This window comes from Sagittula sp. SSi028 (assembly GCF_048553715.1).
Taxonomy (GTDB): domain Bacteria; phylum Pseudomonadota; class Alphaproteobacteria; order Rhodobacterales; family Rhodobacteraceae; genus Sagittula.
Genome location: NZ_JBLZNC010000003.1, coordinates 391953 through 449623, shown reverse-complemented (window position 1 = coordinate 449623; position 57671 = coordinate 391953). Strand labels below are relative to the sequence as shown.

Below are 57671 nucleotides of genomic sequence, written 5' to 3'. Positions count from 1 at the left end.
ACGCCCCTGCGGCGTGATGCGGACCGCCCCGACTGGATCCGCAGGGATGCCTCGGACGGGCAAGTCGCCTCGGCCGCGGCCACCGCGCGTGAAACGCTGTATGTGAACAGTCCTTCGGCGGGGGCATTGAACCTGCGCAGCGGGCCGGGCACGGATTACGCGGTGATGGCGCAGCTCGATCACGGGGCCGAGGTTGCCATTCTGGGCGGCGGTGCCCCTTGGCGGCGCGTGCGCAGCACGGATGGACAGGTCGGCTATGTCTATGACAGCTACCTCAGCGCCGACGCCCCCGCGCTGTCACCGCCCGCGGCCCCGGATGCGATCGCGCAGGATCGGCTTTGGGTGGATGCGCCGCGCTACGGGGCGCTGAACCTGCGGGCCGGTCCGGGAACGCAATACGCGATCCGTGAAACCATGCCGCAGGGCAGCCGGGTCGATGTCATTGGCACCGCGCAAGGTGACTGGCTGCAATTGCGCAGCGCCAATGGGCAAACCGGCTACGCCCATCGCGACTACCTGTCCGCAGATCGGCCCGCGCAACGCAGTATTGCCCGCTCCGACCGTGTCGACACCCGCGAACGCAATGTGATCCGTGTCACCCCCGACGAATTGCCCCGCCTGCTTGCGGTCTGCGCCTTCTCCGGGGAAAGCTTCGAGCGCTGCGTGGCGCGCCAAAAGCGGCGCTGATCCCGTCAGGAATGTTCCTCTTCGGCGGTCGCCGCCAAGGCCCGGTTGTAGGCCTTGAGCGCGTCCACATGGAACAGCGCCCCTTGCAGCACCGGCTGGGGGCCATCCATGGTCACCACCGGCAAAAACGGCTTTGTCGAACTGTCCAGCAGCGGCAAAGCGGTCTTCAGCGTTGCGTCGGCCTGCACGTAAAGCCCCTGCTCGATCATTTCCAGACACAGGACCTCGTCGGCGGCGCGCGGATCATTGGGCGCGCGCATCACGCCTTTGACGCGGAACATGCCCAACAGATAGGCCTGCGGACCAGCCGCCAAAGCCACCTTGCGACGCTGCAATTGTGTCAGGAAAAACGACCGATCCACGACGCGGCTGGCCAAAGCCGTGGACATGGACACCGACACCATCACCGCCAGTCCGGTCTGCCAGTCCCCTGTCAGCTCGAACACAATCAACGTTGTGGAAATCGGTGCACCAAGCACCGCTGCCGCCACCGCCCCCATCCCTGCCAGCGCGTATAGCGTAAAGGCCGAGGACGCATCCGGCACGAGACCCGTCGCGATATGACCAAAGGCCAGCCCCGTCAGCGCGCCCACCATCAGCGAGGGCGAGAAAATACCGCCCCCCATGCGCCCCGCCATCGTGATTGACACCGCCAGCACCTTGACGATGGCAAAAATCAACGCCTCGCGCAGCAACAGCTCGCCGGACAGGGCGCGGCTGGTGGTCTCGTAGCCGACGCCGATGATATGCGGAAAGGAGATCGCAATCGCCCCTAACAGCACCCCTGCCACCGCAGGGCGAAGCCATCGCGGCAGGTTCAGGCGGCGCTGCACCTCTGTCTCGACATCATCTGCGAAAAAGATCGACCGCATCATGATCACAGAGACCACGCCACAAATCAGCCCAAGCAGGAAAAACGCCGGCAATTCGAGATAGAATTCCACCGTGGTGGTTCCGGGCAGTACAAACTCGGTCACATCGCCATAAACCAGCCGGTTGATCACCGTACCTGCGGCGCTGGCCACCACAATCGGGGCAAAGGCATGCAGGGCGAAGTGGCGCAGCACCACCTCCAGCGCGAACAGCGCCCCCGCGATCGGCGCATTAAACGAGGCAGAGACCGCCGCCGCGACCGCACAGCCCAGCAGATCGCGCCCTGTAATGCCGTCCACCTTCAGCTTGTTCGCCATCCAGGTCGAGGCCAACGCCGCCATATGCACCACCGGCCCCTCGCGGCCTGTGCTGCCGCCGGTGGACAGGGTGATCCACGAACACAAAACGCTCGCCACCCCCGCCCGGCGTTCGACACGACCGTCATTAAGCGCGGCCCCCTGAATGACATCGGCGACGGAGCGCACGCGCCCGTCCGGCGTGTATTTCTGTAAAATCAGCCCCACGGCTATACCGCCGCAGACGGGGATCAACAGCACCATCAGCCAGTGCAATTCCCCCGCCCAGCTTGCGAGCATGTTAACATCTTCCGTGCCATATAAAGCGGCCTGCAGTGCCTCAACCGCGAAACGGAAGGCAATCGCACCCAGTCCCGCCACCACACCAAGGGCCAAAGCGATGAACCAAAAGCTCACCTGCCCCGGGCCGTTATGGCGCACAATGTCCCAGCCGCGGTCCATATCGCCGCAAACGGTTTCCCAATGTTGCCGGAACACGGCTCTCACGTGGCTTCCTCCGATGCCATGGCTTTCACCTAAGAAAACCCTTGGCTAAGGTGACTTGATCGAAACGCGGAGACTTCAGATGCCCCTCGCCCAGGCGCTCGACGACTTGCAGACATTCCTAGGCGAACGGTTCAGCCGCTCCAAGCCCGATCTGGATGCACATGCACATTCCGAAAGCTATTATGCCCCTGCGCCACCGGATGGTGTCGCTTTTCCCATCAGCACCGAAGAGGTGTCGCAGATTATGAAGATCTGCGCCGCCCACCGTGTGCCGGTCACGGGCTGGGGGGCGGGCACATCGCTGGAGGCGCAGGCGCAACCCATTTGCGGTGGCGTCGTGGTCGATTTCACCCGCATGAACCGCGTGCTCGACATTCGCGGCGATGATATGGACGTCACCGTGCAACCCGGCGTCACGCGAGAGGCGTTGAACACCGAATTGCGGGCGACGGGGCTGTTCTTTCCTGTCGATCCCGGCGCGAATGCCAGCATCGGCGGCATGGCGATGACCCGCGCCTCCGGGACGACAACCGTGCGCTACGGCACCATGCGCGACAACGTTCTGGGGTTCGAGGCGGTTTTGGCCGACGGGCAGGTGATCCGCACCGGCACCCGCGCCAGAAAATCCTCTGCCGGATATGATCTGACGGCGCTTCTGGTCGGGTCCGAGGGCACATTGGCATTGGTCACCGAGATCACTCTTCGACTGCATCCCATCCCTGAAAGCATCTCTGCCGGAATCTGTGCCTTCGATGACATCGGCTCGGCCACGGCCGCGGTGATGGAGACGATCCAGATGGGGCTGCCCATGGCGCGAATCGAATTTGTCTGTGCCGACAGCGCCCGCGCGTTCAACGCCTACGCGGGGACGGACATGCCGGAAACGCCACATCTTTTGGTTGAATTCCATGGCTCGCCCTCTGGCACGGCCGAGGTGGCACAACAGTTCGCAGAGATCGTGGCCGACCATGGGTCTACAGGGTTTGAATGGTCCAGTCACACCGAAGAGCGCAACGCCCTATGGGCCATTCGGCACAATGCGTTTTATGCCATTCTCGCGCTGAAACCCAAAGCCCGCGCCGTGGTGACAGATATTTGCGTGCCCATCAGCCAACTGGCCCGCGCGGTCGAGGAAACCCGTCAAGACATCCACGCCTCGGGGCTGATGGGGCCAATCGTCGGACACGTCGGGGACGGCAATTTTCACGCAGCCCTGCTGATCGATCCCGATGACGCCGCGCAGTTGGCCACAGCCAAAGCACTGTCAGCCGCCATGGCCGAGCGCGCCTTGCGGTTGGGGGGGACTTGCACCGGTGAACATGGTGTGGGGCTGGGCAAAAAGGCATTCATGCCCGCAGAACACGGGGGCGCTTGGGCGGTTATGGGACAGGTGAAAAAGGCGCTCGATCCACATAATCTGTTAAACCCGGGAAAGCTGGTGTCAGATGACACCTATTAGCCGCATAGGACGATAAGGCGCGCAGCAGCCAGCGCGGCACGGCTGTGAAAGGTGGATTGGCTGGGCCTAACGGTCCCCATAGCACAGCGCATGACCCAATCGCCCAGCAACAGCTCCACCCAAAGCTCCGCTGCACCGCGTGGGGCTGCCCGTATGTGCCCTGCGGCCGCCATCCCCTCGAAGAACAGTTGGATATGTGGGTGTATCGCTGCGCGCCGCCTGTCCTCCAGCAAAGCGCCAAGGCGGTTTGACGCATCGGCAGCCGCCGCCCGGTGCAGCGCGATGCTGCGCGGGTTCAGGGCAACTGCTAACAGCCGCTCCCCAACTTCGATCAAGGCTGTGTCATTGCGCGTCTCTGGCAAGTCTGACAGCTTTGCCGAGCACTGGCTACAATGGCGCGCAACCAGCATCGCAAACAGGCCCGTCTTGTCACCATACCAGCGATAAAGCGTCTCATTGGATGACTTCGCCCGACGTGCCACCGCAAGCATCGTCACGCCGGAAAACCCTTTCTCCGCCAGCAGATCAAAGGCCGCCTTGGCGATAACGTCTTCCTTGGCGGTTCTGTCCTTTGGCGCCATGTCAAACCCTTGCGATGTGGTTAAAGCACCCCAAGCGTACAGCCCATTACGCTTACAAATCTTTAATGGCTCAGCCGTCCAGCAAAGCGCGCGCAGCGGCGCGGGCGGCTTCCGTGACCGTATCGCCGGATAGCATCCGCGCCAGTTCGGTTTCACGCTCATCCGCGCCCAAAGGAACCACTTCGGACAGCGTCATGCCATCTTCGACCCGTTTGGCCACCCGCCAGTGATGCGCGCCCAAGGCGGCAACCTGCGGCGAATGCGTCACCACCAGAACCTGCCCCGTATCGGCCAAGGCCTTAAGCCGCCGACCAACCGCATCTGCGGTGGCCCCGCCGACCCCCCTGTCGATCTCATCAAAGATCATCGTGACGCCCTGCCCCGCCTGCACATGCAAAGCGACCTTCAACGCCAAGAGAAAGCGGGACAATTCGCCGCCCGAGGCGATCTTGTTCAAGGCACCGGCGGGCGCTCCGGGGTTTGTGGCAACACGGAAGGTCACGTTATCACGCCCCTCCGGCCCATCCGGCGCGATGGACACGTCGGTTTCAAACACGGCGCGCCCCATCTTCAGGGGTTCAAGCTCTGCAGCCACCGCCGCGTCCAGCCGTTCAGCCGCATCCTTGCGTAGGGCTGTCAGCGCGTCCGCCTCAACCGTATAGGCGGTTACGGCATCCGCGAGCGCCTGCTCCAACCCGCCAATCTGCGCCTCGCCGGCGTCCAGTGCGGCCAGACGCGCGCCCAGATCTGCGGCCAATCCGGCCAATTCGTCCGGCATCACCTGATGCTTGCGCGCCAATCCCCGTAGGGCAAACAGACGCTCTTCGGTCTCTTCCAGCTCGGACGGATTGAAATCCAGCGCATCAAGGCAATCGGCCACGCCGCGCGCGGCTTCATCCAGTTCCGCCATCGACCGCACCAGTGCCTCGATCGGAGCATCCAGACGCCCCTCGGCCTTGTCAGATGCCCCTTCCAGCCAGCGCAACGCACCGGACATCGCGCCCTCGGCCCCTTCATACCCCAAGGCGGCAGATGCCTGTGCGATATCGGCGCGGATCTTTTCAGCGGCCTGCATGCTGCGCCGCTTGGCATCCAGCGCGGCCTCCTCCCCCTCTTCAGGGGCCAAAGCGTCCAGTTCCGCAACCGCGTGGCGCAGGAATTCCTCTTCGGCGCGAACCTTCTCCAAGGCCTCGCGTGCAGCATCCAAGGTTTTGCTCGCCTGCCCAACAGCGCGCCAGCGATCCCGAACCCGCGCCAAAACCGGCGCAGCGACCGCGTAGTCATCCAGAATCGCACGGTGCCCTTTGGGGTCCAACAGCCCCTTGTCATCATGCTGGCCATGCAGTTCCACCAGCGTCTCGGACAAGCGGCGCAAAACCTCGCCCGACACACGGCGGTCGTTGACCCAACCGGTCTTGCGCCCGTCGGCTGTGTTGACCCGACGCAGGATCAGCTCTCCGTCATCGGGCAGTCCGGCATCGCGCATAACGGCCCAAGCGGCGTGATCTGCGGGTAGATCGAAAACAGCGACAACCTCGCCCTGCTCCGCGCCCGCGCGCACCAATTCCGCGCGCCCGCGCCAGCCCAGAACAAAACCCAGAGAATCCAGCAAAATGGATTTCCCTGCGCCGGTTTCACCCGTCAGCACATTCAGACCCGGCCGGAAATCCAATTCCAGCCGGTCGATGATCAACATGTCCCGAATTTCTAAAGCGCGCAGCATAGGTTTGCCTTTGGCACTGGAGAAGCCGTTAAAAGACCCGCGTTCAGAGCCATTCGCCTTTCAACATCTGGCGATATACAGCGCCAAGCCAATTGCCCTCGAACACTTTCGGCTCCAACCCCTGTTTGGTCAAAAGCGCGTAGCTGTCCTCATACCAGTCTGTCGACTGGTAGTTGTAGCCAAGTACCGCGCCAGCGGTTTGAGCCTCTTCCACCAGCCCCAGCGACAGATAGCTTTCGACCAAGCGGTGCAGGGCCTCGGGCGTATGCGTGGTGGTCTGGAAATCCTCAACCACCACACGGAAGCGCGAGATGGCCGCGCCGAAATGATCCCGCTTCAGGTAATAGCGGCCAATTTCCATTTCCTTGCCCGCAAGGTGATCAAAGGCGAGATCGAATTTCAACACGGAAGACCGCGCATATTCGCTGTCCGGATAGCGTTCGATCACAGCGCGTAATGCCTGCAACGCCTGAAAGGTCAGACCCTGATCCCGTCCGACCAATTCGATCTGGTCGTAATAGGACAATGCCAGCAGATACTGGGCGTAGGCGGCATCATCATCGGCAGGATAAAAGTCGATAAACCGCTGCGCAGAGGCGCGCGCGTTCTCGTAATCCTTATCCTTGTGGAAGGCATAGGCCTGCATAATCAGCGCCCGTTTCGCCCATTCCGAATACGGATACAGACGTTCGATTTCGCCGAAATAGAATGCACCGTCCTCATAATCCTTGCGCGACATCTCATATTCGCCGCGTTCAAAGATCTGCTGCGCCGTGTAGGTTTCCAAGGGCGCGCCATCCGGCCCCACTTCGCGGCGCTGCAATTCGTCACAACCGCTCAACAGCAGTGTCGCGATGCCCATCCCGAAGGCCACAGCCCGCGTTTTGCCACCAGTCATTACCACCACCGTCCTTTTGTTCTTCCACGGCCCCACGCTATTCGCGCAGGACGGCCTGCTTTGGATCGGGTCTAGCATAGAAAATCCGAAGGCAAAACGCCCGATTAACCTATCGCCACCACCGCTTTTGCAAGAAGCTGCTTACGTCAGGATGCGGGTCCTGCGCCAGTCAAAACGCCGAGAGCCGTCAGGCAACGGCGGGGATTTCATCCCGCACAACGCCCGCCCCCGGCAAACGCGCTGACGTGGCACGATCACAGGTCACCAAACGCCATGCGCCGGGACGTGCAAACAATGCACGCAGCAACATGTTCGTCATCGCGTGACCGGCCTTGTGCCCTTCGTACAGGCCCAAGATTGGCGCACCCGCCAGCGCCAGATCACCAAGCGCATCGAGCATCTTGTGGCGCACAGCCTCATCCGCGTGGCGCAGACCCGAGGGGCTCAGAACCTTGTCGCCATCGACGACAACCGCGTTATCCAATGTGCCGCCAAGCGCCTTGCCCGCGGCCCGCATGGCGTCCACATCACTGGCGCGGCAAAAGGTCCGGCTGTCGGAGAGCTCGCGCACAAATGTTCCGTTAGCGAGGTTGAGACGCTTTGACTGGCGACCGATGGCCGCATCGGCAAACTCGATCTCGAAAGCCATCTCGAACCCTTGGTCCCCGGCAGAAGGCGACAGACGCGCCCAGCCCGACGGTGTTTCGACCTCGACGGTTTCAAGGATCTCGACCGCACGAACGCGCGACGACTGGCTGCGCAGTCCGACACCAAGGATTCCACGAACGAAAGGCACGGCAGATCCATCGAGGATCGGAACCTCGGGGCCATCGATATCGATGCGCGCGTTGTGAACGCCGCAGCCGGCGAGTGCCGCCATGATATGTTCGATGGTGGACACCGCCACACCGGCACCGTTCACGATCTGCGTGCACAGCGGGGAGATTTCGACCAGATCCCAGCGCGCTGCGATCTTAGCATCCCCGTCCACCACATCGGTTCGGTGAAACCAGATCCCATGGTTTGCGGGTGCGGGATGAACAGTCATCCGCACCGCTGCGCCGGAATGCAGGCCTACGCCGTCAAAGGTGATGCTGGAACAAAGGGTCGCTTGCACGAGATAGTCCTGTCATATGCCCCTCCCCCAACGGACGGGGGCGGCTTTGACATTGAAATAGAGGATGGAAGGCTCCGGTCTCAAATCAAAGATTGTAACCGTCTGAAACACTGCAAGCGCAGCATAGGCGTGCGCCCGCCACATGACCCACCTACTTCGGAAAATCTTTTATATACAACAGCTTACAAAACCGAAGCGGGTGTGAAAAACGCACCTCCGCTCACCGAGTGAAACGTTTTATCACGCAAATTGTCACAGAAAGCGCCGAAGATGTCAGTGCGAACGCCGTTGTGCGGCGTCGGGTTTGGGCGGGTTTAGGGTATTTTGCGGCGCATCACGCCGCACACGGGGACGATTGGGAACGAAAAACGCCCCCTGCAGAACAGGAGGCGTTTCCACCAAGTGTCTCGGGTATCTGAGGCGTGGTTTTAGTTTGCCTGACGACGCAGGAAGGCCGGGATTTCGATCCGGTCATCTTCGGGCTCTGCCTCGGGCGCCGGAGCCGGCGCAGGGCGCTGTCCTTGCACCGGAGGCTGGCGGCGCGGCTGCTGTGCCGGTTGAGCCTGCTGCTCACCCCCGCCCTGCCCGGTCATGCGACCGATCAGCGAGTTCACGGAGAAGCGCGGCTTTTCCTCGCCCTGATGCGCGGCGGCATCTGCTGCGGCACCGGGGGCCTGACCGTGGGTGTCACGGGTCCGTGCGGCGGCGGCCTTCATGCGGTCCATCGCGGCGGGCGTTGCCTCACCCGGTGTGGGCTTGCGCGGCGCCACGAAGTCGTTCGGATCGGCTTCGATGCTGTCAGCCTGCGGACGGAAGTCCGAAACCTGCGGCTGATAGGCCGGCGGGGGCAGACCGTCGTCATCCATTGCGACGGGTGCAGGGGTCTGCGCCTCGTCCTCAAAGATGTCTTCCATCTGGTCCTCGGCTGCGGCGCGCTCTGCGTCGAGTTCACCAAACAGCGGCTCCTGAACAGGCTGCGACGGCGCTTGCTGTGCCACAACCGGCGCGGCAGCGGCTGCTGCGGCAGGCGCCTGTTCGGCAACCTGCGCGGGCTGGCGCAGCGGCTGCGACAGCGAGCGGCGCGGCACAGGTGTGTCCGCGATGTTGTCCGCTGTGGCGTCGATGCCCGTTGCGACAACCGACACACGCATGGTACCGCCAAGGCTTTCGTCCATGGTCGAGCCGACGATGATGTTGGCGTCCTGGTCGACCTCTTCGCGAATGCGGTTGGCCGCTTCGTCCAGTTCGAAAAGGGTCAGATCGCCACCACCGGTGATGTTGATCAGGACACCCTTCGCGCCTTTCAGGCTGATTTCGTCCAGCAGCGGGTTCGCGATGGCCTTCTCGGCGGCTTGGATGGCGCGATCTTCGCCCTCTGCCTCGCCGGTGCCCATCATGGCCTTGCCCATCTCGTCCATCACCGCACGCACGTCAGCAAAGTCGAGGTTGATAAGACCCGGGCGAACCATCAGGTCCGTCACACCTTTGACACCCTGATACAGAACGTCATCCGCGAGCGAGAACGCCTCGGTGAAGGTGGTTTTTTCGTTGGCCAACCGGAACAGGTTCTGGTTGGGAATGATGATCAGCGTGTCGACCATCTTTTGCAGCGTCTCGACGCCTTCCTCTGCCTGACGCATCCGCTTGGCGCCTTCGAACTGGAAAGGTTTCGTGACAACACCGACGGTTAGAACGCCAAGTTCACGTGCCGCCTGAGCAATGATCGGCGCGGCTCCGGTGCCGGTGCCGCCGCCCATACCGGCGGTGATAAAGCACATATGCGCGCCCGCCAGATGGTCTACGATGGTTTCGATGCTTTCTTCGGCCGCCGCTGCGCCGACGGTCGCACGCGCACCCGCGCCCAGACCTTCGGTCACTTTCACACCCAGTTGGATGCGGCTTTGCGATCTGCTCTGCTGGAGGGCCTGAGCATCGGTATTGGCAACCACGAAGTCCACGCCTTCGAGCTGCTTTTCAATCATGTTGTTGACGGCATTGCCGCCTGCCCCGCCCACGCCAAAGACCGTGATGCGCGGCTTCAATTCTTCCTGTCCGGGCATGGAAAGGTTCAGTGCCATGGTTTGTCCGCCTGTGTTCTTATCGACTTGGTTTTCTCACCGATCCAGGCACGTATCCTGCCTGTTAATAGGGAGTTTACCGGCTATAGCCTCTGCCGTCACGCAAAAATCGGGGTTAATCCACCAAATATGGCAGAAAAAAGGCCGATTGCCGCGAGTTTTTGCCGGTTTGGCAAGATGCTGTAGATTGAATCAACCAAGATACAAGCAACAGAACAAATCCCGCAAACACGCGCGGGATCTTCAAAGATGCTTTCGAGGGTGCCTGCCCGGCCCCGCGCGACGGTTATCCCGCCGTTATCCACAGAACAACTAACAGCCCTGCCGCGCCGCGTCACCCCATATTATGTGGTCACAGCAAGAAAGCGCCATATGCAATGGCGCTTTCATTTAATCTTACCAATTGTCGCGGAACCATTGCACCGCGCGTTTCAGCGACCGCGCCGGATAGCGGTCCACCGGGATTTCAAAGTCCCACCATTCGTCTTGCGGATGGGCTGCAAACAAGGACAGGCCCACCACACCGGCAAAGCCCGGCCCCGTGGCCGCCTGCGGCAAGCCGTGCACCCGCAACGGCCGCCCAAGCCGGACCTGCTGGCCGAGGATCTTCGACGCCAGCCCGTCCAGCCCCGGGATCTGCGATGCCCCGCCGGTCAGCACGATCTGCTGCGACGGCAAGTGGTCAAAGCCCGCCGCGTCCAGACGTGCGCGCACCTCTTCGAGGATCTCTTCGACGCGCGGGCGCATGATGCCGATCAGTTCAGTGCGCGACACGGTGCGCCGGTCATGCTCCCAGTCGCCGGTCTCGCCACCGCATTCGATCAACTCGCGGTCATCCATGCCTGTGGCCTGAACACCGCCGTAGAATGTCTTGATCCGTTCCGCCGTCGCCATGGGCACCTGCAGCCCCATGGAGATGTCCGAGGTGACGTGATCGCCGCCCATCCGAACGCTGTCGGCATAGATCATGTGCTTTTTAATAAAGATCGAGATGCTGGTGGACCCGCCCCCCATATCGATGCAGGCCGCGCCGAGTTCCTGTTCGTCCTCGACCAAAGCCGCGATCCCCGACACATAGGCCGAGGACGCCAGACCGGCGAGTTCCAGATCACAGCGTTTGACGCAATGGGCCAGATTTGCCACCGCCTGCGCCTGCACGGTCAGCATGTGCATATCACAGGACAGCTCGGTTCCGATCTGGCCGCGCGGGTCAATCAGGCCAGAGCGATGATCCAGCGCGAAATTCACTGGCTGCGCGTGCAGCACCTCGCGGTCGTGACCGAAATCGGGTGCATCACAGGCGGACAGCACGCGCGCTACGTCCTGCTCGTCCACGGTGACACCCATCACATCCACCTGCCCCGCCAACCCGTAGCTGCGCGGATCCGCGCCAGAGAAAGCAGCGATCACATGGTCGACACGGATACCTGCCATCTTTTGCGCAGCTTGCACGGCGGTGCGAATGGCGCGCTCCGTCTCACCCATCGCGCTGATCTCGCCAAAGCGCACCCCGCGCGAGCGTGTCGTGGCCGCGCCGATCACGCGAAAGCCGCTTTGCCCTGCCAGCGATCCAATGCCGTCGTCGCGAGCGTCCGTCCCGTCGAACCGCAGAACAAGACAGGCGATTTTGGATGTGCCAACATCCAGAATGGCCACCACGCCCCGCTGCATCGCCGCGCGCCGCATGTTCCGCATGGCGCGCTGGGATTCATAAAGCTCGATCATTGCCGTTGCCCCATTCCGTTCAATTGCCTGTCCCCAGGCCTGCCTCGATCAACTTGATCCGCCACATCTGTTGTGTGGCTTGTTCACTCATCCGGATCACCGGCCGCCGTGGCAGCCGCAAATCCACCGCCAACAGGTCGCGCGCCAGCAGGTCAACCTGCGGCGCCATCGCCATGGCGATCACACGTTCCAGCGCCTGAACAGCACCTTTCTCCGGCAACATGATGCGCTGGTCGCGGTCCAGAACCACGTCCCAACGCCGCGCGCCAATCCGTTCAAATCCACGCAGCCGTGTTTTGATGGGGTCAGAGACCTCCCACAACTGCAACGCCTCGTCGACCGCATCCTCGGCCGCCTCGCCCGCGATGATCGGCAGGTCGGGGCGATCGCCACGCGCAGCGATCGGGCCAACCCGCATGCCGCTGTCATCCAGTTGCAACAGCCCGTCCGGACCGCGCCACAAGATCGCGGGGTCGCGTTCGTCCACGTCCACCTGCAAAACCCCGCCTTGGCGAATACGCAGCTCGACGTTGCGCACAGGGCTGAGCGCCGCGACCTTGGCCTGCATCACGCCAAGATCCAGATCAAAGGAGCTGATCGGAAAGGTTACGGGAATTTCCGCACGGATCGCCTCGGCCACGGGCGCGCTTGCGCCATCGATGGCCATGACTTTGACCTGAAATTCGGGTCGGTTCTGCACGGCGGACCGCACATCGGTCACCATCAGGTTGAACGCCTCACGGTTCGCCTCGACCGCGAACCATCCGCTGACCCCGCCGAAGACCAGCGCAGCAGGCAAAACCACCCGCAGGCTGAAGCGAAACAGCGGCGTCAGCATCAGGCGTTCGATGCGGTATTTCAGACGGCTGGCCGTCGGGTCCAGCCGCGCCATGCCAAGATCCGGCGCCTCGGGGCGCGGCGGCTCTGGTGCGACTTCGATGTCCTGAGGATGGCGCATTATCTGTCGCATGAGGCATCCTCGACCATCCAGGCGCAGAATTGGCCAAAGCTCATGTCATGCAACGCCGCATGTTCCGGCGACAGAGAGGTGGGCGTCATACCGGGCTGGGTGTTGGTTTCCAAAAGGATCAGACCGTCGAGCCCCTTTGCATCATCCCAGCGGAAATCGGTCCGGCTGACACCGCGACAGCCAAGGGCGCGATGCGCGCGCAGCGCATAGGCCATGCAGGCGTCCGTGATCTGCGCAGGCGTATCCGCCGGACAGATGTGACGCGACCCACCGGCAGTGTATTTCGCATCGTAATCATACCATCCGTCGGTGATAACCTCGGTCACGCCCAAGGCGCGATCTCCCATCACCGTGCAGGTCAGTTCACGTCCGGGAATAAAGGCCTCGACCATAACCGTCTCAGGCATGTCATCGGACAGCTGCGGCGGCGTATTGGCGGCCTCGTTCACAAGATAAACCCCGACCGAGGATCCCTCGTTATAGGGCTTGACCACATAGGGCGGCGTCATCAGGTGGGCGGCCACGACCTCGGCCTTGGAGGCAAGAAAACTGTCCGCAACAGGCAGCCCTGCCGCGCGATAGGTCTCTTTTGTCTTTTCTTTGTCGATGGCAAGCGAGGATGCCAGCACGCCGGAGTGCGTATAAGGCAAGCGCAGCCATTCCAGCATGCCTTGGATGCAGCCGTCTTCCCCCCAACGGCCATGCAGGGCGTTGAACACGACGTCGGGTTTGGCCTCAGCCAGTCGCTGTGCCACGTCCGGGCCAGCGTCCACTTCGATCACTTCAAAACCTTCGCCCCTCAAGGCAGCAGCACATTCCCGACCGGAAACCAGCGAAACCTCGCGCTCTGCCGAGGGTCCGCCCATCAGTACCACCACCTTCGGGAGTGCCCTGCTCGACATCCCAAACCGCCTTCTTGTCGGGGGTTCGCCCCCTTGTCATGATCCGACCTGCCTGTGGTCGTTGGCCCCGTCCTGATTTTTCCGGATCAAAGGGCCGATGTTGTCGGCGGCAGCAAATCACCGCCACGCCGATAGGTAACAGTTTAGCCGCAATCGGGCGGCTTGGAAAACCCTTTTTCGTTAAGACGCTGAGTCCAAATCGCAAATACCTTGCATGATGGGCGCTTTATCATGCGCAAACGGCGCTTTAAGCGCCGCCGCACCGCCCGGATATTAAGGTTCGCCTACGCGAATAACCTCCCAAACCAGTTCCAGACCGGAGGTTTCGCGCACTTTTTCGCGCACTTCTTCGCCCAACCCCTCAAGGTCGGCGGCCGTAGCGCCGCCGGTGTTGACCAAAAAGTTGGAATGCATCTGGGACATCTGCGCCCCCCCGCGCGCAGCCCCGCGCATGCCCGCGTCATCAATCACTTTCCAAGCCTTCAGATCATGGGTGTCATCCGCCTGACCCGTCGAGGAATAGCCCGCCGGATTGCGGAAGGTACTGCCCGCTGTGCGATCCTTGACAGGCTGAGTCGCGTCACGCTTGGCAAGCTGCTCCTCCATGCGCGCGGCTAGAACCTCCGGATCACCCAAGGGCGCCTCGAACACCGCCTCGACCAAAACGGCACCCTCGGGAAGCACGCTGGATCGGTAGCCGAACTGCAATTCATCGCGCGTCAGACGCATCACGGTGCCGTCGCGCGTGATTGCGGTCGCCTCGATCAGGACGTCAGCCACATAGGACCCGTAGCATCCCGCATTCATGCGCACGGCCCCGCCGATACTTCCCGGAATCGTGCGCAAAAACCCCAGATCGACGCCCGCTTCTGCGGCTTTCCGCGCGACATGGGAATCCAATGCCGCGGCTCCGGCGATCACCCGGTTGCCGTCGACCTCGATCCCGTTGAACCCCCGGCCTAGGCGGATCACCACTGCGCGCAGGCCACCGTCGCGAACAATCAGGTTTGACCCCACACCCATGGGAAACACAGGCACGGTTTCCGGCAGATCACGCATGAACTGCGCCAGATCTTCGCGGTCGGCGGGCATGAAAAACCAATCCGCCGGCCCGCCCACGCGCAGCCATGTCAGATCATCCAGCCGCTTTTGCGGCGTCAGGCGCCCGCGAACCTCGGGCATATGTTCGGGTAACTGTGTCATGGGCCTGTGCTACTCTGACCACGCGCGGCGCGCAACACTTTGACCACGCGGGGCCGTGCCGCGCAGCAAAGGGTATTGATCAGACATCTGCGGCCTTAGCCGCGCTCCGGCTTGGCGATCAGATGTTTCACCCAGCGGGCGAGATAAATCACCGGCCAGCGCAAAAGGCTCATCCCCGCGACCAGAACCAAAAGCCCCACCCAAGGGCCATTTTCAAAGGTTACAAAGCCCACCAAGGGGATGCCCAGTGCAATCAGCACGTAGGCACGAAACCAGTGATTGTCGTTCGAGGGGATCATTGCCGCCAAATTGGCCAGCACCGCCCACGCGCACGCAAGTGTCAAAGAGAGCGTCATGGCTCACCTCCATTTGCCCCCGCAGGCGCCATCAGGATGCCCCAAACCTTGAGCCCGGACAAGAAAAAAGGGGCGGTCCCCCGCCCCTTTTCCAGACATTCCAATATGAAACCGCTCAGCCGCCCAAGCGCGCTGGCAGCCCATTGGCCCAGGCCGAGATCGTACCCGCACCCAGACAAACCACCATATCGCCCGGCTGCGCCTGTTCGCGCACCAGCCGTTCGAGATCGTCCTCGTCACGGATGGCACGGGCATGACGGTGGCCGTGGCGCACCAGACCGGCCACCAGATCATCACGCGACGCGCCTTCAATCGGGGTCTCGCCTGCAGCGAAGACCTCGGCGATGGCGACCACATCCGCATCGTTGAAACACGTGCAGAATTCCTCGAAATGATGGGACAGGCGCGAATAGCGGTGCGGCTGGTGCACGGCGATCACGCGGCCCTCGGTCGCCTGACGCGCGGCTTTGAGCACGGCATTGATTTCCACCGGGTGGTGGCCGTAGTCGTCGATGATCGTGACACCGTTGACCTCGCCCACCTTGGTAAAGCGGCGGTTCACACCGCCAAAGGCCGCGAGCGCCTCGCGGATTTCCTCGCCCGTCATGCCCAGATGGCGCGCGATTGCGATGGCGGACAAAGCATTGGACACATTGTGGTCACCCGGCATCGGCAGGGTCATGCCCTCGATCTTTTCGCCGGTGACCTGAAACAGCACGTCGAAATGCGCAACGCCCGCCTTGTAGGTCAAGTTGACTGCGCGCACGTCCGCCTGGGCGTTAAATCCGTAGGTTGTCACACGGCGGTCCGTCACACGCCCGACGAGCGCCTGCACCTCGGGGTGATCTGTACAGCAGACAGCCAGACCGTAGAACGGAATATTCGACACAAAGTCGTAGAACCCCTGCCGCAGGTTCTCGATCGAGCCCCAGTGCTCCATATGCTCGGGGTCGATGTTGGTCACGATGGCGATGGTCGCGGGAAGGCGGTTAAAAGTGCCGTCGCTTTCGTCGGCCTCGACCACCATCCATTCGCCCTGCCCCATCCGCGCGTTGGAGCCGTATTTATGGATGATGCCGCCGTTCACCACAGTCGGGTCAAACTGCCCCGCGTCGAGCAGCGTGGCCACCATGGTCGTGGTGGTCGTCTTGCCATGCGTGCCCGCAATGGCCACGTTGGATTTCAGACGCATCAGCTCGGCCAGCATTTCCGCGCGGCGCACGACGGGCAAGCCACGGCGGCGCGCCTCGTCCAGCTCGGGGTTGCCGGGTTTGATCGCCGAGGAGATCACAACCACTTCGGCCCCTTCGAGGTTCTCGGCCCGCTGGCCTTCGAAGATGCGCGCGCCCATTTCAGCCAGACGGGCCGTGATCTTGGATGCCTTCAGGTCAGATCCCTGAACGCTATAGCCGTGGTTCACCAGCACCTCGGCGATGCCGGACATGCCGATGCCGCCGATGCCCACGAAATGGATGGCCCCCACATCACCGGGAAGTTTGGTTGCCCCCGTCATGGCTGCGCCCCGCTCAATTTCCAGATCCTTCATGTCCCGCCCTTTCTTGTTCTTTACCTGCCAACTCTTCAACCAGATACGCCAGATGCTCTGCAGCTTCCGGTTTTGCGACGCTCAAGGCCGCGCGGTGCATGCGGATCGCACCCTGTTCATTGGACAAGATCGCCTCGATGGCGCCTTGCAGACTTTCGATGGTCAACTGGCTTTCGGGGATGCGAATGGCCGCACCCGCATCGACAAGCCCTTGGGCGTTGACCGTTTGGTGATCCCCTGTGGCCATCTTGAACGGCACAAGGATCGAAGGACGCCCGATCACGGAGATATCCGCGACAGAGGACGCGCCAGAACGTGAAATCACCAGCTGCGCTTCGCTCATGCGCGCGGGCAAGTCGCTGAAGAACGGCTGAACGTCGGCCTGAACCCCGTTTTCATCGTAAAACGCTGCCACCCGTTCACCGTCTTCGTCCCGCGCCTGATGGCTGACGCGCAGGTTGCCGACCATATCCAGCGACAGACCCGCAATCGCGGGGGGAACAACGTCGGACAGAATGCGCGCACCCTGACTGCCGCCGATCACAAGAACCGACATAGGATAGGGCCCCGGCGCGATATAGCCCGCCGCCGCCCGTTCGCGCACCGACCCCCGCACCGGATTGCCGGTATGGATGCCGTCGACCCCTTCGGGCAAAGTGGTGGGCCACGTGCCACAGGCGACCTGATCGACGCGGCTTGCAAAAATCTGGTTCACGCGTCCCAGAACACCGTTTTGCTCATGGATCATGCGCGGACGTTTCAAAAGGTAGGCTGCCGCCAGCGCGGGAATGGACGGGTAGCCGCCAAAACCCACCACAACGGACGGTTTGTCCCGCAGCATGCCCCAAACGGCAGAGATCACGCCGCCCGCAACCTTGAACGGCACCGCGAGTTTCGCCAAGGCACCGCCACGGGCAAAGGTCGCCGACGGCACCTCCTCGATCTCCACACCCTCAGGGAAGGCTCCGATAAACCGCGCGCCTCTGGCGTCTGTGGACAGTTTCACCCGCCAGCCGCGCGCCAGCATCTGTTCGGCCAAAGCCTGAGCCGGGAACATGTGTCCGCCGGTGCCTCCGGCTGCCATAATCAACAGAGGCTTCTTCACAGCCATACCGTCTCTCCCTCGACCCGCGTTTGCCGCCCCTTATACCACCGTTGTCCGGTCGTCCACATAAGCGACGCCATCCCTAGCGGTCAGCGGCGCCCACCGCGCAAGATGTCGCCGATTTCACCTTGGGGGCGTGTGCGCGTCAGGGCAAGCAACATGCCAACCGCGATGCCGCCCGCAATCAACGAGGAGCCGCCATAGCTGACAAAAGGCAGGGTCATCCCCTTGGCGGGCAGCAGACGCACGGCAACGCCCATGTTGATCATGGCCTGCACGCCAAAGATCGCGGTCAGACCCGTGCCTGCCAGACGGATGAACGGGTCACGCTCCCGCATCAGCCGGATAAAGCTGCGCACCACGATGGTCGCGTACAGCGCCAGCACAAAGACCACCATGACCAGACCGTATTCCTCGGCGGCGACGGCGATGATGAAATCCGTATGGGCGTCCGGCAGGGACCATTTCACTGTGCCCTCGCCCACACCCACACCAAAGAAACCGCCCTCGCGGATGGCATTGGTCGCGTAGCCCAGCTGCGTGGTCGGATCGACTTCGGGGTTGAGAAAGCCATCAATGCGGCGGGCAAAGTGCTCGGACGCGCTGTAGGCAAAGCTGCCCGCCAGAACCACGGCACCCGCCAGCGCGGCCAGCAGGACCATCGGCGCACCACCCACGAACCACATCACGCCCCAGCTGAACAGGATCAGGGACGCCTGACCAAAGTCGGGCTGCATCGCCAGCATCAGCACGATCGAGACCATGATGACAAAGGAATACAGCCGCCCCGGCGGGCCGCCCAGCTCTTGACCCGCGGCCATCAACCATGCGGCCACGATAATAAACAGGGGTTTGAGAAACTCCGACGGCTGCACCGAGGCAAAGCCCAGCGAGTACCAGCGCGTGGCCCCCTTGCCGAAGTCCGTGCCGAAGATCGGCAAAAACGCCAAGGCGACAAAGGCGGCGAGGAAACCCAGCACCGCCAAGCGGCGCACCATGACCGGCGACATCATCGACGTGGCGAACATGGTCAACATGGCCAATCCGCCAAAGAACGCCTGTCGCTGTACGTAGTGGAATGGCGCCAGTCCGTTGCGTTCGGCCAGTGGCACCGATGCCGCCAAGCCCAGCAAAAGCCCCATCGCAAACAGGGTCAAAATGCACGACAAGGTCCACTTGTCGACTGTTCGCCACCATTTCGGCAGCACAGGTTCGCCGCCCGCAATCGGGACTGCACCGTATACCATCTCTGTCATGAGGACACCGCTCAACTGCCTCGGAAAAGCCCTGTTTTCAGGGTCTGGGGTTGAGAATATCGCAATTTTCTGCCACAGGCCAGACAAATCCGCCCCGTCCCGACCAAGAGGCCCGCGAAATGCCGCAAATCCGCGCTGTGAACACGTTGATCCTCGGCGCCGGGGCCGCTGGCATGATGGCCGCCGCTCATGCAGGGCCGGATGTTCTGGTCATCGATCACGCCAAAGCGCCGGGCGAGAAAATTCGCATTTCCGGCGGCGGACGTTGCAATTTCACAAATATGGACGTCACACCGGCCAATTATTTGTCTGAGAATCCACATTTCTGCAAGTCTGCGCTCGCCCGCTATACGCAGTGGGACTTCATCGAACTGGTGTCACGGCATGGAATAGCTTGGCACGAGAAAACTTTGGGCCAGTTGTTCTGCGATGATAAGGCGACACAGATCATCGACATGCTGCTGGTAGAGATGCGCAAAGCCAAAGCCGATCTTTGGCTGCGCACCTCTGTCAAAGACCTCGCTCACCGTGACGGGGCGTTTCACGCCACGCTGGAACGCGAAGGGCAAATGCAAACGGTGGTCGCGAAAAACCTCGTGCTCGCCACGGGCGGCAAATCCATCCCCAAGATGGGCGCAACCGGTCTGGCCTACGACATCGCGCGGCAGTTTGACCATGCGGTGACCGAGACCCGCCCCGCGCTGGTGCCCTTCACCTTTGACAAGGGACGCTTTGCCGATCTGGCGGGGGTGGCGGTCGACAGCACCCTGTCAAACGACCGCGCCCGCTTTGCCGAGGCGCTTTTGTTCACCCATCGCGGCCTGTCCGGCCCTGCGGTGCTGCAACTGTCAAGCTATTGGCGCGAGGGCGAAACCATTCACGCGGACCTGTTGCCCGGTACCGATGTGGTCACACATCTGAAAACCGCGCGCCACAACAATGGCAAACGTGCGCTGACGACGGAATTGGGCCACCTGCTGCCCGCCAAACTGGTCGCGTCCCTCGCCACTGAGCATGATCTGACCGGCACGCTCGCGGATCTGAACAACAGCCGTATGGATGCGATCGCCGCCCTGTTGGGCGATTGGCAGGTCAAACCGACCGGAACCGAAGGGTATCGCACCGCAGAGGTCACGCTGGGCGGCATATCCACAGAAGGTTTCGACAGCAAAACACTGATGTCAAAGAGCCTTCCGGGGTTATACACAATCGGAGAGGCCATCGACGTCACCGGCTGGCTGGGCGGGTATAACTTTCAATGGGCCTGGGCCTCTGGCGTGGCGGCGGGACAGGCCATCGCCCAGTCCCGCCCCAAGGCTTAACCCGCCAAGGACGCCTCGACCGCGGCGATGAATGCCTCGCCACGTTTCTCGAAGTTGTCGAACTGGTCAAAGCTCGCCGCAGCGGGGGCCAGCAACACCACATCGCCCGGCTCTGCCTCGGACACTGCCTGCGCCACCGCGCGCGCCATATCCCCGCAAATCTCGGCCTCCACCTGCCCCAGACCGAGGGCAAAGGTCTCTGCCTCGCGGCCAATGACATAGGCCTTGCGCACGTTGTCCAGCCCGGGGGTCAGGCCGTCTAGCCCGCCTTCCTTCATCAAACCGCCACAGATCCAGCGAATGTTCTTGAACGCCTGCAGCGCCTTGAGCGCGGAATCCACGTTGGTGGCTTTTGAATCGTTGACGTAGTGCACGCCGCCCGCTTCGGCGATGCGCTGGGACCGGTGCGGCAATCCGGCGAAACTGCGCAACCCGGCCTCGATCTCGCGGGGTCCAAGCCCCAGCGACCGACAAGCCGCCCAAGCGGCACAGGCATTCTGATGGTTGTGCGCGCCGGGCAGGCCCGCGACCTCCCGCAGATCCACAGAGGCAACCTGCCTCCCCTTGCGCCATTCCGCCAAAAATCCCTTGCGGGCAAAGACATACCACCCCGGCCCCGTCAGCTTTGACGTGGCAATGCGGATGACCCGATCATCGCTGCGCCCTTCGGACAGCTGACCGGCCAGAAACAGCCCCTCGGTCTCGTCTACGCCGATCACGCAGCGATCCGGCCCACCTTCGGCAAACAGACGGCGTTTGGCGGCGAAATAGCCCCCCATCCCGTTGTGACGGTCCAGATGGTCCGGCGAAAGATTGGTAAACACAGCCACATCCGGCGTCAGGCTGCGCGCCAGTTCAGTTTGATAGGACGAGAGTTCGAGCACGACCACGCCGCCTTCTTTCGGCGGGTCGATGTCCAGCACACCGCGACCGATGTTGCCGGCCAACTGGCTGTGCTTTCCGGCCTGCGTCAGAATGTGATCAATCAGGGCAGAGGTCGTGGATTTCCCGTTCGAGCCGGTGACCGCAACCACACGCGGCGGTTGGTCATAGCTGTCAAATTCCGCGCCGAGCGAGCGGAAGAACAGGCCGATGTCATTGTCGACCGGCACGCCCGCCTGCAACGCCTTGGCGATCACGGGGTTCGGCGCGGGATACAGATGCGGAATTCCCGGCGAGGTCACGAGACAGGAGATATCGTCAAACGCACCATCCCGCGTCAGGACGCGCGCCTCGAACCCCTCGGCCTCGGCCCGTTCGCGCGCCGAAGTCGTGTCGTCCCAGACCACAACCTGTGCCCCGCCTGCGCGCAACGCCCGCGCCGCCGCCAAACCGGACCGCCCCAGCCCCAAAACCGCAACAACCGCGCCATCGAACCCTGTCACAGGAATCATGCCATGCCTCTTTCATTGAAAAACGGCCCGCCCCGAGGGACAGGCCGATATGCCGTTCAGCGCACTTTCAGCGTCGCCAGACCGATCAGAGCAAGGATCAGCGAGATGATCCAGAAGCGGATAACAATGGTCGGCTCCGCCCAGCCCTTCTTTTCGTAGTGATGATGGATCGGCGCCATCAGAAAGACGCGCTTGCCAGTCCGTTTGAAGTACAGGACCTGAATGATGACCGACAACGCCTCGACCACGAACAGGCCACCGACGATGCCCAGAACGATCTCGTGCTTGGTGGCGACCGCGATGGCCCCCAGTGCACCGCCCAGTGCAAGCGATCCGGTGTCCCCCATGAACACGGCCGCAGGCGGGGCGTTGTACCACAAAAAGCCCAAGCCCCCACCGACCACGCCTGCGGCAAAGATCAGGATTTCCCCCGTTCCCGGCACGTAGTGCACGTCCAGATATTCGGTAAAGTCGACGCGCCCCACCGCATAAGCGATGATGCCCAGCGTCGAAATCGCGATCATCACCGGCATAATGGCCAGACCGTCCAAGCCATCCGTCAGGTTCACCGCATTGGCCGAGCCTACGATCACGATCATCACGAACGGGATGAACAGGAAGGACATGTTGATCAGCGTGTCCTTGAAAATCGGCAGCGCCAGTTGATAGCTCAGCTCCGGCGGGTGGTATTGCGCGGCCCAAAAGCCCGCCACACCCGCGATCAGGAATCCCAACAGCAGCCGCACCCGGCCCGGAACACCGGCCGTGTTCTGCTTGCTGACCTTGGCGTAATCATCCGCAAACCCGATGGCCGCAAAGGCCATGGTCACGAAAAGCACCATCCAGACAAAGGGATTGTCCAGCCGCGCCCACAGCAGGGTCGAGGTGACCAAGGCCCCGATGATTAGCAGCCCGCCCATGGTCGGCGTGCCTGCCTTGACGAAATGCCCCTCCGGCCCGTCAGAGCGGATCGGCTGCCCCTTGCCCTGCCGCTTGCGCAGCACGTTGATCAGCGGCGGTCCAAACAGGAACCCGAAGACAAGCGCCGTCAGAAAAGCGCCCCCGGCGCGGAATGTGATGTACCTGAAAAGGTTGAAGAAATCACCACCATCACTTAACTCGGTCAGCCAGAATAACATGGCGCTCCCTTCCTACCCTTCGATATCGCTTGCCGATTGGCGCATTTTGCGAATGGCGTCAACCACGCGCCCTACGCCCATCGACAAAGACCCCTTTGCCAGCACAACATCGCCGGCATCCAGATCCGCGCGCACCCGTTTGGCCAATTTTTCGCTGGTTTCGGCCCAATGGCCACGCCGTTCGCGCGGCAAGGCCTCCCACAGGTGTTTCATCAGCGGACCGATGCAGTGGACCACGTCGATCTGGCGCAGAAACCTGTTGTCGGCCAATGCCTTGTGCATCGCGACCTCGTCGCGGCCCAGCTCTTTCATATCGCCGAGATAGGCGATGCGACGCCCGCGATCCTGCCGTCCCACATGGTCGCGCGGCTGTGCTGCGGCCAGCACTTCAAGCGCGGCCCCCAGAGAGGCAGGATTGGAATTATAGGCGTCGTCGATCAGCTCGAGGGTCAGACCCTCGTCAACCGCGTCCAGCATGATGCGTTCGCGCAACCCGCGCCCGGCCCCGGCCTCCCATTGCGCCATTGCGGCCAAGGCCAGCGCCCGATCAAGATTGAGCGCTGATGCCACCGCAATCACCGCCATGGCGTTGACGGCGAAATGCCGCCCCGGCACCATCACCTTGTAGACAAGCGGCAACCGCCACGCCCGCCCTTGCACCACGGTGCAGGCGTCCTGCACGCGCACTTCGGTCAGACGGTGGTGCGCCTTTGAAGTTTCGCCAAAGGAAATCAGGCGCTTGGCCTTGGCGGCAGCGGCGTCTTTCAGGATATGGCTCACGGGAAGGTCCGCGTTGTAAACCGCCACGCCCTTCTGCTCGAGCCCGTCAAAAATCGCGGCCTTTTCACGGGCGATGCCTTCGAGGCTTTCAAAGGCAGCAAGATGCGCTGCCGCCACGATGGTCACCACGGCCACATGCGGGCGCGCCATGCGGGCGAGCGGAGAGATCTCGCCGGGGTGGTTCATGCCGATTTCGATCACGGCGAAATCCGCGTCCTGCGGCATCCGTGCCAGCGTCAGCGGCACGCCCCAATGGTTGTTGTAGGATTTCTCTGCCGCGTGCACGCGCCCCTGCGCAGACAAAACCGTACGCAGCATTTCCTTGGTCGAGGTTTTGCCGACCGATCCGGTGACCGCCACGACCCGCCCCTGGAACCGCGCACGGGCAGCTTCACCCAATGCTTCAAGTCCGGCCTGTACATCATCGACGATCAGCAGCTTTTCGGGGTTATCCACACCCTCTGGGATACGGCTGACCAAGGCCGCCGCCGCCCCCTTTTCCAACGCCTGAGCCACAAAGTCATGCCCGTCCCGCGCGGCCTTTAGCGCGACAAACAGATCGCCCTTTTCAATGGTCCGCGTATCGATGGATACGCCGCTGACTTCCCAATCGGATGCCACACGCCCGCCGGTGGCCTTTGCCGCGTCCTGCGCTGTCCAAAGCATCACAACCCCTTCCCTTCCAGCGCGGCCACCGCGACGCTGGCCTGTTCCACATCGTCAAACGGATAGACGGTGTCGCCCACAGTCTGGCCGGTCTCGTGCCCCTTGCCGCAGATCAACAACGCATCCCCCGGCCCCAGACTGTCGACCCCGCGCAGGATGGCTTCGGCGCGGTCGCCAACCTCGATGGCGGCGGGTGCGCCTTCCAGAACCATGCGCCGGATCTCTGCCGGGTCCTCGCTGCGGGGATTGTCATCGGTGACAATCACCAGATCCGCATGCGCCGCAGCGGCCTGCCCCATCAGCGGGCGCTTGCCCGTGTCCCGATCACCGCCCGCGCCCACGATGGCCACCAAGCGGCCCATCACATGGGGCCGCAGCGCCTGAATGGCTGTGGCAACCGCGTCAGGCGTATGGGCGTAATCGACGAAGACCGCCGCGCCATTGGTGCGTGTCGCGGCCAGCTCCATGCGTCCACGCACGGTGCCCAAGCGCGGCAACACGTCGAACACGTCTTCCGGATCGCCACCGCAGGCGATCACCAAACCGGCGGCAAGCAGGACGTTCTCCGCCTGAAATCCGCCGATCAGCCCCAGACGCACCTGCCAGACCGACCCCTCAAAGCTGACACGCATTTCCTGACCCGTCGCATCAAAGCGCTGTGCCTCCAACGTGATGTCTGCGCCATGCCGGCCCACAGTCATCACCTCTTGGCCACGGGCCTGCGCGATGGCCGCCATATCAACGCCGCGCGCATCGTCGATGTTGATCACAGCCACGCCGTCTTCGGGCAGAACACGGGCAAACAGCCCGGCCTTTGCGTCAAAGTAGTCGTCAAAGCTTGCGTGGTAATCCAGATGGTCCTGCGTGAAATTGGTGAACCCTGCCGCCGCCAGTTGCACCCCGTCCAGACGGCGTTGCGCCAAACCGTGCGAGGATGCCTCCATCGCGGCATGGGTCACGCCCGCCTCGGCCGCCTGCGCCAGCATGTGGTGCAGGGTGATCGGTTCGGGCGTGGTGTGTTTCAACGGCGCGGTCCAGTCACCTTCAACGCCGGTGGTGCCAAGGTTGACCGACCGCAGCCCCAACGCCTGCCAGATCTGGCGGCAAAAGGTCGAGACAGAGGTTTTGCCATTGGTGCCGGTGACAGCCACAACCGTATCCGGCTGTACGCCTGACCAGATCGCCGCCGTATAGGCCAGCGCCTGACGGGGATCTGCCGCCACAACCACAGCCGCGTCGGAGGCGTCGAGCACCTCTGCCGCGATACGCGCGCCCTCTGCATCGGTCAGGATCGCGCCCGCCCCCTGCCGCAGCGCATACTGGATGAATTCCGCCCCATGCATCCGCACACCGGGCAAGGCCGCGAACAGATAGCCGTCTTTCACATCGCGGGAATCCACCGCCAGCCCGGTCACCGTCGCATCGCGTCCGCCGCGTGCGGTCAGGCCAAGGTCCTTGAGGCTTTTGGATTGGGAAGTCATGGTCGCGCCCCTCGTCGTATCGGCAGCATGGTTCGGGCAGCCCTTGGGCCACCCCGCGCCCGACATCCCTGACGGTCAGTCCGAAGCGCTCGTGATCACGTTCAATTGCCCCGTTTCATACTCGGGACGCAAGCCAAGAAGCGGCGCAATTCGGCCGATCATCTCGGCAGCGACAGGCACAGCCGTCCAACCCGCCGTGCGGCGCGGGCGCGAACCAGAGGTTTCCACAGGCTCGTCCAGAGTGACGACCAGAACATATTTCGGGTCATGCGCTGGAAAGGCAGAGGCAAAGGTCGCGATGACCTTGTCCTTGTAGTAGCCGCCCCCACGCTCTTTGGGTTTATCGGCGGTGCCGGTTTTGCCCGCCACGTGGTAGCCGGGCACCTCGGCAAAGGAGGCCGTGCCGTCCTCATGAGCAACAACCTGCCGCAGCATATGCATCGAGGCTTCGGCCACATGTTTGCTCAATACGACGTCGGTGTATTGCGGGCCGGATTTCTTTAAAAGCGTCGGCTTGACCATATGGCCGCCATTGGCGATCGCGGCGTAACCGGTCGCCAGATGCAGCGGCGTGGTCGAAATACCGTGGCCATAAGAGATTGTGACCGCAGACAGATCGGTCCAGCGCTCGGGGTAGAGCGGCTTGCCCCCTTGGGCTTCGGTGATTTCCAAAGGCGTTGGCGCGAACAGCCCCAAGGCGCTCAGGAATTCCTTTTGACGGTCCGACCCGATGGCCAGTGCCAGCTTGCCCGTGCCCCGGTTCGAGGATTTCACGATGATCTTCTCGACCGAAATCGCGCCATAGTTGTGATTGTCGAACTCACCGATGCGGTGACCGCCGACCTTGAAGGGCGGCGACGTATCGATAACGGTCTGCGGGCCGACCAGCCCCAGTTGCATGGCTTGTGCGGCGGTAAAGATCTTGAAGGTGGAGCCAAGCTCGTAAACGCCTTGCACGGCACGGTTGAACAGCGGACTGTCGGAGGGGTTCCCCTGCACCGCCGGACGCGGCCGGTCATTGGGGTCAAAATCCGGCAAGGACACGATCGAGATCACCTCGCCCGTGTGCACATCCATCAGCACCGAAGCCGCCCCTTTGGCGTTCAAGAGCTTCATGCCCGCATCCAGCACCTCTTCGGAGGCGGCCTGCACGCTCAGGTCGATAGACAGCGACAGCGGCACCCCTTCGCGGGCGGGATCGCGCAGTTCTTTGTCGAAGAAACGTTCGATCCCCGCGGTGCCGATCACCTCGGCGGAATGGACACCTTCCTGACCAAAGGACGCACCGCCCAAGACATGGGACAGCACCGGACCATTGGGATAGAGGCGCATCTCACGCGGGCCAAACAAAAGCCCCGGCTCACCGATGTCATGCACGGCCTGCATCTGCTCGGGGCTGATTTTCTTACGCACCCACAGGAACTTGCGTTTGGGATCGGTGAATCGCGCGGCCAGCTTTTCGGCATCGAGATCGGGGAAGATCTCTGCCAGACGTTCCGCCGCGCGCACGGGCTCGATCATCTGCTGGGGATGGGCGTACAGCGAATGCGTCGACATGTTGGTCGCAAGCACGCGACCATAGCGGTCAACGATATCTGCCCGACTTGCAATGATCGACGCGCCAGAGGCCTGCGCGCGCGGCTCTGACGGCTCGGACGCGGACAGCATCCCCATGCGCGCGCCAATCACGCCATAGGCACAAAAGAACATGATCGCCAGAACCAGCAGGCGCCCCTCGGCGCGCAGCCGCATCCGGTCGCGCATTTCCTCGTGGCGCAGGCGGCGGTTCTCGCGTTCGATGGCGTCGGGGTTTTCACCCTTTTCACGTGCATCCAGAATCCGGGCCAGCGGGCGAAGGGGGATCCGCGTCATGGGTTGCTTGCTCCGACAGAGGACACTTCGACGCTGTCCGTGATCTCCAGCTCGGGCGGCAGCGGGTAGGCCACCTGATCAATGCGGCCGAACTGATCGGGGCGCAGCGGGATCAACCCAAGGCGGTCAAAGTTCAGCGCCGCCAGATCGCGCAGACGGTCCGGACGGTTGAGATAAGCCCATTCGGCCCGCAAGATCGCCAGACGTTCCCGCGCGGCGGTGATCTCGGCACGCAGACCTTGGGCGCGATCAAGCTCGTCCTGCGTCTGGTAGTTCTCGCGATAGGCCCAGTAGCCCGATCCGATGACCGCAAGGGCCGAAAGAATGAACAGGATTGTCCGCATTTTACGTCCCCCTTACTTGGTTTCACGCAGCATCGGCATGGCAATATCCGCGCCGCTGATGTCTGCCGCTGTCATATCTGTGCGCCGCGCCACCCGCAGCTTGGCGGATCGCGCACGCGGGTTGCGCGCAAGCTCGTCCGGGTCCGGCCCCACGGCCTTGCGCGTCAGGATCTCGAACGGGGCCTCGGACGCCTCTAGCGTGCGGGCGTATTTGTTCACCTGCTTTTTCTTGTCGCCATGCAACTGGAAGAACCGCTTGACCATGCGATCCTCGACCGAATGAAAGGTCACAACCGCCAGCAGACCGCCCGGTTTCAGCGCACGTTCCGCCGCCATCAACCCCAGCCACAGCGCCTCGAATTCGCCGTTCACCGCGATGCGCAACGCCTGAAAGGACCGCGTCGCCGCATGCGCCTGACCCGGTTTTGTGCGCCCCAGAACCCGTTCGATCATCTCCGCCAGCGGCAGGGTGCGATCAAAAGGACGGTCCTGCACGATGGCGCGCGCGACCCGGCGGGACTGACGTTCCTCGCCGTAGATGTATAGAATGTCGGCCAGTTCCGCCTCGGTGGCGGTGTTGACGATATCCGCAGCGGACCGCCCCTCCTGCCCCATACGCATGTCGAGCGGCCCGTCGCGCATGAAGGAAAAGCCGCGCTCTGCCTGATCAAGCTGCATGGAAGACACGCCCAGATCCAGCACAACGCCATCGACCAGCGGGGCGACCTTGTCGAGATTGCTGAAATTGTCGCGCACAAGCGAGATTTTCGGCCAGTCACCCAGCCAGTCCGCCGCCATCTCATGGGCCAACGGATCGCGGTCGATGCCGATCACCTGATCCGCGCCCGCCTCGACCAGCCCACGGGAATAGCCGCCCGCGCCAAAGGTGCCGTCGATCCAGACCCCCGACACCGGCGCCACTTCACGCAACAATGGTTCTAGCAGGACAGGGATGTGCGGTGCCGCGCTTTCGCCCGTCATCACAGATCCTCCGCGTCGTCATCTTCGTCGAGGAACTGCACCGGATCGAAATCCTCGGGCAGATCGTCAAGGAACTCTTCGGCCTTGGACAGCTCTTCCTCTTCAAAGACCGTGGGCTCCCAGATCTGGAAGGTGTCGACGTTTGACGCGAAATAGGCCTCGTTCGAGATCCCGACCTTGCCGCGCAGTTTCGCGGGCAGCACGATGCGGCCCGTCTCGTCCACGCTGGTGGTCATCGACTGGGTCGAAAACAGACGCTCCAGCATGCGGCGTTTGGGCGAGCCGCGCTTCATCCCGGCGATCCGGTCTTCGACGGCTTCGATCTCGTTAATTGTGTAGCATTCCAGATACTTGCGGCGGTGATCCCCGTAGACGATCACAAAATTCGGGTTCAGACCTTCGACCCAGTCGGGATCGCCTGCTTCGAGGACACGGCGAAAGGAGGCCGGAATCGAGACCCGCCCCTTCGTGTCGACTTTGTGTCGACTTTCACCTCTGAACCTCAGCCTGCGGCCCACTGCCCTCGGCCCTCCTATCAAACGCGCCCCTTGCGGAACGTAAAAACGGCGGGTTGATCTGCTGCCACTGATCAACCCGCCGCTGACCCGCGTTGGCGGGTGTCTCCGACTGCGCGCGCCACCTGGGGGGATGTCTGCTCGCCCGCGCGCCGGATCCTTGTTGTCACGATGAAAGCGGGCGCCTGTATGAACCTGCTCTTTGTTGTTTTTTTGAGTATCGGTTGGGATCGTTTCGCGTCCCGTCTGCCCGTCTCATCGTGTGAGTTAGGTTTGGCATGGGAATTCATGGTAATCAACAGTCATCTACGGGTCGCAGCCCCCGCATCTTGTTTTACGAGCCCCTTCAGAACCAGATATTGCGGCAAAATCGCGGCAAGATCTGGCCTATATGGTGTAAAAACCTGACAGTTACACCAGATATGCGCAAAGAACCGGAGTGTGATTTTTTCCCACGCATTCCCAATTTTTTTGCAGTTACCCACAAGCGGCCGCATAATGCGTCAAAAGCTGCGAGGAACGGGCAACGAACATTTGGTACCATCACAGTGTTATCCACAGATCTAGCGATTTATCCACAGGGATTCACCCCCTCTCGCGCCACCGTGATTCGTATCAGCGCCTTTTGGCCGAGTTCGTCCCACGCTTTCCCATAGGCCCGTCCCATGGTTTCCCATGGACCATGTCGTCCCATGGCGGCCCAACAGCACCCCCTGCCCGTCTTGACCCTCTGCGCGTCCTCCTAGATACCAAGTCGCAAAGGAGGCCCCATGACCACGCCCCTCATTACAGACAGTCACTGCCATCTCGATTTCCCGAATTTCGACGCGGCCCGCCCCGAGTTTATCCGGCGCGCCGTCGACGCCGGTGTGCACCGCATGGTAACAATCTGCACCAAGCTGCGCAGCGAACCGCAGGTCCGCGCCATCGCAGAGGCCCATGATGCGGTGTTCTACGCCGCAGGCACCCACCCGATGAGCGCCGCCGAGGAACCGCTGGCCCGTGTCGATGAACTGGTCGCTTTGGCACAGCATCCCAAATTCGTCGGCATCGGCGAGACGGGGCTGGATTACCACTACACCGCCGACAGCGCCGAGATTCAGAAGACCTCGCTCGACATTCATATACAGGCTGCACAGGAAACCGGGCTGCCGTTGATCATCCACAGCCGTGACGCGGATGATGACATGGCCCGCATCCTTGCCGACGGATACAAACGCGCGCCCTATACATGTGTGATGCACTGTTTCTCGTCATCGCGGGCGCTGGCGCAGGCGGCGCTTGATCTTGGGTTTTATCTGTCGATGTCCGGGATCACCGCATTCCCCAAATCACAAGAGCTGCGCGATATTTTTGCCGAGGCTCCTCTGGACCGCATTCTGGTGGAAACCGACAGCCCGTATCTTGCCCCGCCCCCCTATCGCGGCAAACAGAACGAACCCTCTTATGTAGTGCACACCGCGCAAAAGGCGGCAGAGGTCTTTGATTTGTCTTACGCAGAGTTCGCCGCCGCGACAGAGGCAAATTTCGACCGCCTGTTTGCCAAAGCCGCCCAATGGGCGCCGCAACGGACCGACGCATGACGGACCAGCTTCGGTTTACCATTCTGGGCTGCGGCTCCTCTGGCGGGGTGCCGCGCCTTGGCGGACATTGGGGCGACTGCGACCCCACCAACCCAAAGAACCGGCGGCGGCGCTGTTCCATGCTGGTCGAACGTCTGGGACCGGATGGGACGACGCGGGTGCTGATCGACACCACGCCGGATATGCGCGCGCAGCTTTTGGACGCAGGCATCGGCGCGCTGGACGGGGTCGTCTGGACCCATGCCCATGCGGATCACGTCCATGGTCTGGATGATCTGCGCCAGATCGTGTTCAACACGCGCGAGCGGCTGGATGTCTGGGCCGACGGTGATACGCAAAACGATCTGATCTCGCGCTTTGGCTATGCCTTTGTGCAACCCGCAGGCTCGCCCTACCCGCCAATCCTGAACCTGCACAGCATCGACGGCCCTGTCACCGTGTCCGGCGCGGGCGGCGATGTGACGCTGACCCCCTTTCGTGTGAACCATGGGGCCATCGATGCGCTTGGGTTCCGCATCGGGGATCTCGCCTATCTGCCCGACGTTGTGAAAATTCCCGACGAGGCATGGCCCCTGCTCGAAGATCTGGACTGCTGGATCGTGGACGCGCTGCGCCGCAGCCCGCACCCCACCCATGCGCATCTTGATCTGGCGCTGGAATGGATTGCCCGTGTCACACCGCGCCGCGCCGTTCTGACAAACATGCATATCGATCTGGACTACGCCACGGTCGAGGCCGAGACCCCCGACCATGTGACGCCCGCCTATGACGGCATGGTCCTGACCTATCCGGTCTGACATCACAGGCGACCGGGCCGCTTGCTGCGGCCCGCGCCACCCGCCCGGCTTTTCGGGACATAGATATACAAGCGATTTCCCATGAACGACGTTCTGACAATCATCCTGCCTGTCTTTCTGGTCATCGGCGGAGGCTATCTGGCCGCTTGGAAAGGCGGCTTTCAGGAAAGCGCCGTCGACGGGCTGATGAGCTTTACCACCAACTTCGCCATTCCCTGCCTGCTGTTTCGCGGCATCTGGCAGTTGGATCTGGGCGGCGACTTTGACCCGTGGCAGCTGGTGTCCTTTTACAGTGGCACGCTGATCGGCTTCACCGTCGGCCTGCTGGGCGCGCGCTTTGTGTTTCATCGCGACTGGGAGGATGCGGTCGCCATCGGCTTTTGCTGCCTGTTTGCCAATACCGTCATGCTGGGCTTGCCAATCAGCGAGCGTGCCTATGGCGAGGGCTCGCTACAGTATAACTATGTCATCGTCGCGCTGCATTCGCCCATCGGCTACGGGCTGGGCATCACCGCTATGGAAATCGTGCGCGCCCGTCGCGACAACATCCCCAACCGACAACTGCCGATCAAGGTCGCCTCGGCCATGTTCCGCAATGCGCTGGTTATTGCCATTATGCTGGGCGCTATGGCGAACCTGATGGATCTGCGCTTTCCCGTGGTGATGACCGACGCGCTGGACCTGATGATCCGTGCCGCCCTGCCCGCTGCGCTGTTTGGCATGGGGGGCGTGCTGTACCGCTACCGCCCCGAGGGGGATTTCCGCATCATCGCCTTTATCTGCGCGGTGTCGCTGCTGCTGCACCCGGCGATCACCTTTACGCTGGGCCGCGCCACCGGTCTGTCGGATGGCGCATTGCGGGCGGCTGTGGTGACGGCGGCCATGGCACCGGGGATCAACACCTATGTCTTTGCCAATATGTACGGTCGCGCCAAGCGTGTGGCGGCCTCTGGCGTGCTGATCTCTACCGCCATCTCGGTGCTGACGGCTTGGATCTGGCTGGCGCTTCTGCCGTGAAATGGGTGCTGGACCTTGGCCCGACACCACCATAGCGTGCAGCCATGACCCACACAGACCGCCCCATGCTTGGCATCGCGTTGATGCTGGCCTTTTGTATCTTTGCGCCGCTTGGCGATTCACTGGCAAAACTGCTGGGGCCACATCTGTCGGTCGGCCAGATCACCACATTACGCTTTGCCCTGCAGGCGGTGTTTCTGATCCCGCTGTCTTTGGTGCTGGGGCGGTCGTGGCGCATGTCGCGCCGCACCTTTGTTTTGCTGAGCGCGCGCACGGTCATGCATATCGCGGGCATTGCGATGATGGTGCAGGCGCTGATGTATCTGCCCATTGCCGATGCCATCGCCATTGCTTTTGTGATGCCGTTCATCGCGCTGTTGCTGGGGCATATCTTTATGGGGGAGCATGTGGGGCCGCACCGTCTGGGCGCCTGTGTCGTGGGATTTGGCGGCACCCTGCTTGTGTTGCAGCCCGCCTTCTCCGAAGTGGGCGCACCCGCACTGATCCCGCTGGCCGTGGCGCTGGTGTTCACCATCTATATGCTGCTGAGCCGCGCCCTCGGGCCGCGTCTGGACCCCATCGCCCAGCAGGCTGCGGCCGCACCCATTGCGCTGGCGCTGTTGCTGCCGGTTATGGCCTTTACCCCCGACAGCATTGCCCAGACCGCATGGACCACACCAGAGCCTGACCACTGGCGGCTGGTCTTGTTGATGGGGGCGATCGGCAGTCTGTCACACCTCGTTATGGCCTGGGCGTTGAAATACGCGCCCGCCAGCACCTTGGCCCCGATGCAATATCTGGAAATTCCTGCGGCCACCGCCATCGGCTGGCTGATCTTTCGCGACACCCCCGGTGCAATGGCCAGCGTCGGCATCGCCATTATCATGGGCGCGGGGCTGTATATTGTCATGCGCGAACGGGCCAGCGCGGCGCTGACTGCACAGCCGAAACCAATGCATCAAGGCTCTCCACCGGCACAATAGCCACCATGCCTTCACGCTCGGGCGCCACAGACACCGGGCCGCAAACCTCGTTCGAGGTGCCAATCACCCCGGCGGGGGCAAAGTCGATCCCGTCGATGGGCCAGCGCAGCCCCGCGGACCTCCCCCGCACCGGCGCCATGGGAAACAGCGAAAACCGCGCGCCCATAGGCAGGGTCAGTCGTAGCTCTGGCGGGCAATGAACCACCGCGTCATGGCGGCCCACCAGAATGCACGGCTGATGCGCCCGGCGCACCAGCACATTCATCGCCGCAAGCTGGTGATCCAGCCGCTGACCAAGAAAGCCGTAGCCCAACACCAATGTGGCCTCGATATGACGCAAACATTTGTCGAAATCGGTGCTGTCTTGTTCTGCGACGTGATGAAGCACCTCTGGCGGCAATCTTTCCTGATCCGCGGCGGACAGGGAATCCATGTCCCCAAAGACCGCATGAGGCGTAAATCCCGCATCCAGCACATGTTTTGCGCCCCCATCTGCGGCGACGATATGGCTGGCCTGCGCCAAAACCTCTTTCAAAACGGACGGTTGGACCGATCCGCCGCCAACGAGGATGACCTTGCGGCACGTTCGAACAGTTCTATCATTCATGGCGAATTAATGGCGTTTTGAGAAACAGACCACAATGCCGACATGAAATGATACGCTTATGAGCACAGAATCGGTCAGCTTTGGTCCGTTTGATCGTGGTAAACACATTGTTGCATTACGAACGAAAGTGAGCAGCACATGGTGAGTTCGAGCAAGATCCTAACCGTCTCTTACGGTACCTTCTCCTGTACGGCAGAAGGTTTCGAAGATCCGCTCGCGGTGGTTAAAGAAACGACCCATTTTTTCAGGGGCGTTGTAGGCAACGACCGTTTTTTCGGGGCAGAACCCCCACAGTTTGATCCGGAACTGGCAACCGAAATGATGCGCGCCAAACTGGCCGAGACCCCTGACATGGATCAGGGTTCGGTCACATTGGGCAACGCGGCATCGTCTTCAGGTGCGCTCAGCGCCGCATTGGCGGCAGGTCCGACCCGTCGCAGCGCCCAGCCGGTAGAGGATTCCCTGCCCGATGACGACACCATCGAGGCCACCGCCGTCATGACAGAGGTCCCGCTGGACACCGTCGACGCGGAACTGCCCGAAACATCCGAGGCTGCTGCCCTCGACGAGACGGTGGCACAGCCCACCTTGGAGGGGACCGCGCCTGCTCCGCGGCCCTCCACCCCTGATAGCGTGGCGGCCAAGCTCGACCGCATCCGCGCCGTTGTGGCCAGCACCGACGCGGCGGACACAACCGCCGAAGACGTGCCCGCCGAGGACGCCCTGACAGAGGACGTTCAGGACGATGCGGACCTGATCGAACTGGAAGACGCCATCCAGGACGAGGCCGAAGACGCACCCGCCCAAGACATCGCCATCGCCGAAGCCGTCCAGCCCGAGGCAGAGCCGCAAACTCTGGCGGATGCGACGTCTGTGTCCGGTGAAGAGGTGGATGACGACGCCCTGTCTGCCCTGCTCAGCGAGCTTGAAAGCGACTCGCAGTTCGAAGACCAGTTTCCCGAAGCTGCCGAGGACACCGCCGAGACCGTTGACGCAACAGACACCACTCTCGCGGACACCATCGCCAGCCTCATGGGGCAATCGGATGCCTTGGCAGAAGCCATCGAACCGGACGCCGCACGTGGCTCGGATGGAGATGCAGACGAAATTGCCGAGGACGACAGCGACAACTGGTTTGCAGACGATCTCGACGATGGCGAGGTTATGGCCGACGACACCATGGCCGACCCCGAACCGGAAGCACCCGCACCGCAGCCCATCCGCGCCCGCGTGGTCAAGGTCAAGCGCGCCGATTTCCTGCGCGCTGTAGAGTCGGGCCAGATCGAGGAAGTCGAAGAAGACGACACCGCAGAGACATCCGCCCCCATGGCCGACCAAAGCACCCTCTCCCCCGAGGAAGAGGATGAGCTTGCCCGCGAACTCGCGGCCGTCAAGGCGGAGCTGACCGGTGAATTCGACGACTGGGCCGACACCGCAGAAGACGACGATGCGGACGACAACTGGTACGACGACACGCCAGAGGTGGCGCAGGCAGACACCCCTGCCCCCCTGCGTCTTGACAATCCGATGGTGGCAGAGGTTGAAGACAGCGCCGCAGACCTGCGCTGGTCCCCCGAAGAGGCCGTCGACGACATCGCCGACCGGACCGCCGCCGCCATCGCAGACACCCCATCGGATGACGTCGCAGATCAGGTGCGCGACACCGCCCGAAAAACGGTCAAAATGGCCAGCCCGGCGCGCGCCATGCTCACCGAACGCAATGTGGCCGACGACGATACCTCGCGCCTGATGGACCAGACCGCCTCGGAGATGGACGAGCCCGAGGGCAACCGCCGCCGCACCGCCATCGCGCATCTGCGGGCCGCTGTCGCCGCGACAAAGGCAGATCGCTTGCTTGGCAATCGCGCGGACAAAAAGGATGAACAAGAACCCTATCGCGAGGATCTGGCCAGCGTTGTGCGTCCCCGCCGCCCGCAGACGGGGTCCGCGCGCACCGAACGCCCCGCCGAACCGGCGGCCCGTCCGGCTCCGCTGAAACTGGTGGCCGAACAACGGGTCGAGGATCAGCCGCAAGCGCCCGTGGCCTCGGATCTGCCGCGCACCGTGCCCGTCCGTCCCCGCCGCGTTCAACGGGTCGAGGAACCCGCACGTGATCTTGACCCCGGCAGCGAAGGGTTCGTGGCCTACGCAGAACAGGTGGGCGCAACCGACCTCCCCGACCTGCTGGAGGCCGCCGCCGCCTATATGGCCTACGTCGAGGGGCGCGATCAGTTCTCGCGGCCCCAGCTGATGTCCACCGTGCGCCTGGCGGAACATAGCGAAAGCTCGCGCGAGGATCGCCTGCGCAGCTTCGGCCAGCTCCTGCGTGAGGGCAAAATCAAAAAGACCGCCGGTGGCCGCTTCACGGCAGCCGACCACATCAGCTTCAAACCGGACCGGGCTGTGGGCTAAGCCCCGACATGTAAAACAGAAAACGGTGCCTCATCAGGGCGCCGTTTTTTATGTGCGGTGGTGGATGGGTCGGTGGGCGGGCGCCTTCCGACGCAGTCGGAACAGTGCCGCCCCACGACCCAAAGGCCGTTCAGGGCCGGTCGTCATCCTCAAAGGCAACAGGCGCATCCTCCGGATTGGCCTGCCCCACCCCTTTGAACACAAACTTGAAGGGCAGCGCCCAGATCACGCCCAGCGCCACATAGACCACGAATTCCAGCAACAAAGGCGGACGGTCGAACAGGCTCAGCACAAACCAGACCGCCGCGATATAGACCGGCAGCCCGACAAGCAGCAAAACCAACGCCCAGCGGCGCCGTGCTGCGTAGGACAAGCCATTCCCGTTCTTCGATGCCATTCTCGCCCCCTCAGTCCGCGAAGGGATCGGTCACAAGAATGGTGTCATCGCGTTCCGGAGAGGTCGACAACAAAGCCACCGGACAGCCAATCAGCTCTTCGACGCGGCGCACGTATTTCACCGCAGCGCCGGGCAGATCCGCCCAGGACCGCGCGCCTTCGGTCGATTCGGACCAGCCTTCCATTTCCTCGTAGATCGGTGTGCAGCGGGCCTGCTCTTCGCTGGCGAAAGGCAGGTAATCCAGACGTTTGCCGTCCAGCTCGTAGCCCACACAGATCTTCAGCGTCTCGAACCCGTCCAGCACATCCAGCTTGGTGAGCGAAATACCGTTCACGCCCGAGGTCGCGCAGGTCTGGCGCACCAGCGCCGCATCAAACCAGCCGCAGCGACGCTTGCGTCCGGTGGTCGTGCCGAATTCATGCCCCCGCTCGCCCAAACGCTGGCCGTCCGCGTCGTCAAGCTCGGTCGGGAAAGGCCCTTCGCCCACACGTGTGGTATAGGCTTTGACGATCCCCAACACATAATCGATCGAGCCCGGACCGATGCCGGTGCCCGTGGCCGCCTGACCGGCGATCACATTGGACGAGGTCACAAAGGGGTAGGTTCCGAAATCGATGTCCAGCAGCGCGCCCTGCGCCCCTTCAAACAGAATCCGCGAACCGGCTTTGCGCTTTTCATTCAGCACTTTCCACACCGGCGCGGCATAGGGCAGAATCTTGTCTGCGATCTCGCGCAGCTGAGCGAGCAGCGCCTCGCGGTCCACCGCTTCGATTCCCAAGCCCTTGCGCAGCGGGTCATGGTGCTGCAGCGCGCGGTCCACCCGCGCCTCAAGCGTTGCGGGATCGGCCAGATCCGCCACACGCACGGCGCGACGGCCCACCTTGTCCTCATAGGCCGGGCCGATGCCACGGCCTGTGGTCCCGATCTTCGTGCCCTTGGAGGCCGCCTCTTCACGGGCGCGATCCAGCTCGCCGTGGATCGGCAGGATCAGCGGCGTGTTCTCCGCGATCATCAGCGTTTCAGGCGTGATTTCAACGCCTTGCGCGCGGACGGTTTCGATCTCGCCCACCAGATGCCACGGGTCCAGCACCACGCCATTGCCGATCACGGACAGCTTGCCGCCGCGCACCACACCCGAAGGCAGCGCATGCAGCTTGTAGACCTTGCCGTCAATCACCAGAGTGTGGCCCGCATTGTGGCCGCCCTGAAACCGGCAGATGACATCGGCACGTTCCGACAGCCAATCCACGATCTTGCCTTTGCCTTCGTCGCCCCACTGGGCGCCGACAACCACGACGTTTGCCATACCACAGGTCCTTTCGGTGATCTCAAACCCGCGCCCGTATAAAGGCAGCCCGCCTTAGGCGAAACCACTAATTCGCTTCCAAGACGATAGAGCGCAGTCTTTACAGTTGCGCCCACAACCGCCACCTATGGCGCCGACCATCACGAGGTGCCCCTATGTCCTTTTTCCTGCGCTGGCTGTTTGCCTTTCTTTTGATCGCCGCGACCTACAACCCGACGGGTTGGAATTACATCGAACTGGCACGGGCACATTGGGACGATACCAAATCTGTGGTGACCCTTGCGGGGCTGATCCTGCTGGCGGGATATGTGATCTACCTGCGCGCGACATTCCGCTCGATCGGGGCGGGTGGTGTGGTCTTTGTGCTGGCCCTGTTTGCCGCACTGTTGTGGGTGGCGACCGATTTCGGGCTGATCAGCATCAGCGATCCCGGGTTTGCCACGTGGATTGCCATCTTTGCCGGATCGCTGGTGCTAGGCATCGGGATGAGCTGGTCAATCATCCGCCGCGCGATCTCCGGTCAGGTCGATACCGACGATGTCGAGGAATAAACCAACCCCCACGGGACCCGAGCGCCTTGCGTCCCTGCCCGCCTTCGCCTACATAACCGCGAACTCCGTAAAGATCGTATAGGCCTCATGCAGAACGTCGTCCTTATCATCCACCTTCTCCTTGCCCTCGGCCTGATCGGGGTCGTGCTGCTTCAGCGCAACGAAGGCGGCGGCCTTGGCATGGGTGGCGGCGGTGGCGGCCCCGCAGGCGCACGCCCTGCAACAACGCCTTTGGCCAAATTCACATGGATGCTGGCGGGCGCGTTTATCGTGACCTCCATCACGCTGACGATCTTTGCCGCACAGAATTCCGCAGGCTCCTCGATTCTCGACCGTCTCGCGCCGCTGGGCTCACAGACGACCGAGGACAACGCAGATGCCCCGGCGGGCGATCTTGACCTTGATGGTCTTTTGCCGCCCCCCTCGGCGGATGGCAGCGCAGAGCCGCTGACCCCGCGCGCCGACTGATCCGGCCTGCAAACCAATCACAAAGGCGGCCCGCAGGGTCGCCTTTTTCGTTGTGCACATGCCATCGCGGCGCAGCTGTTTTGCAACGATTGCAACGGCTTCTCTGCTTACGTTCGGCGGGCAGTAGCCCACAACCTGTGGCATGCCGCGCCCCGTTTACCAACATCATCTAGCGGGATGGGTGGACTTTTTGCAGCGAATCCGCTATTAGCCAAATCCCGTGTTGCAGCCGTCGACACATGCGGTAAAAGCCGCCTGTCCGGCGGCTTGCTCGCCCGATCGGACACAATCTACAGATCGGTAATACAGGCAAAGACACGGGGTTTCCTGATGGCGCGATTCATCTTTATTACGGGCGGTGTGGTTTCTTCGCTGGGCAAGGGCCTGGCTTCTGCCGCCCTTGGCGCGCTGTTGCAGGCGCGGGGCTATTCGGTCCGCCTGCGCAAGCTGGACCCCTACCTCAACGTTGATCCGGGCACGATGTCGCCCTTTGAACATGGCGAGGTTTTCGTCACCGACGATGGTGCGGAAACCGATCTCGACCTTGGCCATTACGAGCGGTTCACCGGCGTTCCCGCACGGCGCACCGATTCGATTTCCTCGGGCCGGATCTACACCAATGTGCTCGAGAAAGAGCGGCGCGGCGATTACCTTGGCAAAACGATCCAGGTGATCCCCCACGTCACAAACGAGATCAAGGACTTCATCTCCATCGGCGAGGACGAGGTCGATTTCATGCTGTGCGAGATCGGCGGCACCGTCGGTGACATCGAAGGCCTGCCCTTCTTTGAAGCGATCCGCCAGTTTTCGCAGGACAAGCCGCGCGGCCAGTGCCTGTTCATGCACCTGACCCTGCTGCCATGGATCAAGGCATCGGGCGAGCTGAAGACCAAGCCGACACAGCACTCGGTCAAGGAGCTGCGCTCCATCGGTCTGGCCCCCGACATTCTGGTCTGCCGGTCCGAAGGACCGATCCCCCAGAAAGAGCGTGAAAAGCTGGCGCTGTTCTGCAACGTCCGCTCTGACAGCGTGATCGCCGCGCAGGATCTGAAATCCATCTACGAGGCGCCCATTGCCTACCACCGCGAAGGCATGGATCAGGCGGTTCTGGATGCTTTCGGCATCAGCCCCGCGCCGCGCCCCGACCTGTCGAAATGGGAAGACGTCTCTGACCGGATCTTTAACCCAGAGGGCGAAGTCACCGTTGCCATCGTGGGCAAATACACCCAACTCGAAGACGCCTATAAATCCATTGCAGAGGCGCTGACCCACGGCGGCATCGCCAACCGCGTGAAGGTGAACGTGGAATGGGTCGACGCCGAACTGTTCGACCGCGAAGACCCCTCGCCGCATCTGGAAAAATACGACGCCATTCTGGTGCCCGGCGGCTTTGGCGAACGCGGCACCGAAGGCAAGATCAAGGCCGCGCAATACGCACGCGAGAACAAGATCCCCTACCTTGGCATCTGTCTGGGCATGCAGATGGCCGTCATCGAAGCGGCACGCAATGTCGCTGGCGTGTCCAAGGCCGGCTCCGAGGAATTCGACCACGAGGCGGGCGAAAAGCGGTTCGAGCCTGTGGTCTACCACCTGAAGGAATGGGTGCAGGGCAACAAAAAGGTCAACCGCAAGGTGTCTGACGCCAAGGGCGGCACCATGCGTCTGGGCGCCTATGACGCGGTCCTGTCCGAAGGATCGCGGGTCGCGGGCATTTATGGTCGCACCACGATCGACGAACGCCACCGCCATCGCTACGAGGTCGACACCAAATACAAGGCGCAGCTTGAAGAGGCGGGCCTGAAATTCTCGGGCATGTCACCCGATGGCAAACTGCCGGAAATCGTGGAATGGCCGGATCACCCGTGGTTCATCGGTGTGCAGTTCCACCCCGAGCTGAAGTCCAAACCCTTTGCGCCGCATCCGCTGTTCCGCGATTTTGTGCGCGCGGCCAAGGACGTCTCGCGTCTGGTCTGACCGGAAATTTATCGGTTTTCGAAAACGCCATCCGTTCACTGGGACGGGTGGCGTTTTTCATGCGGCCCCTGTCGGAGCACGATCTGCCAGAACTTACTGCGGGCCCATCCAGATTTTCCACACTTCGCCGGTGCGGGCGTTGATGTTGAACTGCTGGCCTTCTTTGACCTCACCGCAGCGCACCTGAAACACGTGATCTGCGTCCAGCGGGGCCATCGCCGCCACTTCCAGACAATCATACCCGGCAGAGTTGATCATGAACTCTCCCATCTCGTGCATCTGGTGGCGGTTGAGCGCCCAAGCGGCGCTGGCGGTGAAACCGACGACAAGCGCGGCGGTGATGGTGATATCGACGATTTTCTTCAACATTGCTCGGAACCTTCTGTGTTCGTTTCCCCTAAACTGACAATGCGGTTTGGCGAAAAAGGGGCATTTCACACACGTTTAAAGCAAGTCGTCGATTGCAAAAATCATTCCCACAGCATTTGCATGCGCAACACACCTATTTTCTTGACGAATTTGCTTACGGACATGCCGCGCTGCAGAATGTCAAACAGGCGACACACGCAAAAAGTGCGGGGCCGTGAGGGGCAAATAAGGCAGGATTATGGCCGAATCCTCGAAGTCCCACACACCTATCCGAATGTCCCACGCCCCATCCAAACACCCTGCCGCCATAGCGTTTCACACGCAGGCTTGCCCCCGCAGGGTCTTTCATCTTAGGCAACGCCATGCTCAGCTATCAACACGCCTTCCACGCAGGCAATCTTGCCGATGTTCACAAACACGCCGCCCTGTCCTGGGCGCTGTCCTATCTGACGCAAAAGCCAAAGCCCGTGACCTACATGGAAACCCATGCGGGCCGCGCGCTGTATGATCTGTCAGGTGACGCGGCGCAGAAAACCGGCGAGGCGGCCCAAGGCATCACACGTCTGATGGCCAAGCTGCCCGCAGGCCACCCCTATCTGGACACCATCACCGCCCTGCGCGCCCAGCACGGGCCGGACAGCTACCCCGGATCGCCGCTGATCGCGCAGCACCTGCTGCGCGGCGAGGACAAGATCCACCTTGCCGAGCTGCACCCGCAGGAAAACGCGGCCCTGCGTCAGGCCATGCGCGGCAGCGGGGCCAGCATCCACCAGCAGGATGGCTATGCGCTGGCGGTCTCGCTCGCCCCGCCAGAGCCACGCCGCGGCCTGCTGCTGATCGATCCCAGTTGGGAGGTCAAAACCGACTACATCACCCTGCCGCGCACCGTGCAGACCATCACCCGCAAATGGAACGTGGGCATCGTGATGATCTGGTATCCCATCCTCACCGATGCACCCCACCGTCCGATGATTGCCGCCCTGCAAAATGACCACCCGGAGGCGCTGACCCACGAGGTGCGCTTTCCCCCTGCGCGCAAGGGGCACCGCATGGTGGGATCGGGGCTGTTTGTGGTGAACCCGCCCTGGGGGCTGGAGGCGGAACTGCAACACCTGTCGAAAACCTTGTTCGCCCCGCTCAAAGGCTAAATAACCCCCTCGCCCGAAGACGTATCATGGGCGGGCATAGCCACGGGGGACATCATGTTCGAACGCCTCACCCATTTCTTCACGCACAAGACACCTCAGCAGCTGCCCCTGCCCGAGATGGACGCCAAATACGCCTTGGGCACGCTGCTGGTGCGCGTGGCGCAGGTCGACCGCGCGTATCTCTTTGAGGAGATCGAACAAATCGACCGCACCCTTGCGGCCTGGAATAACATCGGCCCGATCGAAGCCGCCAAGATGCGCGCCATGTGCGAACGGCTGTCGGAACATTCCAGCAGCAGCGAGGATCTGGCCGATCTGATTCGCGACCACGTGGATTACGCGCACCGGCTGGACGCCGCGCAGGCGCTGTGGCGTGTGGCCGTCGCCGACAAGATCACCGACGAACGCGAGGCGGCGCTGATCGATCTGGTGGAAAACCATCTTGGCGTCGAACAGCCTGATTCCGCTGCGGCCCGTGCCGCCGCTGTCATCCCCTGATCCACGCCCCTTGGCACCGGCGGCGCGCGGTTTATAACCAGCCTCATGTTTGCTGATTTTCTCCGCCGCCTGACCGCGCCCCAGCCCGAGCGACTGCCGGACACGGACGCCCGCCTTGCCCTCACGGCCCTTTTGGTGCGGGTTGCCCGTGCCGACGGCCATTATGACCCCGCCGAAGTCGCGCGGATCGATCGCATCACCGCCGCGCGCTATGGTCTGGACGCCGCCGCCAGCGCGGATCTGCGCGCGCAGGCCGAACAGCTGGAAACAGAAGCCCCCGACACCGTCCGCTTTACCCGCGCGATCAAGGATGCCGTCCCGTACGAGGACCGCATCGCCGTGATCGAAGCGCTCTGGACCGTGGTTCTGGCAGACGATGAACGCGACGAGCGCGAGGATTCGCTGCTGCGTCTGGTCAGCAACCTGTTGGGCATCTCGGACATGGACAGCGCGCTGGCGCGTCAGCGGGTCGAAAAAGCCGGGTGATCGCCAGCCTGCCCATGTATTGGCGGCCCGAGAACGCGCATCTGTGGCGCGCGTTCTGGCAGCATGTGCGGGGCCACCTCCCAGATCTGCCCGCGCTGACCGCGCCACAGGACATCGCTGGCCCGTGGATCGACCACTGGCTGCGGCCGGATCTGGCGCTGTCGGCCACCTGTTCGCTGCCCCTGCGCAATGAACTGCGCGACCGTGTGACCTATGTCGGCACCCTGTCCCATGGCACGACCTCCCTGCCCGGCCATTACCAGTCCTGTCTGATCCGGCATCCTGCGGTGGCGCATCCGCGCCGCTTGGCGGTGAACGAATTCATCAGCCATTCAGGCTGGATCGCGGCGCAGGACCACCCCCTGTCCGCCTCAGCCGATTCGATCCTCGAGACCGGATCACACGCAGCATCGCTGAGCGCCGTGGCCGAAGGGCGCGCCGACATGGCCATGATCGACCTGACCACATGGCGCATCTTATGCCAAACCACGCCAGAGACCCGGCGCGTGGTCATCACCGGTCACTCCAACCCCTCGCCCGCCCATGCGATCATCACCGCCAAAGGGCGCGACCCCGCCCCCCTGCGCACAGCCCTGATCGCGGCGACCGCCGCCTTTGACCCGCCCAACCCCGATCTGATGGGGGGCCGCCCGTCCTTTGACGTGTTGCCGCTGGACGCCTATCTGCGGCTGCCCATCCTGCCTGCGAAAATGCTTTCGCAACGGCAGCCTGTCGAAAAAAGCGGCTGACCTCTTGCAAACAGTCCGTTAAAGGACGTTTGATCCGCTATGAACTAATCTCAGAGGCCCCCTTGCCCAGCGACACACGCCCCCAGCCGGTCATCGAAATCCGCAATCTCCACAAGGCCTATGGCCATCTGGAGGTGCTGAAAGGCGTGGATATCTCCGCCCCGAAGGGCCATGTGATTTCACTGATCGGATCGTCGGGCTCGGGCAAATCGACCCTGCTGCGCTGCTGCAACCTGCTCGAAGACAGCCAGCAAGGCGACATCGTGTTCAAGGGGGAGCCGGTCGCATGGAACGGCACCGGCCACGCCCGCCGCCCCGGTGATGCCAAACAGGTGCTGCGCATTCGCACAAACCTGTCGATGGTGTTCCAGCAGTTCAATCTGTGGGCGCATATGACCATCCTCGAAAACGTGATGGAGGCGCCGGTCACCGTGCTCAAACGCGAGCGGGCCGAGGTGGAACAGGCCGCGCGCGCCTATCTCGACAAGGTGGGCATCGGCGACAAATGTGACGCCTACCCCGCACAGCTGTCCGGCGGTCAACAACAACGCGCCGCCATTGCCCGTGCCCTGTGCATGGAACCAGAGGCGCTTTTGTTTGACGAGCCCACCAGCGCGCTGGACCCCGAGCTGGAACAAGAGGTGGTCAAGGTGATCAAGGCGCTCGCCGAAGAGGGGCGCACCATGATCATCGTCACCCATGATATGAAAATGGCCCGCGATGTCAGCGACCATGTCGTCTTTTTGCATCAGGGCCTGATCGAGGAACAAGGGCCGCCGGAGACATTGTTCGGCGCGCCCAAGTCGGAGCGGCTTCGGGGCTTCCTGAAGTCGACCCACCACAGCTGAGGCGGCACAGACCGCCCTGTCATGGGCCTTTGGCCCGAACCCCTAGGGAGAACTGAAATGAAGAACCTTCTGATCGGAACCGCCGCATTGGCGATGGTGGCGGGTGCCGCCTTTGCCGAAAGCCATTCCGTTGTCCGTCTGGGCACCGAGGGCGCCTACCCTCCGTACAACTTCATCAACGACGCCGGTGAAGTCGATGGTTTCGAGCGCGTGCTGGGTGACGAGCTCTGCGCCCGCGCCGAGCTGACCTGCGAGTGGGTCACCAACGACTGGGATTCGATCATCCCCAACCTCGTGTCCGGCAACTACGACGCGATCATCGCGGGCATGTCGATCACCGACGAGCGTGAAGAAGTCGTGGATTTCACCCAGAACTACACCCCGCCCTCGCCGTCGGCCTTTGCCGCGATGGGTGATGTGGACCTGTCCGGCGCTGTGATCGCGGCCCAGACCGGCACCATTCAGGCAGCCCATGTCACCGGCATGGAAGGCGCAACCCTGCTGGAATACCCCACGCCCGACGAAACCGTCGCTGCCGTCAAGGCAGGCGAGGCGGACGCGGTTCTGTCCGACAAGGACTACCTGATCCCCGTCGTCGAAGAAGATGCTGACTTCTCCTTTATCGGTGAAGACGTGCCTCTGGGCGGCGGCATCGGCATGGCCTTCCGCGAAAGCGACCCTGAACTGCGCGCCAAATTCGACGCCGCGATCCAGTCCATGAAGGACGACGGGACGCTGAACGCGCTGATCGCAGAACATCTGGGCGAAGACAGCCCCGCATTCTAAGACCACAGGCGTTCCGGTCCAGAGGTGATCGGAACGCCCCCTTTGCCGGAGACCGACCATCTTTTCCGCCTGCACCGATCCATCGACCCTCTCGGGTCTGAGCTGGCTGATGTGTTACCTGACCACGGGCAAACACATGGCCTTTTACACCTCCTTCGGGACGGTGCTGTTGCTGCTTGCCATCACGGCCCCGGTGGCGCTGGGATTCGGCTTTGGCGCGGCGATGGCAGCCCGCGCGCGGTTTGCACCGCTGTCGTGGCTGGGCAAGGGCTATATCGCCATCGTGCGTGGCGTGCCCGATATCGCGTTTTTCTTGTTTTTCGTCATCGCGCTGGACCAGTTCTTTGAATGGATCCGGCACGAGGTCAAATGCCCCGAATGGGATCAACCGATCCGTCAGGGCAGTGATTTTGTCGTCTGTCAGGCGGCCAAACTGCCCCTCGGCAATGCCGCACAATGGGTGCACGAGGTCTACGGTTTCAGCCTTGCAGTGCTGACCTTCGCCATCGTTTTCGGCGCGTTTGCCGGCAACGTGCTGTTCGGGGCGATGCGCGCGGTGCCACAGGCGCAGCTGGAAACCGCCGAAGCCTACGGCATGTCGCAGCGCCAGACCTTTTGGCGCATTTTGGTGCCGCAGATGTGGGTCTATGCCCTGCCCGGCCTGTCGAACCTGTGGATGGTGCTGATCAAGGCCACGCCCCTGCTGTTCCTGCTTGGCGTCGAGGACATCGTTTATTGGGCCCGCGAGCTGGGCGGCTCCAAGACCGCACGCTTTACCGACTACCCCCACGGGGATTGGCGGATGTATTACTTCGGCGCGCTTTTGGTCTTTTACCTCGCCTTCACTTGGGTGTCGGAAAAAGTGCTGAACCGGCTAATGGCGCGGCTGACACATGGGCAGGCCACCACTGGCGGCGAAGCACAGCGCAAGGCCGCCTGATGCGCCCCACCCTTGCAACACCCCCGACGCAGGAGACCCGCACATGAGCTGCTGGGACACCGTCCAGATGTATGCCTTCCGCTCGATCGGCTATGGCGAACGCCTTCTCCCGCGTGAGGATTTCACGCTGTGCCAACAGGTGACGCTGATTGGGTCGGGGATGATCTGGAACGTCTACTTCGGTGCGCTGGCGCTTTTGCTGGGCTTCTTTCTGGCCACGGCTGTGGCCATGGGCAAGGCATCGCCCAGCCGGTGGCTGCGCAAACCCTCGGAATGGTTCATCTTTGTGTTCCGTGGCTCGCCGCTGTTCATCCAGTTTTTCTTTGCCTACTTCGCGTTTTTGTCGCTCAAACAGGTCTCGCCCGTGTTCGACGCCCTGTCGGCCGCTTGGCTGGGCGCGTTGATTGTGCTGTTTCTGAACACCGCCGCTTATTCGGCAGAGATCTTCTACGGCGCGCTGCAATCCATTCCCAAGGGCGATATGGAGGCCGCGGATGCCTACGGTTTTTCCGGCTGGCCCAAGTTCCGCAAGATCACATGGCCCACCATGCTGCGTCTGGCCTGGCCCGCCTACACGAACGAGGCGATCTTTCTCTTTCATGCCACGACGCTGGTGTTTTTCACCGGCTTCCCTGCGTGGCAGCAGCGCGGGGATGCTCTGTATTACGCGAACTACTTTGCGGACAAGACATTCAACCCCTTCGTGCCCTATCCGATTCTGGCAGTGTATTTCATCGTGATCACCCTGATCATTATCGCACTGTTCGCCTTGGCGAACCGCCGTCTGAACCGGCATCTGCCGCGCGCCGTCCGCCCACGCGTGAAATTGCGGCCGATGCTTATTCGATAGGCGCCGTGTCAAAGCCTTGGAAAACTTCGCCGAAAGTATCGCAATCCGGCAGCACCATTAACGGTTTTTAAACAGCTTCCGCACAACCTGAATGCGTTACTGATCCGCATAAGGGGACAGCGGTTATGGTACTTTCGATTTCTTTTTTCTTCTTCGCTTTGCGCGTCACGCTTATTGCAGCCACCTACATCGTGCTGCAATCGACCGATTTCTATCGCGGCATGACCAGAGGATTCCGTCGCAGCCTGTGTTTGGGGTTCATCGCCCTGTTCATGCTGCCGATTGAAATCCTGTCAATCGCATTGATGTCGGGCCTTTAATCCATCACGGCGCTTGCAAAAGGTCGCGGCATCTCGTTATCTCTGAATTTGATCAAATCTTCAGAGTGAGCTTATCATGCCCGCCCCCGCTGCCTCTTGGCTGCACGAGCACCCGCACATCCGCACCATCCGCGCCGCCGCCTGTGACCTCAACGGGGTTGCACGTGGCAAACGGATGCCCATTCGCTCCGCCGTGAAACTGCTGGAGGACGGAACGCGTTTTCCGTTCTCTGCACTCTCGGTGGACATCTGGGGCGAGGATATCGAAGACAGCCCGCTGGTGTTCGACAGCGGCGATCGGGATGCGACATTGCACCCGACCGACCGTGGTTTTGTGCCTATGCCGTGGCTCGAAGCGCCCTCTGCGCTGATTCCGTTGTGGATGTACCACGACGACGGTCGCCCCTACGACGGCGATCCGCGTCACGCCCTGAACTATGTGCTGCAACGCTATAAAGAGCGGGGCCTGACGCCGGTCTGCGCAGTCGAGTTGGAATTCTATCTGATCGACGACTCGGGTCGGAACCTGCGCGTGCCGGTCTCTCCGCGCTCGGGCAAACGTCGCGACATGGCGGAGGTGCTGTCGATCCGCGCGCTTGATGCGTTTGACGCCTTCTTTACCGATCTCTACGACGACTGCGAGGCAATGGATATCCCCGCAGACACCATGATTTCAGAGGCAGGTCTGGGCCAGTTCGAGGTCAATCTGCTGCATCAGGATGACGCGCTGAAGGCCGCCGATGACGCTTGGCTGTTCAAACAACTGGTCAAAGGGCTGGCGCGCAAACACGGGTTCGCCGCGTCCTTTATGGCCAAACCCTACGAGGATTATGCAGGCTCCGGCATGCATGCGCATTTCTCGGTGCTTGATGAAAACGGCACGAACGTCTTTGACGATGGTGGCCCAAAAGGCACCGAGATGCTGCACCACGCAATTGCCGGCTGCATGAACGCCCTGCACGACAGCACATTGATTTTTGCGCCGCATTTGAACAGCTTTGAACGCTTTGTGCCCGGGGCCCATGCGCCCGGCGCGATCTGCTGGGCCTATGAAAACCGCACCGTGGCCATCCGCGTGCCCTCGGGCAGCTCCGCCGCGCGGCGGATCGAACACCGCGTGTCGGGCGGCGACGTGAACCCCTACCTCGCGCTGGCCGCAATGCTGGGCGCAGCGCTTGTGGGGATCGAGGACGGCATCGCGCCGCCCCCGCCGATCACCGGCAACGCCTATGTGCAGGATCTGCCGTCGATCCCGCGTGACTGGACCAGCGCCATCGACGCCTTTGAACAATCGAGCATCATGCCACGGATCTTCCCGCGCGAGATGATCCGCAACATGGTCATGATGAAGCGTCAGGAATGCCGCGATATGGAAGACCTGACCGACAGCGAACGCACAGACATCTACCTCGACACCGTCTAAGGCATGGGTGCGCCGCCCCTTGCGGGGGACGCGGCGCGCGCCTACCTTGCGGCCAAACAACGGTGATCCATGAAAATCGGCATCCTGCAAACCGGCCCCGTCCCCGACGATCTTGTGGAAACACATGGTCAGTATCCCGAAATGTTCGTCCGTATGCTAAAGCCTTTCGGCTTTGAATTCGCCACATGGCCGGTGCTCGACGGGACGTTCCCCGACAGTGTCGAGGATGCGCATGGCTGGCTCATCACGGGCTCGCGCCACGGGGTGTATGAAGACCACGACTGGCTCCCGCCCCTGCGCGATTTTGTGCGCCGCGCCTATGCGGCGGAACGCCCGCTGGTCGGGATCTGTTTCGGGCACCAGTTGATTGCTCAGGCGCTTGGCGGACAGGTTGAAAAATTCGCAAATGGCTGGTCGGTCGGCCCCACCACTTATCACTTCCCTGACGGCGACAAAGTCATTCACGCCTACCATCAGGATCAGGTGATCACCCCGCCCGAAGGCGCGCAAACCATTGCGCACAGCGACTTTTGCAAACATGCGGCGCTGTATTATCCCGGGCGCGCCTACTCGGTTCAGCCGCATCCGGAATTCGACGACAGCTACACCCGCGCCCTGCTGGAGACGCGCGGCCCCGGTGTGGTGCCTGACGACCGTCTGGCCAAGGCGGCTGCCGATCTTGGCACGCCTTTGAATAGTCCCGAAATCGCGCAGCAAATTGCCCGCTTCTTCCGTGAAAGGACCATCCAATGACCGATTTCGTGCAGGAACTTCCCGAAGCAGCGCAGGCATATCTCGACCAACGGCGTCTGGACGAGGTCGAATGCATCATCTCGGACCTGCCCGGCATCGCACGGGGCAAGGCGGTTCCCGCATCGAAATTTGCCCGCCAGCAGCATTTCCACCTGCCCGACTCGATCTTTTACCAGACCATCACCGGCGATTGGGGCGAGGCCGCAGGCGAAGACGGCTTCATCGAACGTGACATGATCCTGAAGCCGGACATGTCCACCGCCACCGCCGCGCCTTGGACCGGCGACTGGACGCTGCAAGTGATCCACGACGCCTTTGACCGCCACGGCGCGCCGATCCCCTTCAGCCCGCGCAACGTATTGAAACGCGTGGTTGATCTGTATGCCGCCGAAGGGTGGGAGCCCGTGGTCGCCCCCGAGATGGAATTCTTTCTGGTCGGGCGCAACATTGATCCCGCCCATGATATCAAACCGATGATGGGCCGCTCGGGCCGTCCTGCCGCCGCGCGTCAGGCCTATTCCATGACCGCCGTGGACGAATTCGGCCCCGTTATCGACGACATCTATGACTTTGCCGAGGCGCAAGGCTTCGAGATTGACGGCATCACGCAGGAAGGCGGCGCAGGCCAGTTGGAAATCAACCTGCGCCACGGCGATCCGGTCAAGCTCGCCGACGAGGTGTTCTACTTCAAACGCCTGATCCGCGAGGCCGCCCTGCGCCACGATTGCTTTGCGACCTTTATGGCCAAGCCCATCGCGGATGAGCCCGGCTCTGCCATGCATATCCATCACTCGGTGCTTGATCAGGCCACGGGCAAAAACCTGTTCTCCGATGCCAATGGCGAGGAAACCCAAGCGTTTCGCCATTTCATCGGCGGGTTGCAGCGGCACATGCCTGCGGCGATTGCGGTCATGGCACCTTACGTGAACAGCTACCGCCGCTACGTCAAAGACCACGCCGCCCCGATCAATCTGGAATGGGGCCGCGACAACCGCACCACGGGCATTCGCGTGCCCTTGGCCAGCCCCGATGCCCGCCGTGTGGAAAACCGTGTCGCCGGGATGGACTGCAACCCCTATCTGGGCATCGCCGCCTCGCTGGCCTGTGGCTATCTGGGTCTTAAAGCCCAGCTTGAACCTTCCGATGAATTCCGTGGCGACGCCTACGATGGCGACGGCGATTTCCCGCAGGTTCTGGGCCAAGCGTTGGAGCTGTTCGAAGAGGCGCACGAGTTGCACGAGGTTCTGGGGCCGGAATTCTGCCGCGTCTACGGCATCGTAAAACGCTCGGAATACGAGGAATTCCTGCAGGTGATCTCGCCATGGGAGCGCGAGCATCTGCTGCTCAACGTCTGACAGACCTGCAAGGGACGCCGCCATGAACCTGCTGTACACCAATGACCGGCGCGGCCAGTATCCGCAAAGCTGGTACGCCGCGACCGCCGATGCCCTGCCGCCCTTTGCCCCGCTCACGGGCGCCACTCGCGCCGATGTCTGCATTGTGGGCGGTGGCTACACCGGCCTGTCCGCCGCGCTGCATCTGGCAGAAGCGGGCGTTGATGTGGCCTTGGTCGAGGCGCACCGCGTGGGCTTTGGCGCCTCGGGTCGCAATGGGGGACAGCTGGGATCGGGGCAGCGGCAGGACCAGTTGACGCTGGAAAAGATGGTCGGCGACCACGCCGCCCGACGCATGTGGGATCTGGGAGAGGACGCCAAGGCCACGGTCCGCGATCTGATCGACCGGCACAACATCGACTGCGCCATCAAGCCCGGGGTGGCATGGGCCGCCACCTCCACGGGCAGCTATGACTGGATGCGCGGATATGCCGATCACATGGACCGCGCCTATGGCTACCAGATGCAGGCCTTTGCCGGGGATGACTTTGCGCAAATCTGCCCCTCTCCGGCCTATTGCGGCGGCATTCTGGATATGGGTGCCGCGCATCTGCACCCGCTGAAACTGGCGCAGGGCATCGCCCGCGCGGCCCATACCGCCGGTGCGCGCCTGTTTGAAAACAGCACCGTCACCCGCATCGACGAAGGGGAGCGTGTGACGGTTCACACCCAGACCGGCCAGATCGAGGCGGATCATCTGATCCTTGCCACCGGCGGCTATCTGGGCGGGCTGGACGGGCGCGTCGCCGCCAAGGTCATGCCGATCAACAACTTTATCGTGGCCACCGATCCGCTGGGCGATGCGGCAAAGCAGGTACTGGCCCGCGATATAGCCGTCGCGGACGATCTGTTCGTGGTGAACTACTTCCGCTTGTCCGAAGACGGGCGGCTGCTGTTCGGAGGCGGGGAATCCTACGGCTACCGTTTCCCATCGGACATCCGCGCCACCGTGCGCAAACCGCTGACACGCATTTTCCCGCATCTTCGCACCACCCCCCTGCCCTATGCTTGGGGCGGCACGCTCTCGATCACCATGAAACGGCTGCCGCATCTGGAACGGCTGGGCCGCAACGTGCTGTCCGCCTCTGGCTATTCCGGCCACGGCGTGGGCAACGCGGTGCAGGCGGGGCGCTTTCTGGCCGAAGCGGTGCAGGGCCAGTCCGACGGATTTGACGCCTTCGCCGCCCTGCCCACGCCCAGCTTTCCCGGCGGCGCGGCGCTGCGCAACCCGTTGCTTGTGCTGGCCATGAGCTGGTTTGCCCTGCGCGACCGTTTAGGTCTGTAACCCCTTCCCTGTGACACAAACGACTTTTCGGTTTTGTGTCTTTGCGTTTTTACAATCGGAGTTTAAGGTTCCCGAAAACGGACCTTAAGGATTTTGAAAACCATGCTTCCGAACATGCATGACGCCGAGCCGATCCCCGCAGACGCCCGCGCCGAGATCGACCGCCTGCTGACCTCTGGTGATCTGTTCCGCTACACCGCCCCCGAAGACGCGCCGGTGACTTTGCTGGAACGTGAATTCGCCGCTGAGATGGGCACGAAATACGCGCTGGCGGTGTCGTCCTGTTCGGCCGCTTTGTTCCTGTCGCTCAAGGCACTGGACCTGCCCCGCGATGCGCGCGTGCTGATCCCCGGTTTCACCTTTGCTGCCGTGCCCTCGTCCATCGTGCATGCGGATCTGATCCCGGTTCTGTGCGAATGCGGACCGAACTACCGCATCGACATCGACGACTTCACAGCCAAGCTCGACAATGTCAGCGCCGTGATCGTGTCCCATATGCGCGGCCACACCTCTGATATGGATGCGATCATGGCGCTGTGCGCGGCGCGCGACATCCCCGTCATCGAAGACGCCGCGCACAGTCTTGGCACCACATGGCACGGGCGTAAAATCGGCACCCTGGGCAAGATCGGCTGCTTTTCCTTCCAGTCCTACAAGCTGTTGAACGCAGGCGAAGGCGGTATCCTGATCACCGACGATGCCGACCTTGTCGCCCGCGCGGTGATCCTGTCGGGCGCCTATGAGCATATGTGGCGCAAACACCTGCGCCCCGGCGCGAACACAGCCGAGCTGGAACAGGCCTTTGCCCGTTGGCAGAACAAGCTCCCCCTGTACAATCTGCGCATGTCGAACCTGTCGGCGGCAGTGATCCGCCCGCAAATTCCCCATATCGCGCGCAGAGTGACCGACGGACGCCGCAACCATGATCACGTGGCCGCGCAAATCAACGCCTCACCCTGGATCACCGTCCCGGAGAAGCTGGCGCCCGAGGAACGCGCCCCCGATTCCCTGCAATTCAATCTCGACGGGATGGATGCGGATCAGGTCCGTGCCTTTGTCGCTGCCGCCGCCAACGCAGGGGTCAAGGTTCAGGTCTTTGGCCTTACCACCGACAATGCGCGGGCCTTCTGGAACTGGCAATTCCTGCCCGAACAGTTTGATCTGCCAAAGACGCGCGCCATGCTGATGACCGCCTGCGACACCCGTCTGCCCGCCCGCCTGACGCCAGAAGATTGCGATGCTGTGGCGGCTGTTCTGATCGACGCCGCGGCAGAGGTCATGTGTGACACCCGCGCCTACGGCACCTGACCGTCGAAACAAAAAGGGCGCCCTCTGCGGCGCCCTGTTCCAACCTTATTTGCCCATGCGGGACAGTTTGTTTTGCAGCTCGGCTAGCTGCTTCTTGATATCGTCCAGATCCTCGCCATCAGATTTCGACGGCTCCGGCGCGGGACCGCTGGTGCCCATGGGCGCGCCGCCGGTCATGGCTTTCAGAAACGCCTCTTGTTGGGCCTGCATGGCCTCGAACCCTTTCGCCATCGACGGGTTCACCTGCCCCATGTTCTCGACCCATTTGGACTGGCTGTCGCGGAACATGTCAAAGGTCTGCGCCAAAAACGCCGGAACCGTACTGGTCGCTTGTGTCGTATAGCTGCGCACCAGATCGGTCAGAACATTGATCGGCAGGACGCTTTCGCCCTTCGATTCGTGCTCCGCCACGATCTGCAAAAGATACTGCCGCGTCAGGTCATCGCCGGACTTCAGATCGACGATCTGCACATCCCGCCCCTCACGGATAAACCCCGCAATATCGTCCAGCGTCACATAATCGGACGTCTCGGTGTTATACAGGCGACGGCTGGCGTACCGCTTGATAAGTAAAGGTTTTTCTTGATCGGCCAAAGGCTCCCCTCCCTAGCGGATGCAGCATTGCAGCAAAGCCTATGCGAGCGCAGAACAAAAAGAAAGCCCCGCGTATGCAGGGCTGCCCTCACGGCATCGCAGGTCTTGCGCCGCCGCTAGAACAGGCTGCCTTGCTCGGGGGGTGTTTTGGCGGGTTTGCCACGCGGCTTGGCCTTGAGGGTGTCTGGCGCCGCCACCTCTGCCCCCTCGCCCAAACGCACCACCCCATCGGCGAATTCCACCTCCAGATGTTGCGCAGCCACAGCCGCCTCTCGCGTCGTGACCAATTCCCCGTCGCCGCGCACCACCGCATAGCCACGGCGCAACGTCGCGCGATAGCCCAGCGTTTCGTTCAACCGCCCCAAGGCATCCGCCCCGCGCTGCATCTCCGCCAGACGCGCCGCCTGTACCTCTGCCATGCGCTGCGCCAAGCGATCCAGTTGTGCGCGCCCCTCGCGGATCTCACGCGTGACGCCCCGCAGGCTCAGCCGGTCGGCGCGATCCCGCAGCCGCGCGCGATCCGCCTCGATGGCACGGCGCAGCATCGATGGTCGCAAACTCCCACTCACCTCGCTCAGGCGCAACCGGTGCTGGTCAACACCCCGCCGCAGCGCCGCTGGCAGCCGGTCTCCCACCACGTCCAGCCGTTGCCGCGGACCGTCCAGCACCGCCTCCAGACGCGGCATGGCCCGCCCCAGATCGCGCAGCCGCTGCCCACGATGCTCCAGACGCAGGCCCATGGCCCGCGTCATACGCGCACCCAGATCCCGAGTCGCCGCCATCAGATCCACCCGCACCGGCACCGCCAGCTCTGCCGCTGCCGTGGGCGTCGGCGCGCGCCGGTCGCTGACAAAGTCGATCAGCGTCGTATCGGTTTCATGGCCCACAGCCGACACCAGAGGGATCTCCGATGCCGCCGCCGCGCGCGCAACGATTTCCTCGTTGAAGCCCCAAAGGTCCTCAACCGACCCACCCCCGCGCGCCACGATCAACAGATCGGGACGCGGCAAGGCACCGCCCGGCGACAAACGGTTGAACCCCTCAATGGCCCGCGCCACCTCCGGCGCACATCGCGCGCCCTGTACCGCCACCGGCCAGATCAACACCTTGCGCGGAAACCGGTCCCGCAAACGGTGCAGAATGTCCCGGATCACCGCCCCCGAGGGAGAGGTCACAACCCCGATGATTTCGGGCAGATACGGCAAACCCTTCTTACGTGCGGGATCAAACAGCCCCTCGGCCGCCAGCGCCGCCTTGCGCTTCTCCAGCATCGCCATCAAGGCACCCGCCCCCGCAGGCACCATGTCCTCTATGACAATCTGATACTTGGACTGCCCCGGAAAGGTCGTCAGACGCCCGGTGGCAATGACCTCCATCCCCTCCTCGGGCTGGTTGGCCAGCTTCGCGGCCACCCCCTTCCACATCACCCCGGCGATCACCGCGCGATCATCCTTAAGGTCCATGTAAACATGGCCGGAGCGCGGGCGCGACACGCGCCCAACCTCACCGCGAACGCGGACATGACCGAAACCGCCCTCAATGGCCTTCTTCACGGCCCCCGACAGCTCCGAGACACTGAATTCCGGCGTGTTCCCCGCGCCGCTATCCTCGATCAAGTCCATCGCTCTAACCTTGCTCTTCAACACGCCCGACAGTAAAGCACGACACAGCAAATCAAAAGCGCCCTGCCTGTTTTTCCTTGGCGGAAATACCCTCGGGGGGGGTGCGCCGCAGGCGCGCGGGGGGCAGAGCCCCCAAGCCGTCCCAACAAGGAGCACGCCCATGAATATTCTCATCCTCGGCGCAGGTGGCCGCGAACACGCGCTGGCATGGGCCACGTTGCAAAACCCCAAATGTGACAAGCTCATCGTCGCTCCCGGCAATGCCGGTATCGCGCGCATCGCGGAATGCGCCAGCCTCGACATCGAAGACGGTGGGGCCGTGGCCGAATTCGCCTCCGAGAACGCCATCGACCTTGTGATCATCGGTCCCGAAGCCCCGCTCGCCGCAGGTGTGGCCGACCGTCTGCGCGAGGCGGGCTTTGCCGTC

General features: G+C 62.5%; 54 protein-coding genes (2 of these 54 cut by a window edge). 26 read left to right on the top strand and 28 right to left on the bottom strand.

Going from position 1 to position 57671, the window contains the following annotated elements; translation table 11 throughout:
* Positions 1–687, top strand: the 3' portion of a protein-coding gene (locus ACN5AZ_RS08380) for an SH3 domain-containing protein (protein ID WP_419428405.1). It extends 282 nt beyond the left edge of the window; 687 of the gene's 969 nt are visible here — the last part of the coding sequence; its start codon lies beyond the left edge, outside the window; the stop codon is at positions 685–687.
* A 5-nt stretch (positions 688–692) separates the two neighbouring features.
* Here the strand turns inward: ACN5AZ_RS08380 and ACN5AZ_RS08375 are convergent, their stop codons facing one another.
* Positions 693–2318, bottom strand: coding sequence for a chloride channel protein (locus tag ACN5AZ_RS08375; RefSeq protein WP_419428466.1), 1626 nt, complete (start codon positions 2316–2318; stop codon positions 693–695).
* 124 nt (positions 2319–2442) lie between these two features.
* Between ACN5AZ_RS08375 and ACN5AZ_RS08370 the strand changes: the two genes are divergently transcribed.
* Positions 2443–3822, top strand: coding sequence for an FAD-binding oxidoreductase (locus ACN5AZ_RS08370; RefSeq protein ID WP_419428404.1), 1380 nt, complete (start codon positions 2443–2445; stop codon positions 3820–3822).
* On the opposite strand, the gene ACN5AZ_RS08365 is transcribed toward ACN5AZ_RS08370, so the two are convergent.
* From ACN5AZ_RS08365 to ftsW, 13 genes are all read right to left on the bottom strand, one after another.
* Positions 3819–4403: a TetR/AcrR family transcriptional regulator gene (locus ACN5AZ_RS08365; protein ID WP_419428403.1), complete on the bottom strand. Its 585-nt coding sequence runs from the start codon at positions 4401–4403 to the stop codon at positions 3819–3821. The genes ACN5AZ_RS08370 and ACN5AZ_RS08365 overlap by 4 nt on opposite strands.
* Before the next feature lie 70 nt (positions 4404–4473).
* Complete coding sequence (gene recN, locus ACN5AZ_RS08360) at positions 4474–6126, bottom strand: DNA repair protein RecN (RefSeq protein ID WP_419428402.1); 1653 nt, start codon at positions 6124–6126, stop codon at positions 4474–4476.
* 43 nt (positions 6127–6169) lie between these two features.
* A complete protein-coding gene (locus tag ACN5AZ_RS08355; protein ID WP_419428401.1) occupies positions 6170–7024 on the bottom strand; it encodes an outer membrane protein assembly factor BamD in 855 nt (284 codons plus the stop codon).
* 187 nt (positions 7025–7211) lie between these two features.
* A complete protein-coding gene (gene lpxC, locus ACN5AZ_RS08350) occupies positions 7212–8141 on the bottom strand; it encodes a UDP-3-O-acyl-N-acetylglucosamine deacetylase (protein WP_419428400.1) in 930 nt (309 codons plus the stop codon).
* A 428-nt stretch (positions 8142–8569) separates the two neighbouring features.
* Entirely contained in the window at positions 8570–10219 is a 1650-nt protein-coding gene (ftsZ, locus tag ACN5AZ_RS08345; protein ID WP_419428399.1) for a cell division protein FtsZ, read from the bottom strand.
* A gap of 396 nt (positions 10220–10615) precedes the next feature.
* A complete protein-coding gene (gene ftsA, locus ACN5AZ_RS08340) occupies positions 10616–11944 on the bottom strand; it encodes a cell division protein FtsA (protein WP_419428398.1) in 1329 nt (442 codons plus the stop codon).
* 19 nt (positions 11945–11963) lie between these two features.
* The gene (locus tag ACN5AZ_RS08335; protein ID WP_419428397.1) at positions 11964–12914 is read right to left on the bottom strand and encodes a cell division protein FtsQ/DivIB; all 951 of its coding nucleotides are present in this window, start codon (positions 12912–12914) and stop codon (positions 11964–11966) included.
* A complete protein-coding gene (locus ACN5AZ_RS08330) occupies positions 12902–13816 on the bottom strand; it encodes a D-alanine--D-alanine ligase (RefSeq protein WP_419428396.1) in 915 nt (304 codons plus the stop codon). The genes ACN5AZ_RS08335 and ACN5AZ_RS08330 overlap by 13 nt, the downstream gene beginning before the upstream one ends.
* A gap of 273 nt (positions 13817–14089) precedes the next feature.
* On the bottom strand, positions 14090–15019 hold the full coding sequence (gene murB / locus ACN5AZ_RS08325; RefSeq protein WP_419428395.1) for a UDP-N-acetylmuramate dehydrogenase: 930 nt from the start codon (positions 15017–15019) through the stop codon (positions 14090–14092).
* Between the two features lie 95 nt (positions 15020–15114).
* Entirely contained in the window at positions 15115–15375 is a 261-nt protein-coding gene (locus tag ACN5AZ_RS08320; RefSeq protein ID WP_419428394.1) for a DUF2484 family protein, read from the bottom strand.
* Positions 15376–15490: 115 nt separating this feature from the next.
* On the bottom strand, positions 15491–16888 hold the full coding sequence (gene murC, locus ACN5AZ_RS08315; protein ID WP_419428465.1) for a UDP-N-acetylmuramate--L-alanine ligase: 1398 nt from the start codon (positions 16886–16888) through the stop codon (positions 15491–15493).
* Between the two features lie 13 nt (positions 16889–16901).
* The gene (locus tag ACN5AZ_RS08310) at positions 16902–18032 is read right to left on the bottom strand and encodes a UDP-N-acetylglucosamine--N-acetylmuramyl-(pentapeptide) pyrophosphoryl-undecaprenol N-acetylglucosamine transferase (protein WP_419428393.1); all 1131 of its coding nucleotides are present in this window, start codon (positions 18030–18032) and stop codon (positions 16902–16904) included.
* Positions 18033–18115: 83 nt separating this feature from the next.
* Positions 18116–19282: a putative lipid II flippase FtsW gene (gene ftsW / locus ACN5AZ_RS08305; RefSeq protein WP_419428392.1), complete on the bottom strand. Its 1167-nt coding sequence runs from the start codon at positions 19280–19282 to the stop codon at positions 18116–18118.
* Between the two features lie 119 nt (positions 19283–19401).
* On the opposite strand from ftsW, the gene ACN5AZ_RS08300 reads away from it, so the two are divergent.
* Entirely contained in the window at positions 19402–20604 is a 1203-nt protein-coding gene (locus tag ACN5AZ_RS08300; protein ID WP_419428391.1) for an NAD(P)/FAD-dependent oxidoreductase, read from the top strand.
* Here ACN5AZ_RS08300 and murD read toward each other — a convergent pair.
* The 8 genes from murD to mraZ form a co-directional block, all read right to left on the bottom strand.
* Positions 20601–21998: a UDP-N-acetylmuramoyl-L-alanine--D-glutamate ligase gene (gene murD, locus ACN5AZ_RS08295; protein ID WP_419428390.1), complete on the bottom strand. Its 1398-nt coding sequence runs from the start codon at positions 21996–21998 to the stop codon at positions 20601–20603. The two genes, ACN5AZ_RS08300 and murD, sit on opposite strands and share 4 nt — an antisense overlap.
* A 56-nt stretch (positions 21999–22054) precedes the next feature.
* Positions 22055–23137, bottom strand: coding sequence for a phospho-N-acetylmuramoyl-pentapeptide-transferase (gene mraY / locus ACN5AZ_RS08290; RefSeq protein ID WP_419428389.1), 1083 nt, complete (start codon positions 23135–23137; stop codon positions 22055–22057).
* Between the two features lie 12 nt (positions 23138–23149).
* Positions 23150–24586 (bottom strand): UDP-N-acetylmuramoyl-tripeptide--D-alanyl-D-alanine ligase, encoded by a 1437-nt coding sequence (locus ACN5AZ_RS08285; RefSeq protein WP_419428388.1) that lies wholly within the window; start codon positions 24584–24586, stop codon positions 23150–23152.
* Positions 24583–26064, bottom strand: coding sequence for a UDP-N-acetylmuramoyl-L-alanyl-D-glutamate--2,6-diaminopimelate ligase (locus tag ACN5AZ_RS08280; RefSeq protein ID WP_419428387.1), 1482 nt, complete (start codon positions 26062–26064; stop codon positions 24583–24585). Before ACN5AZ_RS08280 ends, ACN5AZ_RS08285 begins: the two co-directional genes overlap by 4 nt.
* A 75-nt stretch (positions 26065–26139) precedes the next feature.
* Entirely contained in the window at positions 26140–27936 is a 1797-nt protein-coding gene (locus ACN5AZ_RS08275; RefSeq protein WP_419428386.1) for a peptidoglycan D,D-transpeptidase FtsI family protein, read from the bottom strand.
* A complete protein-coding gene (ftsL, locus tag ACN5AZ_RS08270; protein ID WP_419428385.1) occupies positions 27933–28280 on the bottom strand; it encodes a cell division protein FtsL in 348 nt (115 codons plus the stop codon). Before ftsL ends, ACN5AZ_RS08275 begins: the two co-directional genes overlap by 4 nt.
* A 12-nt stretch (positions 28281–28292) precedes the next feature.
* On the bottom strand, positions 28293–29261 hold the full coding sequence (rsmH, locus tag ACN5AZ_RS08265) for a 16S rRNA (cytosine(1402)-N(4))-methyltransferase RsmH (RefSeq protein WP_419428384.1): 969 nt from the start codon (positions 29259–29261) through the stop codon (positions 28293–28295).
* Entirely contained in the window at positions 29261–29779 is a 519-nt protein-coding gene (gene mraZ / locus ACN5AZ_RS08260) for a division/cell wall cluster transcriptional repressor MraZ (RefSeq protein WP_419428383.1), read from the bottom strand. The genes rsmH and mraZ overlap by 1 nt, the downstream gene beginning before the upstream one ends.
* A gap of 767 nt (positions 29780–30546) precedes the next feature.
* Here mraZ and ACN5AZ_RS08255 point away from each other — a divergent pair.
* The 4 genes from ACN5AZ_RS08255 to ACN5AZ_RS08240 all read left to right on the top strand — a co-directional run bounded on the left by ACN5AZ_RS08255 (position 30547) and on the right by ACN5AZ_RS08240 (position 34156).
* Positions 30547–31359: a TatD family hydrolase gene (locus ACN5AZ_RS08255; protein ID WP_419428382.1), complete on the top strand. Its 813-nt coding sequence runs from the start codon at positions 30547–30549 to the stop codon at positions 31357–31359.
* Positions 31356–32156: an MBL fold metallo-hydrolase gene (locus ACN5AZ_RS08250; protein ID WP_419428381.1), complete on the top strand. Its 801-nt coding sequence runs from the start codon at positions 31356–31358 to the stop codon at positions 32154–32156. The genes ACN5AZ_RS08255 and ACN5AZ_RS08250 overlap by 4 nt, the downstream gene beginning before the upstream one ends.
* Positions 32157–32237: 81 nt before the next feature.
* Positions 32238–33173, top strand: coding sequence for an AEC family transporter (locus ACN5AZ_RS08245; protein WP_419428380.1), 936 nt, complete (start codon positions 32238–32240; stop codon positions 33171–33173).
* 44 nt (positions 33174–33217) lie between these two features.
* Positions 33218–34156 carry a DMT family transporter gene (locus ACN5AZ_RS08240; protein WP_419428379.1) on the top strand — a complete coding sequence of 313 codons (939 nt, stop codon included), beginning with the start codon at positions 33218–33220 and terminating at the stop codon, positions 34154–34156.
* Here ACN5AZ_RS08240 and ACN5AZ_RS08235 read toward each other — a convergent pair.
* Positions 34080–34763, bottom strand: coding sequence for a thiamine diphosphokinase (locus ACN5AZ_RS08235; protein ID WP_419428378.1), 684 nt, complete (start codon positions 34761–34763; stop codon positions 34080–34082). The genes ACN5AZ_RS08240 and ACN5AZ_RS08235 overlap by 77 nt on opposite strands.
* Before the next feature lie 318 nt (positions 34764–35081).
* Here ACN5AZ_RS08235 and ACN5AZ_RS08230 point away from each other — a divergent pair, with 318 nt between their 5' ends.
* Positions 35082–37175 carry a hypothetical protein gene (locus ACN5AZ_RS08230; RefSeq protein WP_419428377.1) on the top strand — a complete coding sequence of 698 codons (2094 nt, stop codon included), beginning with the start codon at positions 35082–35084 and terminating at the stop codon, positions 37173–37175.
* 130 nt (positions 37176–37305) lie between these two features.
* On the opposite strand, the gene ACN5AZ_RS08225 is transcribed toward ACN5AZ_RS08230, so the two are convergent.
* Positions 37306–37572 carry a DUF2842 domain-containing protein gene (locus ACN5AZ_RS08225; protein ID WP_419428376.1) on the bottom strand — a complete coding sequence of 89 codons (267 nt, stop codon included), beginning with the start codon at positions 37570–37572 and terminating at the stop codon, positions 37306–37308.
* Between the two features lie 10 nt (positions 37573–37582).
* Positions 37583–38878: an adenylosuccinate synthase gene (locus ACN5AZ_RS08220; RefSeq protein ID WP_419428375.1), complete on the bottom strand. Its 1296-nt coding sequence runs from the start codon at positions 38876–38878 to the stop codon at positions 37583–37585.
* Positions 38879–39033: 155 nt separating this feature from the next.
* Between ACN5AZ_RS08220 and ACN5AZ_RS08215 the strand changes: the two genes are divergently transcribed.
* The 3 genes from ACN5AZ_RS08215 (at position 39034) to ACN5AZ_RS08205 (ending at position 41871) form a co-directional block, all read left to right on the top strand.
* Entirely contained in the window at positions 39034–39429 is a 396-nt protein-coding gene (locus tag ACN5AZ_RS08215; RefSeq protein ID WP_419428374.1) for a DUF6524 family protein, read from the top strand.
* An 87-nt stretch (positions 39430–39516) separates the two neighbouring features.
* On the top strand, positions 39517–39897 hold the full coding sequence (gene secG / locus ACN5AZ_RS08210) for a preprotein translocase subunit SecG (protein WP_419428373.1): 381 nt from the start codon (positions 39517–39519) through the stop codon (positions 39895–39897).
* A 330-nt stretch (positions 39898–40227) separates the two neighbouring features.
* Positions 40228–41871 carry a CTP synthase gene (locus tag ACN5AZ_RS08205; protein ID WP_419428372.1) on the top strand — a complete coding sequence of 548 codons (1644 nt, stop codon included), beginning with the start codon at positions 40228–40230 and terminating at the stop codon, positions 41869–41871.
* A gap of 93 nt (positions 41872–41964) precedes the next feature.
* Here ACN5AZ_RS08205 and ACN5AZ_RS08200 read toward each other — a convergent pair whose 3' ends face one another.
* A complete protein-coding gene (locus ACN5AZ_RS08200; RefSeq protein ID WP_419428371.1) occupies positions 41965–42240 on the bottom strand; it encodes a hypothetical protein in 276 nt (91 codons plus the stop codon).
* 362 nt (positions 42241–42602) lie between these two features.
* On the opposite strand from ACN5AZ_RS08200, the gene ACN5AZ_RS08195 reads away from it, so the two are divergent.
* The 14 genes from ACN5AZ_RS08195 (at position 42603) to ACN5AZ_RS08130 (ending at position 55028) form a co-directional block, all read left to right on the top strand.
* Entirely contained in the window at positions 42603–43388 is a 786-nt protein-coding gene (locus tag ACN5AZ_RS08195) for a 23S rRNA (adenine(2030)-N(6))-methyltransferase RlmJ (protein WP_419428370.1), read from the top strand.
* Between the two features lie 54 nt (positions 43389–43442).
* The gene (locus ACN5AZ_RS08190; protein ID WP_419428369.1) at positions 43443–43886 is read left to right on the top strand and encodes a TerB family tellurite resistance protein; all 444 of its coding nucleotides are present in this window, start codon (positions 43443–43445) and stop codon (positions 43884–43886) included.
* A gap of 45 nt (positions 43887–43931) precedes the next feature.
* Positions 43932–44372, top strand: coding sequence for a TerB family tellurite resistance protein (locus ACN5AZ_RS08185; RefSeq protein ID WP_419428368.1), 441 nt, complete (start codon positions 43932–43934; stop codon positions 44370–44372).
* 14 nt (positions 44373–44386) lie between these two features.
* Complete coding sequence (locus tag ACN5AZ_RS08180) at positions 44387–45121, top strand: PhnD/SsuA/transferrin family substrate-binding protein (RefSeq protein WP_419428367.1); 735 nt, start codon at positions 44387–44389, stop codon at positions 45119–45121.
* A gap of 29 nt (positions 45122–45150) precedes the next feature.
* Positions 45151–45969 carry an ABC transporter ATP-binding protein gene (locus ACN5AZ_RS08175; RefSeq protein ID WP_419428366.1) on the top strand — a complete coding sequence of 273 codons (819 nt, stop codon included), beginning with the start codon at positions 45151–45153 and terminating at the stop codon, positions 45967–45969.
* A gap of 57 nt (positions 45970–46026) precedes the next feature.
* A complete protein-coding gene (locus ACN5AZ_RS08170; protein ID WP_419428365.1) occupies positions 46027–46755 on the top strand; it encodes a transporter substrate-binding domain-containing protein in 729 nt (242 codons plus the stop codon).
* Positions 46756–46813: 58 nt separating this feature from the next.
* Complete coding sequence (locus tag ACN5AZ_RS08165; RefSeq protein WP_419428464.1) at positions 46814–47695, top strand: ABC transporter permease; 882 nt, start codon at positions 46814–46816, stop codon at positions 47693–47695.
* Between the two features lie 43 nt (positions 47696–47738).
* Positions 47739–48545, top strand: a complete 807-nt coding sequence (locus ACN5AZ_RS08160) for an ABC transporter permease (RefSeq protein ID WP_419428364.1) — start codon at positions 47739–47741, stop codon at positions 48543–48545.
* A gap of 125 nt (positions 48546–48670) precedes the next feature.
* On the top strand, positions 48671–48865 hold the full coding sequence (locus ACN5AZ_RS08155) for a hypothetical protein (RefSeq protein ID WP_419428363.1): 195 nt from the start codon (positions 48671–48673) through the stop codon (positions 48863–48865).
* A gap of 76 nt (positions 48866–48941) precedes the next feature.
* The gene (locus tag ACN5AZ_RS08150) at positions 48942–50288 is read left to right on the top strand and encodes a glutamine synthetase family protein (protein ID WP_419428362.1); all 1347 of its coding nucleotides are present in this window, start codon (positions 48942–48944) and stop codon (positions 50286–50288) included.
* A 69-nt stretch (positions 50289–50357) separates the two neighbouring features.
* Positions 50358–51041, top strand: a complete 684-nt coding sequence (locus ACN5AZ_RS08145) for a type 1 glutamine amidotransferase (RefSeq protein ID WP_419428361.1) — start codon at positions 50358–50360, stop codon at positions 51039–51041.
* Positions 51038–52396, top strand: coding sequence for a glutamine synthetase family protein (locus ACN5AZ_RS08140; protein ID WP_419428360.1), 1359 nt, complete (start codon positions 51038–51040; stop codon positions 52394–52396). Before ACN5AZ_RS08145 ends, ACN5AZ_RS08140 begins: the two co-directional genes overlap by 4 nt.
* A 22-nt stretch (positions 52397–52418) precedes the next feature.
* Positions 52419–53720, top strand: a complete 1302-nt coding sequence (locus tag ACN5AZ_RS08135) for an NAD(P)/FAD-dependent oxidoreductase (protein WP_419428359.1) — start codon at positions 52419–52421, stop codon at positions 53718–53720.
* A gap of 102 nt (positions 53721–53822) precedes the next feature.
* Positions 53823–55028, top strand: a complete 1206-nt coding sequence (locus tag ACN5AZ_RS08130; RefSeq protein ID WP_419428358.1) for a DegT/DnrJ/EryC1/StrS family aminotransferase — start codon at positions 53823–53825, stop codon at positions 55026–55028.
* Between the two features lie 45 nt (positions 55029–55073).
* On the opposite strand, the gene phaR is transcribed toward ACN5AZ_RS08130, so the two are convergent.
* Positions 55074–55622 carry a polyhydroxyalkanoate synthesis repressor PhaR gene (gene phaR, locus ACN5AZ_RS08125; RefSeq protein ID WP_419428357.1) on the bottom strand — a complete coding sequence of 183 codons (549 nt, stop codon included), beginning with the start codon at positions 55620–55622 and terminating at the stop codon, positions 55074–55076.
* A gap of 116 nt (positions 55623–55738) precedes the next feature.
* Complete coding sequence (gene xseA, locus ACN5AZ_RS08120) at positions 55739–57244, bottom strand: exodeoxyribonuclease VII large subunit (protein WP_419428356.1); 1506 nt, start codon at positions 57242–57244, stop codon at positions 55739–55741.
* Positions 57245–57404: 160 nt separating this feature from the next.
* On the opposite strand from xseA, the gene purD reads away from it, so the two are divergent.
* Positions 57405–57671, top strand: partial view of a phosphoribosylamine--glycine ligase gene (gene purD, locus ACN5AZ_RS08115; protein ID WP_419428355.1) — the 5' end (the start) only. Its footprint extends 996 nt past the window's final position; only the first 267 of its 1263 coding nucleotides appear in the window; its start codon is at positions 57405–57407; its stop codon lies off the right edge, out of view.

Bases quoted from the DNA above. Each gene is read 5' to 3' on its own strand.
- murB (WP_419428395.1), bottom strand. From the start codon at position 15,019: ATGACACAGTTACCCGAACATATGCCCGAGGTTCGCGGGCGCCTGACG.
- ACN5AZ_RS08205 (WP_419428372.1), top strand. From the start codon at position 40,228: ATGGCGCGATTCATCTTTATTACGGGCGGTGTGGTTTCTTCGCTGGGC.
- mraY (WP_419428389.1), bottom strand. From the start codon at position 23,137: ATGTTATTCTGGCTGACCGAGTTAAGTGATGGTGGTGATTTCTTCAAC.
- ACN5AZ_RS08200 (WP_419428371.1), bottom strand. From the start codon at position 42,240: ATGTTGAAGAAAATCGTCGATATCACCATCACCGCCGCGCTTGTCGTC.
- ACN5AZ_RS08375 (WP_419428466.1), bottom strand. From the start codon at position 2,318: ATGGACCGCGGCTGGGACATTGTGCGCCATAACGGCCCGGGGCAGGTG.
- recN (WP_419428402.1), bottom strand. From the start codon at position 6,126: ATGCTGCGCGCTTTAGAAATTCGGGACATGTTGATCATCGACCGGCTG.
- ACN5AZ_RS08370 (WP_419428404.1), top strand. From the start codon at position 2,443: ATGCCCCTCGCCCAGGCGCTCGACGACTTGCAGACATTCCTAGGCGAA.
- ACN5AZ_RS08300 (WP_419428391.1), top strand. From the start codon at position 19,402: ATGCCGCAAATCCGCGCTGTGAACACGTTGATCCTCGGCGCCGGGGCC.
- ACN5AZ_RS08275 (WP_419428386.1), bottom strand. From the start codon at position 27,936: ATGACGCGGATCCCCCTTCGCCCGCTGGCCCGGATTCTGGATGCACGT.
- ACN5AZ_RS08240 (WP_419428379.1), top strand. From the start codon at position 33,218: ATGACCCACACAGACCGCCCCATGCTTGGCATCGCGTTGATGCTGGCC.
- ACN5AZ_RS08185 (WP_419428368.1), top strand. From the start codon at position 43,932: ATGTTTGCTGATTTTCTCCGCCGCCTGACCGCGCCCCAGCCCGAGCGA.
- ACN5AZ_RS08235 (WP_419428378.1), bottom strand. From the start codon at position 34,763: ATGAATGATAGAACTGTTCGAACGTGCCGCAAGGTCATCCTCGTTGGC.
- ACN5AZ_RS08335 (WP_419428397.1), bottom strand. From the start codon at position 12,914: ATGCGACAGATAATGCGCCATCCTCAGGACATCGAAGTCGCACCAGAG.
- ACN5AZ_RS08180 (WP_419428367.1), top strand. From the start codon at position 44,387: ATGTATTGGCGGCCCGAGAACGCGCATCTGTGGCGCGCGTTCTGGCAG.
- ACN5AZ_RS08155 (WP_419428363.1), top strand. From the start codon at position 48,671: ATGGTACTTTCGATTTCTTTTTTCTTCTTCGCTTTGCGCGTCACGCTT.
- ACN5AZ_RS08135 (WP_419428359.1), top strand. From the start codon at position 52,419: ATGAACCTGCTGTACACCAATGACCGGCGCGGCCAGTATCCGCAAAGC.
- ACN5AZ_RS08140 (WP_419428360.1), top strand. From the start codon at position 51,038: ATGACCGATTTCGTGCAGGAACTTCCCGAAGCAGCGCAGGCATATCTC.
- murC (WP_419428465.1), bottom strand. From the start codon at position 16,888: ATGACGGGGGCAACCAAACTTCCCGGTGATGTGGGGGCCATCCATTTC.
- ftsW (WP_419428392.1), bottom strand. From the start codon at position 19,282: ATGACAGAGATGGTATACGGTGCAGTCCCGATTGCGGGCGGCGAACCT.
- ACN5AZ_RS08310 (WP_419428393.1), bottom strand. From the start codon at position 18,032: ATGGCTGTGAAGAAGCCTCTGTTGATTATGGCAGCCGGAGGCACCGGC.
- ACN5AZ_RS08215 (WP_419428374.1), top strand. From the start codon at position 39,034: ATGTCCTTTTTCCTGCGCTGGCTGTTTGCCTTTCTTTTGATCGCCGCG.
- ACN5AZ_RS08245 (WP_419428380.1), top strand. From the start codon at position 32,238: ATGAACGACGTTCTGACAATCATCCTGCCTGTCTTTCTGGTCATCGGC.
- ACN5AZ_RS08170 (WP_419428365.1), top strand. From the start codon at position 46,027: ATGAAGAACCTTCTGATCGGAACCGCCGCATTGGCGATGGTGGCGGGT.
- secG (WP_419428373.1), top strand. From the start codon at position 39,517: ATGCAGAACGTCGTCCTTATCATCCACCTTCTCCTTGCCCTCGGCCTG.
- ACN5AZ_RS08250 (WP_419428381.1), top strand. From the start codon at position 31,356: ATGACGGACCAGCTTCGGTTTACCATTCTGGGCTGCGGCTCCTCTGGC.
- ACN5AZ_RS08365 (WP_419428403.1), bottom strand. From the start codon at position 4,403: ATGGCGCCAAAGGACAGAACCGCCAAGGAAGACGTTATCGCCAAGGCG.
- ACN5AZ_RS08355 (WP_419428401.1), bottom strand. From the start codon at position 7,024: ATGACTGGTGGCAAAACGCGGGCTGTGGCCTTCGGGATGGGCATCGCG.
- ACN5AZ_RS08220 (WP_419428375.1), bottom strand. From the start codon at position 38,878: ATGGCAAACGTCGTGGTTGTCGGCGCCCAGTGGGGCGACGAAGGCAAA.
- ACN5AZ_RS08320 (WP_419428394.1), bottom strand. From the start codon at position 15,375: ATGACGCTCTCTTTGACACTTGCGTGCGCGTGGGCGGTGCTGGCCAAT.
- ACN5AZ_RS08145 (WP_419428361.1), top strand. From the start codon at position 50,358: ATGAAAATCGGCATCCTGCAAACCGGCCCCGTCCCCGACGATCTTGTG.
- xseA (WP_419428356.1), bottom strand. From the start codon at position 57,244: ATGGACTTGATCGAGGATAGCGGCGCGGGGAACACGCCGGAATTCAGT.
- ACN5AZ_RS08230 (WP_419428377.1), top strand. From the start codon at position 35,082: ATGATGCGCGCCAAACTGGCCGAGACCCCTGACATGGATCAGGGTTCG.
- ftsZ (WP_419428399.1), bottom strand. From the start codon at position 10,219: ATGGCACTGAACCTTTCCATGCCCGGACAGGAAGAATTGAAGCCGCGC.
- ACN5AZ_RS08255 (WP_419428382.1), top strand. From the start codon at position 30,547: ATGACCACGCCCCTCATTACAGACAGTCACTGCCATCTCGATTTCCCG.
- ACN5AZ_RS08190 (WP_419428369.1), top strand. From the start codon at position 43,443: ATGTTCGAACGCCTCACCCATTTCTTCACGCACAAGACACCTCAGCAG.
- murD (WP_419428390.1), bottom strand. From the start codon at position 21,998: ATGATTCCTGTGACAGGGTTCGATGGCGCGGTTGTTGCGGTTTTGGGG.
- ACN5AZ_RS08160 (WP_419428364.1), top strand. From the start codon at position 47,739: ATGAGCTGCTGGGACACCGTCCAGATGTATGCCTTCCGCTCGATCGGC.
- ftsL (WP_419428385.1), bottom strand. From the start codon at position 28,280: ATGCGGACAATCCTGTTCATTCTTTCGGCCCTTGCGGTCATCGGATCG.
- ACN5AZ_RS08195 (WP_419428370.1), top strand. From the start codon at position 42,603: ATGCTCAGCTATCAACACGCCTTCCACGCAGGCAATCTTGCCGATGTT.
- ACN5AZ_RS08150 (WP_419428362.1), top strand. From the start codon at position 48,942: ATGCCCGCCCCCGCTGCCTCTTGGCTGCACGAGCACCCGCACATCCGC.
- ACN5AZ_RS08330 (WP_419428396.1), bottom strand. From the start codon at position 13,816: ATGTCGAGCAGGGCACTCCCGAAGGTGGTGGTACTGATGGGCGGACCC.
- rsmH (WP_419428384.1), bottom strand. From the start codon at position 29,261: ATGACGGGCGAAAGCGCGGCACCGCACATCCCTGTCCTGCTAGAACCA.
- ACN5AZ_RS08130 (WP_419428358.1), top strand. From the start codon at position 53,823: ATGCTTCCGAACATGCATGACGCCGAGCCGATCCCCGCAGACGCCCGC.
- ftsA (WP_419428398.1), bottom strand. From the start codon at position 11,944: ATGATCGAGCTTTATGAATCCCAGCGCGCCATGCGGAACATGCGGCGC.
- ACN5AZ_RS08225 (WP_419428376.1), bottom strand. From the start codon at position 37,572: ATGGCATCGAAGAACGGGAATGGCTTGTCCTACGCAGCACGGCGCCGC.
- ACN5AZ_RS08280 (WP_419428387.1), bottom strand. From the start codon at position 26,064: ATGACTTCCCAATCCAAAAGCCTCAAGGACCTTGGCCTGACCGCACGC.